At 67.5% G+C, this 56,632-nt stretch carries 44 protein-coding genes, 3 pseudogenes and 1 riboswitch (1 of these 48 running past the window's edge); of the genes and pseudogenes, 12 read left to right on the top strand and 35 right to left on the bottom strand.

The genetic code is table 11. The features are described from left to right. Nucleotides 1–38 carry the start of a 16S rRNA (cytidine(1402)-2'-O)-methyltransferase gene (rsmI, locus tag XCSCFBP4642_RS0106230; RefSeq protein WP_029219049.1) on the bottom strand. Its footprint begins 784 nt before the window's first position, so the window shows 38 of its 822 coding nt (coding positions 1–38); its start codon is at nt 36–38; the stop codon falls past the left edge of the window. Between the two features lie 83 nt (nt 39–121). Here rsmI and XCSCFBP4642_RS0106225 point away from each other — a divergent pair, with 83 nt between their 5' ends. The 4 genes from XCSCFBP4642_RS0106225 to XCSCFBP4642_RS0106210 are packed head-to-tail and all read left to right on the top strand — an operon-like array spanning nt 122 to nt 4,200. Then, entirely contained in the window at nt 122–1,852 is a 1,731-nt protein-coding gene (locus tag XCSCFBP4642_RS0106225; protein ID WP_033898080.1) for a penicillin-binding protein activator, read from the top strand. A 5-nt stretch (nt 1,853–1,857) separates the two neighbouring features. Continuing rightward, nucleotides 1,858–2,226, top strand: a complete 369-nt coding sequence (locus XCSCFBP4642_RS0106220; protein ID WP_029219047.1) for a YraN family protein — start codon at nt 1,858–1,860, stop codon at nt 2,224–2,226. 28 nt (nt 2,227–2,254) lie between these two features. Then, nucleotides 2,255–2,794: a metal-dependent hydrolase gene (locus XCSCFBP4642_RS0106215; protein ID WP_029219046.1), complete on the top strand. Its 540-nt coding sequence runs from the start codon at nt 2,255–2,257 to the stop codon at nt 2,792–2,794. Next, on the top strand, nt 2,791–4,200 hold the full coding sequence (locus tag XCSCFBP4642_RS0106210) for an FAD-binding oxidoreductase (protein WP_029219045.1): 1,410 nt from the start codon (nt 2,791–2,793) through the stop codon (nt 4,198–4,200). Before XCSCFBP4642_RS0106215 ends, XCSCFBP4642_RS0106210 begins: the two co-directional genes overlap by 4 nt. On the opposite strand, the gene XCSCFBP4642_RS0106205 is transcribed toward XCSCFBP4642_RS0106210, so the two are convergent. From XCSCFBP4642_RS0106205 to XCSCFBP4642_RS0106145, 12 genes and pseudogenes are all read right to left on the bottom strand, one after another. Then, nucleotides 4,190–4,906, bottom strand: a complete 717-nt coding sequence (locus tag XCSCFBP4642_RS0106205) for a response regulator (RefSeq protein WP_029219044.1) — start codon at nt 4,904–4,906, stop codon at nt 4,190–4,192. The two genes, XCSCFBP4642_RS0106210 and XCSCFBP4642_RS0106205, sit on opposite strands and share 11 nt — an antisense overlap. Continuing rightward, complete coding sequence (locus tag XCSCFBP4642_RS0106200) at nt 4,896–7,556, bottom strand: sensor histidine kinase (RefSeq protein ID WP_029219043.1); 2,661 nt, start codon at nt 7,554–7,556, stop codon at nt 4,896–4,898. Before XCSCFBP4642_RS0106200 ends, XCSCFBP4642_RS0106205 begins: the two co-directional genes overlap by 11 nt. A gap of 266 nt (nt 7,557–7,822) precedes the next feature. Continuing rightward, nucleotides 7,823–8,452 (bottom strand): potassium-transporting ATPase subunit KdpC, encoded by a 630-nt coding sequence (gene kdpC, locus XCSCFBP4642_RS0106190; protein WP_029219042.1) that lies wholly within the window; start codon nt 8,450–8,452, stop codon nt 7,823–7,825. A gap of 30 nt (nt 8,453–8,482) precedes the next feature. Beyond that, the gene (gene kdpB, locus XCSCFBP4642_RS0106185; RefSeq protein ID WP_029219041.1) at nt 8,483–10,531 is read right to left on the bottom strand and encodes a potassium-transporting ATPase subunit KdpB; all 2,049 of its coding nucleotides are present in this window, start codon (nt 10,529–10,531) and stop codon (nt 8,483–8,485) included. A gap of 9 nt (nt 10,532–10,540) precedes the next feature. Continuing rightward, entirely contained in the window at nt 10,541–12,304 is a 1,764-nt protein-coding gene (kdpA, locus tag XCSCFBP4642_RS0106180) for a potassium-transporting ATPase subunit KdpA (RefSeq protein WP_029219040.1), read from the bottom strand. A 15-nt stretch (nt 12,305–12,319) separates the two neighbouring features. Beyond that, nucleotides 12,320–12,412, bottom strand: a complete 93-nt coding sequence (locus XCSCFBP4642_RS0106175; RefSeq protein ID WP_006452907.1) for a potassium-transporting ATPase subunit F — start codon at nt 12,410–12,412, stop codon at nt 12,320–12,322. Between the two features lie 376 nt (nt 12,413–12,788). Continuing rightward, nucleotides 12,789–13,406, bottom strand: a pseudogene (locus XCSCFBP4642_RS0106170) (CocE/NonD family hydrolase C-terminal non-catalytic domain-containing protein); the annotation flags it as partial. Nucleotides 13,407–13,667: 261 nt separating this feature from the next. Beyond that, complete coding sequence (gene thiL / locus XCSCFBP4642_RS0106165) at nt 13,668–14,642, bottom strand: thiamine-phosphate kinase (protein WP_029219037.1); 975 nt, start codon at nt 14,640–14,642, stop codon at nt 13,668–13,670. A 222-nt stretch (nt 14,643–14,864) separates the two neighbouring features. Beyond that, the gene (nusB, locus tag XCSCFBP4642_RS0106160; protein WP_029219036.1) at nt 14,865–15,335 is read right to left on the bottom strand and encodes a transcription antitermination factor NusB; all 471 of its coding nucleotides are present in this window, start codon (nt 15,333–15,335) and stop codon (nt 14,865–14,867) included. Continuing rightward, entirely contained in the window at nt 15,332–15,796 is a 465-nt protein-coding gene (ribH, locus tag XCSCFBP4642_RS0106155; RefSeq protein ID WP_029219035.1) for a 6,7-dimethyl-8-ribityllumazine synthase, read from the bottom strand. Before ribH ends, nusB begins: the two co-directional genes overlap by 4 nt. A gap of 250 nt (nt 15,797–16,046) precedes the next feature. Further along, nucleotides 16,047–17,186, bottom strand: a complete 1,140-nt coding sequence (gene ribB, locus XCSCFBP4642_RS0106150; protein WP_029219034.1) for a 3,4-dihydroxy-2-butanone-4-phosphate synthase — start codon at nt 17,184–17,186, stop codon at nt 16,047–16,049. Next, nucleotides 17,183–17,785, bottom strand: coding sequence for a riboflavin synthase (locus XCSCFBP4642_RS0106145; protein ID WP_029219033.1), 603 nt, complete (start codon nt 17,783–17,785; stop codon nt 17,183–17,185). The genes ribB and XCSCFBP4642_RS0106145 overlap by 4 nt, the downstream gene beginning before the upstream one ends. A gap of 168 nt (nt 17,786–17,953) precedes the next feature. Beyond that, nucleotides 17,954–18,123: riboswitch (FMN riboswitch) on the bottom strand. Nucleotides 18,124–18,338: 215 nt separating this feature from the next. Between XCSCFBP4642_RS0106145 and XCSCFBP4642_RS0106140 the strand changes: the two genes are divergently transcribed. Beyond that, entirely contained in the window at nt 18,339–18,962 is a 624-nt protein-coding gene (locus XCSCFBP4642_RS0106140) for a hypothetical protein (RefSeq protein WP_029219032.1), read from the top strand. 353 nt (nt 18,963–19,315) lie between these two features. Here XCSCFBP4642_RS0106140 and ribD read toward each other — a convergent pair whose 3' ends face one another. The 6 genes from ribD to XCSCFBP4642_RS0106110 form a co-directional block, all read right to left on the bottom strand. After that, nucleotides 19,316–20,419, bottom strand: a complete 1,104-nt coding sequence (ribD, locus tag XCSCFBP4642_RS0106135; RefSeq protein WP_029219031.1) for a bifunctional diaminohydroxyphosphoribosylaminopyrimidine deaminase/5-amino-6-(5-phosphoribosylamino)uracil reductase RibD — start codon at nt 20,417–20,419, stop codon at nt 19,316–19,318. Further along, on the bottom strand, nt 20,419–20,607 hold the full coding sequence (locus XCSCFBP4642_RS28310) for a hypothetical protein (RefSeq protein WP_152527229.1): 189 nt from the start codon (nt 20,605–20,607) through the stop codon (nt 20,419–20,421). Before XCSCFBP4642_RS28310 ends, ribD begins: the two co-directional genes overlap by 1 nt. Before the next feature lie 182 nt (nt 20,608–20,789). Then, entirely contained in the window at nt 20,790–21,275 is a 486-nt protein-coding gene (locus XCSCFBP4642_RS0106125) for a GNAT family N-acetyltransferase (protein ID WP_029219030.1), read from the bottom strand. Next, nucleotides 21,272–21,796 carry a transcriptional regulator NrdR gene (nrdR, locus tag XCSCFBP4642_RS0106120; protein ID WP_029219029.1) on the bottom strand — a complete coding sequence of 175 codons (525 nt, stop codon included), beginning with the start codon at nt 21,794–21,796 and terminating at the stop codon, nt 21,272–21,274. The genes XCSCFBP4642_RS0106125 and nrdR overlap by 4 nt, the downstream gene beginning before the upstream one ends. 102 nt (nt 21,797–21,898) lie before the next feature. Next, entirely contained in the window at nt 21,899–23,152 is a 1,254-nt protein-coding gene (gene glyA / locus XCSCFBP4642_RS0106115) for a serine hydroxymethyltransferase (protein ID WP_029219028.1), read from the bottom strand. 196 nt (nt 23,153–23,348) lie between these two features. Then, nucleotides 23,349–23,855 carry an RcnB family protein gene (locus XCSCFBP4642_RS0106110; RefSeq protein WP_029219027.1) on the bottom strand — a complete coding sequence of 169 codons (507 nt, stop codon included), beginning with the start codon at nt 23,853–23,855 and terminating at the stop codon, nt 23,349–23,351. 226 nt (nt 23,856–24,081) lie between these two features. Between XCSCFBP4642_RS0106110 and ettA the strand changes: the two genes are divergently transcribed. Next, nucleotides 24,082–25,743: an energy-dependent translational throttle protein EttA gene (gene ettA / locus XCSCFBP4642_RS0106105; protein ID WP_029219026.1), complete on the top strand. Its 1,662-nt coding sequence runs from the start codon at nt 24,082–24,084 to the stop codon at nt 25,741–25,743. Nucleotides 25,744–25,805: 62 nt separating this feature from the next. Here ettA and def read toward each other — a convergent pair whose 3' ends face one another. Further along, nucleotides 25,806–26,321: a peptide deformylase gene (def, locus tag XCSCFBP4642_RS0106100; RefSeq protein WP_029219025.1), complete on the bottom strand. Its 516-nt coding sequence runs from the start codon at nt 26,319–26,321 to the stop codon at nt 25,806–25,808. A 221-nt stretch (nt 26,322–26,542) separates the two neighbouring features. Next, on the bottom strand, nt 26,543–26,965 hold the full coding sequence (arsC, locus tag XCSCFBP4642_RS0106095; RefSeq protein WP_029219024.1) for an arsenate reductase (glutaredoxin): 423 nt from the start codon (nt 26,963–26,965) through the stop codon (nt 26,543–26,545). 677 nt (nt 26,966–27,642) lie between these two features. On the opposite strand from arsC, the gene XCSCFBP4642_RS0106090 reads away from it, so the two are divergent. Further along, the gene (locus XCSCFBP4642_RS0106090) at nt 27,643–28,053 is read left to right on the top strand and encodes a post-PEP-CTERM-1 domain-containing protein (RefSeq protein ID WP_029219023.1); all 411 of its coding nucleotides are present in this window, start codon (nt 27,643–27,645) and stop codon (nt 28,051–28,053) included. Next, nucleotides 28,046–29,704, top strand: a complete 1,659-nt coding sequence (locus XCSCFBP4642_RS0106085) for a PA domain-containing protein (protein WP_029219022.1) — start codon at nt 28,046–28,048, stop codon at nt 29,702–29,704. The genes XCSCFBP4642_RS0106090 and XCSCFBP4642_RS0106085 overlap by 8 nt, the downstream gene beginning before the upstream one ends. 212 nt (nt 29,705–29,916) lie before the next feature. Here XCSCFBP4642_RS0106085 and XCSCFBP4642_RS0106080 read toward each other — a convergent pair whose 3' ends face one another. From XCSCFBP4642_RS0106080 to XCSCFBP4642_RS0106025, 12 genes are all read right to left on the bottom strand, one after another. After that, nucleotides 29,917–34,443, bottom strand: coding sequence for a cellulose synthase subunit BcsC-related outer membrane protein (locus XCSCFBP4642_RS0106080; RefSeq protein ID WP_029219021.1), 4,527 nt, complete (start codon nt 34,441–34,443; stop codon nt 29,917–29,919). After that, a complete protein-coding gene (bcsZ, locus tag XCSCFBP4642_RS0106075) occupies nt 34,425–35,606 on the bottom strand; it encodes a cellulose synthase complex periplasmic endoglucanase BcsZ (RefSeq protein WP_029219020.1) in 1,182 nt (393 codons plus the stop codon). Before bcsZ ends, XCSCFBP4642_RS0106080 begins: the two co-directional genes overlap by 19 nt. After that, the gene (gene bcsB / locus XCSCFBP4642_RS0106070) at nt 35,603–37,903 is read right to left on the bottom strand and encodes a cellulose biosynthesis cyclic di-GMP-binding regulatory protein BcsB (protein WP_029219019.1); all 2,301 of its coding nucleotides are present in this window, start codon (nt 37,901–37,903) and stop codon (nt 35,603–35,605) included. Before bcsB ends, bcsZ begins: the two co-directional genes overlap by 4 nt. 44 nt (nt 37,904–37,947) lie before the next feature. Beyond that, nucleotides 37,948–40,092 (bottom strand): UDP-forming cellulose synthase catalytic subunit, encoded by a 2,145-nt coding sequence (gene bcsA / locus XCSCFBP4642_RS0106065; RefSeq protein ID WP_029219018.1) that lies wholly within the window; start codon nt 40,090–40,092, stop codon nt 37,948–37,950. Nucleotides 40,093–40,184: 92 nt separating this feature from the next. Further along, nucleotides 40,185–40,667 carry a hypothetical protein gene (locus tag XCSCFBP4642_RS0106060; protein WP_029219017.1) on the bottom strand — a complete coding sequence of 161 codons (483 nt, stop codon included), beginning with the start codon at nt 40,665–40,667 and terminating at the stop codon, nt 40,185–40,187. A 28-nt stretch (nt 40,668–40,695) separates the two neighbouring features. Continuing rightward, nucleotides 40,696–41,151: a cellulose biosynthesis protein BcsD gene (gene bcsD / locus XCSCFBP4642_RS0106055; protein WP_029219016.1), complete on the bottom strand. Its 456-nt coding sequence runs from the start codon at nt 41,149–41,151 to the stop codon at nt 40,696–40,698. Between the two features lie 190 nt (nt 41,152–41,341). Then, on the bottom strand, nt 41,342–42,523 hold the full coding sequence (pncB, locus tag XCSCFBP4642_RS0106050; RefSeq protein ID WP_029219015.1) for a nicotinate phosphoribosyltransferase: 1,182 nt from the start codon (nt 42,521–42,523) through the stop codon (nt 41,342–41,344). A 173-nt stretch (nt 42,524–42,696) separates the two neighbouring features. Beyond that, entirely contained in the window at nt 42,697–43,665 is a 969-nt protein-coding gene (locus tag XCSCFBP4642_RS0106045) for a glycoside hydrolase family 113 (RefSeq protein WP_029219014.1), read from the bottom strand. Next, nucleotides 43,647–44,945 (bottom strand): hypothetical protein, encoded by a 1,299-nt coding sequence (locus XCSCFBP4642_RS0106040; protein ID WP_029219013.1) that lies wholly within the window; start codon nt 44,943–44,945, stop codon nt 43,647–43,649. Before XCSCFBP4642_RS0106040 ends, XCSCFBP4642_RS0106045 begins: the two co-directional genes overlap by 19 nt. A 49-nt stretch (nt 44,946–44,994) precedes the next feature. Next, entirely contained in the window at nt 44,995–46,902 is a 1,908-nt protein-coding gene (locus XCSCFBP4642_RS0106035) for a glycosyltransferase family 2 protein (protein ID WP_029219012.1), read from the bottom strand. Nucleotides 46,903–46,914: 12 nt separating this feature from the next. Then, complete coding sequence (locus XCSCFBP4642_RS0106030; protein ID WP_029219011.1) at nt 46,915–47,940, bottom strand: hypothetical protein; 1,026 nt, start codon at nt 47,938–47,940, stop codon at nt 46,915–46,917. 129 nt (nt 47,941–48,069) lie between these two features. Further along, the gene (locus XCSCFBP4642_RS0106025) at nt 48,070–48,909 is read right to left on the bottom strand and encodes a glycosyltransferase family 2 protein (RefSeq protein WP_029219010.1); all 840 of its coding nucleotides are present in this window, start codon (nt 48,907–48,909) and stop codon (nt 48,070–48,072) included. A 608-nt stretch (nt 48,910–49,517) separates the two neighbouring features. On the opposite strand from XCSCFBP4642_RS0106025, the gene XCSCFBP4642_RS0106020 reads away from it, so the two are divergent. From XCSCFBP4642_RS0106020 to XCSCFBP4642_RS0106005, 4 genes are all read left to right on the top strand, one after another. Next, nucleotides 49,518–50,678: a phosphotransferase enzyme family protein gene (locus tag XCSCFBP4642_RS0106020; protein WP_029219009.1), complete on the top strand. Its 1,161-nt coding sequence runs from the start codon at nt 49,518–49,520 to the stop codon at nt 50,676–50,678. Between the two features lie 29 nt (nt 50,679–50,707). Then, nucleotides 50,708–52,876, top strand: coding sequence for a TonB-dependent receptor (locus XCSCFBP4642_RS0106015; protein ID WP_029219008.1), 2,169 nt, complete (start codon nt 50,708–50,710; stop codon nt 52,874–52,876). A gap of 199 nt (nt 52,877–53,075) precedes the next feature. After that, complete coding sequence (gene pnuC, locus XCSCFBP4642_RS0106010; RefSeq protein WP_029219007.1) at nt 53,076–53,651, top strand: nicotinamide riboside transporter PnuC; 576 nt, start codon at nt 53,076–53,078, stop codon at nt 53,649–53,651. Between the two features lie 105 nt (nt 53,652–53,756). Further along, on the top strand, nt 53,757–54,485 hold the full coding sequence (locus tag XCSCFBP4642_RS0106005; protein WP_029219006.1) for a UTRA domain-containing protein: 729 nt from the start codon (nt 53,757–53,759) through the stop codon (nt 54,483–54,485). A gap of 149 nt (nt 54,486–54,634) precedes the next feature. Here XCSCFBP4642_RS0106005 and XCSCFBP4642_RS24200 read toward each other — a convergent pair. Both XCSCFBP4642_RS24200 and XCSCFBP4642_RS0105995 read right to left on the bottom strand, forming a co-directional pair. Continuing rightward, nucleotides 54,635–55,046 (bottom strand): annotated as a pseudogene (locus tag XCSCFBP4642_RS24200) (glycosyltransferase); the annotation flags it as partial. 537 nt (nt 55,047–55,583) lie between these two features. Next, nucleotides 55,584–56,541, bottom strand: a pseudogene (locus XCSCFBP4642_RS0105995) (IS1595 family transposase); the annotation flags it as partial. Nucleotides 56,542–56,632: the final 91 nt, after the last annotated feature.

Genomic DNA, 56,632 nt, shown 5'->3' with positions numbered 1-56,632 from the left:
GGCGTGGCGATCACGTGCAGGGTTCCAGGGGACGTCATCGACGGTATTCCGTAGGGCAAAGGGTAGAATCGTAGCGGTTTTCAACGGACCGCCCTGGCGGCCCCTGTCCAATGGATCTGAAATGAACAAGCGTGTTGCAAGGATCTCCGCCCTGTCGCTACTGATCATGCTGGCCGCCGGTTGCGCCACCAGCAGCGTCACCCAGACCGCCTCGCCGACGCAGAGCGCGGCGCTGGCGCTGCTGGACCAGGGCAAGCCGCGCGAGGCGGCGCAGCAGCTCGAAGCCGAGGCCGCCAGTGCCAGCGGTGCGCAGCGCAGCCGCCTGCTGGCCGCCGCCGCGTTCGGCTGGCATGACGCTGGCGACGACGCGCGGGCGCGCACGCTGCTGGCACAGGTCAATGCACGCCACCTCAGCGGCGAAGACCGCGCCCGCTTCGGGCTGCTGACCGGCGAACTGGCGGTGATCGACAAGCAGGGCGCGCAAGCGCTGCAGGCCCTGGGCGACAGCCCGCAGGGACTGCCGCAGCCGCTGCAGACGCGCTGGCTGCTGGCCCACGCCGCCGCACTGGAAGCCACCGGCGACTTGTTCGGCGCCGCCGCCGATCGTGCACGCGCCGATGCGAGCCTGACCGGCACGCCCCGCAGCGACAACCAGCGCGCCATCGTGCGCCTGCTGGCGGCACTGGACGATGCAACGCTCAACGGTCGTACCGCGGCACTGCCGGCCGGCGACCCGCTGTACAACTTCGCCGGGCGCGCGCTGATCAGCCGGGGCCTGGCATTGCCGCGTGCGTTCGAGCGCGATGCGCAATGGGGCTTCGACACCAGCAAGCGCCCGCCGGCCGAGCGCGATGGGTATCGCCCGCCGGTCAAGCTGGGCGTGCTGTTGCCGCTCACCGGCAACCTGGCCACCGCCTCTGCCCCGGTGCGAGATGGCTTGCTGGCCGGCTATTACGCCGAAACCCGCCGCCGCCCGGAGGTGCAGTTCTTCGACACCGCCGGCACCGCCGCCGGTGCCAACGCCGCCTACGACAAGGCAGTGAACGCTGGTGTCGATTACGTGGTCGGCCCATTGGGTCGCGACGAGGTCAGCGCGTTGTTCGCGCGCGGTCAGCTTGCGGTGCCGGTGCTGGCGCTCAACCGCCCCACCGACAACAAGGCACCGCCGACCGGCAGCGCGGGCTTCTCGCTGGCACCGGAAGACGACGGCATCATGGCTGCCGAATACCTGCTCGCGCGCGAACGCCGCAACGTGCTGATCGTCGGCACCGGCGACGACAACGGCAAGCGCACCATCAAGGCCTTCCGTGACCGCTTTACCGAGCGCGGTGGCACGGTGGCCGGCAGCATCAGCGTGGCCGATGCACCGGGCGACATCGGGGCGCAGCTGCGCAATTACGGCACCGCCGATGCGGTGTTCCTGGCAGTGCGCGGCAACACCGCGCGCGCGCTGGCGCCGCAGCTGGCGCTGGCCGGGTTTGCCGGCAAGTCGCGCGTGGGCACCTCGCAGTTGGTATCCGGCACCGGCAAGGTCGAGGACGATCTGGCACTGGACGGCATCATCTACCCCAGCGAAACCTGGACCGCGCTCGGCGTCTCCGGCCTGCCGGCGGCCAGCCAGGTCGCCAGCACGCTGCCGAGCGCACGCGGACCCGGCGCGCGCCTGTTCGCGTTCGGCTACGACGCCTGGAAGATCAGCGCCTACCTGGAAAAGCTCGCCACCGGCACCGATGGCGGCCTGCGTGGCGCCACCGGCACGCTGCACCTGGACGGCTTCGGCAACGTGCTGCGCACCCCGGCCTGGTCCACCTTCAACGGTGGCCGCCCGATGCCGATCGCCGACGGCCGCTGAGGCCCATGCCGGCAGCGCGCCAGCAACGCGGGGCGGCGGTGGAAGCCGCGGCCTGCGCACTGCTGGAGCAGGCCGGCCTGCGGTTGGTGGTGGGCAATGCCACCTACCGCGGCGGCGAACTGGATCTGGTGATGCGCGACGGCCAGATGCTGGTGTTCGTGGAAGTGCGCTACCGCCGCGATGCCCGCTTCGGCGGCGGCGCGGCGTCGGTGGATCTGCGCAAGCGCCGCAAGCTGGTAGTGGCCGCGCAATTGTTCCTCGGCGCGCACCCGGCGTTGGCATTGCTACCGTGCCGCTTCGATGTGGTGGACGCCAGCGGCGAACCGCCGCACCTGCACTGGATCCGCGACGCGTTCCGCGCCGACGATTGCTGATTCTTCCAGAAGCTCGCACCGACGTCCGATGCCGACCATCATGACCCACGCTGCGGTCCCGCTTGCGCTTTGTTACGCCAGCGAACGCGAACGCATTTCGCCGCGCCTGCTCGGTGCAGGCATCGTGGCGGCGATGCTGCCCGATGCAGATGTATTGGCATTTGCGCTGCACGTCCCGTATGCCGACGCGTTTGGCCACCGCGGGGCCAGCCATTCGTTGTTGTTCGCCAGCGTCGTCGCACTGCTCGGCGCGGCGGTCCATCGCAGCCTGCGCGCGGATGTCGTGCAGGCCGCGGCGTGGCTGTTTGTCTGCACTGCGTCGCACCCGGTGCTGGATGCAATGACCTCTGGCGGGCTTGGCGTGGCGCTGGCGTGGCCGTGGAGCGAAACGCGCTGGTTCGCGCCGTGGCGGCCGATTCGCGTCTCGCCGTTCGCCAATGGATTCTTCAATGCGCGCGGCCTGAACACACTGCTCTCCGAGCTGCGTTGGGTCTGGCTGCCGCTTACCGTCGCAGCGCTGGGATTCAGATGCATCCAGCGCGCCGCACCACAGGATCACCCGCAATGACCGAACGACTTCCCGCCGCACTGTCCGACCTGTTGGCAGCGCGCCTCGGTGCCGATGGCTGGTTGACCGGCAACGACGCGCTGCGCCGCTATGGCGAGGACGATTCACGTCGCTGGGCATTGCCCGCCGCCGTGGCGCTGCCGCGCGATGCCGACGACGTGGTGGCGATCGTGCAGGCCTGTCGCGCGCATGGCGTGCCGATCGTGGCGCGCGGCGCCGGCACCGGCACCACCGGCGCGGCGGTGCCGTTTTCAGGCGGCGTAGTGGTATCGATGGCGCGCATGAATCGCATCGTGGCCTTGCGCCCGGAAGACCGCTGCGCGGTGGTGCAGCCTGGCGTGCTCAATGGCGATCTGCAGCAGGCCTTGCAGCCGCATGGCCTGTTCTGGCCGCCGGATCCGTCCAGTGCGGAGATCTGCAGTGTCGGCGGTAATCTGTCCACCAACGCCGGCGGCCCGCGCGCGGTGAAGTACGGCGCCACCCGCGACAACGTGCTCGGCCTTGTCGCCGTCACCGGCACCGGCGAAGTCATCCGCTGCGGCGGTGCGTACACCAAGAATTCCACCGGCTACGACCTCACCCATCTGCTGGTCGGCAGCGAGGGCACCCTGGCGATCATCGTCGAAGCGACCTTGAAGCTGACCCCGCGCGCGGTGGCGCAAGCCGGGCTGCGCGCCTTGTACCGCGATGCGGCCAGCGCGGCGGCAGCGGTGTCGCGGGTGATGGCGCAACCGACCACGCCGACGATGCTGGAATTCATGGATGCCAGCGCCATTGCATTGCTGCGTCGCAATGGCAGCGATGTGCCCGAGGCCGGTGCGATGCTGTTGATCGAAGCCGATGGCGATCACGACACCCTGCCCTATGCGTTGCAGGCACTGCACGATGCAGCCGATGGCGAGGGCGTGCTGAGCCTGGACGTCGCCGCCGATGGCAGTGCGCGCGACAAGCTGTGGGCTGCGCGCCGCGCGTTATCACCGGCACTGCGCACCATAAAGCCAGGCAAGATCAACGAGGACGTGGTGGTACCGGTCTCGCGCATTCCTGCGCTGGTGGCCGGGGTGGAAGCACTGGCGGCGGAATTCGCGCTGCCGATCGTCGCCTTCGGCCATGCCGGCAACGGCAACCTGCACGTCAACATCATGTACGACCCGGACGATGCCGAAGAAACTTCACGTGCGCATGCCGCGCTGCCACGCGTGTTTACGCTGGTGCTGGCGCTGGAGGGAACGCTCTCCGGCGAACACGGAATCGGCGTGGCCAAGCGCGATTTCATGACCCAGGCGTTCAGCGCACCGACGTTGGCGGCGATGCGCGCGATCAAGGCCGCGCTGGATCCGGATGGGATCTTGAATCCGGGCAAGGTGTTGCCGCCCGCTGAGTGGCGCGCCCGGATCAGCGCGTGACGCCGATAAAGCGCACGCCCACCCCCGGCTCGGTGACGATGTAATGCGGGTCGGCAGCATCGTCGTGCAGTTTCTGGCGCAGTTTGCCGACCAGGATGCGCAGGTAATGGGTGTCTTCCTCGTGGGTGGGGCCCCACACTTCGCGCAGCAATTGCGGCTGGGTGACCACGCGGCCGGCGTGCTTGAGCAGCAGCGCGAGCAGGGCGTATTCCTTGCGGCTGAGCGGTACCGCTTCGCCATCCAGGGTGACCTCGCGCAGGCCCAGGTGGATATGCAGGCGGCCATCGTCGAACACGCTTTCTTCCACCGTGCTGCCGGCGCCGGCCTGGCGCAGCAATGCGCGGATGCGTGCCATCAGTTCCTGCACGCCGAACGGTTTGGTGACGTAGTCGTTGGCGCCGGCGTCGAGTGCGGCGACCTTTTCGGCTTCGCCCGCGCGCACGGTGAGCATGATCACCGGCACGCTGGACCATTGGCGGATCTCGCGCAGCACCTCGTGGCCGTCGCGATCGGGCAGGCCGATGTCCAGCACCACCAGCTCGGCGCCCTGCCCGGCCAGCGTGGCCAGGCCCTCCTCGGCGGTGCCGGCCTGCAGCACGCGGTAGCCCTGCGCACGCAGGCTGATGTCGAGAAAACGGCGGATCTGCGGCTCGTCGTCGACGATCAGCACGCGGGCGGGCGGGATGGCAGCGGGGTCAGTCGGCATCGGGGCGAGGTGGCGCGGCGGGAACGAGCAACGGCAGCGTAATGCGGATCGTGGTGCCGTGACCATCGGCACCGGCCAGCGCCTCCACGCTGCCGCCATGCGCGCCGATCATGCCCTGGCAGATGGTCAGGCCCAGCCCGGTACCGTGACGGCCGCGGTCGCCACGCTCCACGCTGTAGAACATGTCGAAGATGCGCGCGCGCTCGTCTTCGGGAATGCCGGGGCCCTGGTCGCCGATGTCGATCTGCAGCGCGCCACTGCGCAGTTGCGCCTGCACCGTGACCGCCATGCCGGGCGGCGAAAATTTCGCCGCATTCTCCAGCACGTTGAAGATGGCCTGTTCCACCAGCGCCGGATGCACCCAGATCGCCGGCAGGTCGGGGGCCAGGTCCAGTTGCAGCCGCACCGCCGGCTGGTAGCGCTGCAGGCGGCGGGTGGCCGAGCCGATCAACTCGTCCACGCCGATCCAGTCGCGATTCAAGGTCAGCCCGGTGTGGCCGAGCCGGGTCATGTCGAGCAAATTCTGGATGTAGCGGTCCAGCCGCTCGCCTTCGAGCTGGATGGTGTCGAGCAGGCTGTGGCGGTCCTGCGCGTCCATCGCATCGCCGTAGCTGGCCAGGCTGCTGGCCGAACCGATCATCGAGACCAGCGGCGAGCGCAGGTCGTGCGAGACCGACGACAGCAGCGCCGAGCGCAGCCGCTCGGTTTCGCCGGTCACCCGCGCGCCCTCCAGGTCGGCGACCAGGCGCGTGCGCAGCGCGGCCTGGCTAATGTCTTCGACCATCGCTTCGGCCAGGCGGCGGTGTTCCAGGCCGGGCCGTTGCACGGTCTGTCGAAGGCGCAGCGCGGCCACGCCCAGGGTGCCGCGCTCGTGTCGCACCGGCAGGCACCACCACTGCGCGCCGGCCAGGGTATCGGTAAAGCGTCCGGCCGGCTGCCCGTGGCGCTGGGTCCACTCCGCCGCGCTGCGGTCGAGCGCGCCGAAGCCGGACGGCGCCTCGCTTTCGCACTGCTCCAGGCGCAGCCAGACGTCGGCTTCCAGCGCGGTGGTCAGCGCACGCCGGCCGGCCTCCAGCACCTGCCCCAGATCGGCGGCGGTGCTGAGCTGGCGGCCCAGCGCCTGCAGCGCGTTGGCATGCGCATTGGCCGCGCGCAGCGCCAGCACCTGGCTGCGCAGGCGCGAGGCCAGCCGCCCGGCCACCAGTGCGGCAATCAGGAACAGGCACACCGTCACCACGCCCTGGCGGGCGCTGATGTGCAGGGTGAAACGCGGTTCGATGAAGAAGAAGTTGTAGGCGACAAAACTCAGCAGCGCGGCGATCACCGCGGCAGCCATGCGCGTGCGCGAGGCCACCAGGACCACCGCGACGATGAACACCATCGACAGATCGTCGATATCGGTCCAGCGTTGTAGCAACCACGCCACCGCCACCGCACCGGCGGCCGCGATCGCCGCGAACGCCAGGTCGTACCGCTGCAGCCACTGGCGCGGGTTGCGCCAGCGCTGACGTGCGCGTGCACGCGCATCGGCGGAACTGACGATGACCAGTTCGTAATGCGCGCCTCGCTGCAGCAACTGCTGGGTCAGGGTGCGATTGAACATGCGTGCCAGCGGGCGTTCGCGCGTGCGCCCCAGCAGCAGCGTGGACACGCCGTTCTGGGAGGCGAAATCCAGCAGGGCTTCGGCCACGTTGGCGCCGTGCAGCAGCGCGGTATCGCCGCCGAGGCGGCGCGTGAGCGCGAAGGCACGATCGATCTCCAGCTGCCAGTCGGCATCGGCCACGGTACGCGTCTGCACCGTCACCACCGTCCACGGCGCATCGCGGCGCTCGGACAGGCGCCGCGCCACCCGCACCAGATACTCCGAACTGCCACGCCCATCGATGGCCACCACCACGCGGCGGCGCAACGCGGCGGTGCCGGGCAGCCCGCGCGCGGCCTGGGTGTCGCGCAGATCGCTGTCGACGCGGTCGGCGGCAGTCTGCATCGCCAGTTCGCGCAGGGCAGTGAGGTTGGAGGGCGAAAAAAATGCCTGCAGCGCTTGCGTGGCCTGTTCGGGCAGATACACCTTGCCCTGCTGCAGCCGTTCGATCAGTTCGCGCGGCGGCAGGTCCACCAGCACGATGTCGCGCAGGCGGTCGAACACCGCATCGGGCACGGTTTCGGACACGCGCACACCGGTGATGCGCAGCACGATGTCGTTGAGGCTTTCCAGGTGCTGGATGTTGACCGTGGTGTAGACATCGATGCCGGCATCGAGCAATTCCACGATGTCCTGCCAGCGTCGCTCATGCCGGCTGCCGGGCACGTTGCGGTGCGCCAGTTCGTCGATCAGTGCCAACCGCGGTTTGCGCGCCAGCAGTGCATCCAGATCGAACTCTTCCAATACCCGCCCCTGGTAGTGCACGCGCACGCGCGGCAGCAGTGGCAGGCCATCCAACAGTGCCGCGGTTTCGCTGCGTCCGTGGGTTTCCACCACCCCGGCCACCACGTCCATGCCCTGCCGCAAACGCTCGCGCGCCCGCGACAGCATGGCGTAGGTCTTGCCCACGCCGGGAGCCGCGCCCAGGAAGACCGTCAGCCGCCCGCCATGTTCGCGTTGCAGTTCGCCGATCAGCGCGTCGGCGTGTTGGGTGCGCGCATCATTCATTCGGGAATCGGGAATCGGGAATCGGGAATCGGGAATCAAAGAGCCTACCGCGGCCCGGCAGTCCTAGGGATGGTCTGATCAACGCAGCCGGAAACGAAACACGCCACATCCGCCGCGCTGAGGGCGCTCAACCCCCCCGGTTTTTTGCCGTTTTCGGCNTTGCGCTTGCTGTTGTACTCCGCGTCGCCGAAGGTCAGTTGCATCGTCATCGTCCTGGTGCCTCTGTGCGATTGTCGCAGGATCAGGGGGAGTTGTTCAGAGTTTCCCTAGTGCTGTTGCTTTACCCCATTCCCAATTCTCGATTCTCGATTCCCAGCCTGGTCAAGCGCCAGATTCAGCGCCAGCACATTCACCCGTGGCTGCCCAAGCAGGCCGAACTGCGGTTGTTCGGTGGCCGCCTGCAGGAGTGCGGCGACGCGTTGCTCCGGCCAGCCGCGGGCGGCGGCGATGCGGCGGACCTGCACCTGTGCGCCGGCCGGGCTCAGGTGTGGGTCCAGGCCGCTGCCGGACTGGGTCAGCAACTCGCCGGGAACCGCGTCCGGGGCGATGCCCTCGCGCGCAGCGACGGCGGCACGGGTGGCGGCGATGCGCGCCTGCAGGTCCGGATTGGAACGCGCCTGGTTGCTGCCGACGGCCGCGGTGAGGTCGTAGTTGGCCGCGGACGGGCGCGGCTGGAAGTAACGTGCATCGGTGACGGGCTGCGCCACCAGCGCCGAGCCGACCACCCTGGCCTCCGCGCGCAGCAGCGAGCCCTGCGCCTGCGCCGGAAACAGCGCGCCGGTGATGCCGGTGGCGACCAGCGAATAGGCCAGGCCCAGGCCGAGCAGCGTGAACGCAGCCAGGCCAATAGAGGCACGCAGCACGCCATCGTCGCGCAATGGCAGGGAGGTGGACATGGCAGTGCTCTTGGAAGAAGTGGTCATGACTCAGGTACCCAGGGTGGCGGCCAGCGCCAGGTCGATCAGCTTGATGGCCGCGAACGGCAGCAGCACACCGCCCAGGCCGTAGATCAGCATGTTCCGGCGCAGCAGCGCGGTGGCGCTGGAAGGACGGAAGCGCACGCCGCGCAGCGCCAGCGGAATCAAGGCCGGAATGATCAAGGCGTTGAAGATCAGCGCCGCCAGCACCGCATGCCGCGGGCTCGAGAGCTGCATCACGTTGAGCGCGGTCATCGACGGAATCGCCGCCGCAAACAGCGCCGGCAGGATCGCGAAATACTTGGACACATCGTTGGCCAGCGAGAAGGTGGTCAAGGCGCCACGCGTGATCAGCTGCTGCTTGCCCACTTCGACCACCGCCAGCAGCTTGGCCGGATCCGAATCCAGATCGACCATGTTGCCGGCCTCCTTGGCCGCCTGCGTGCCGGAGTTCATCGCCAGGCCGACGTCGGCCTGCGCAAGCGCCGGTGCGTCATTGGTGCCGTCGCCAACCATCGCCACCAGCCGCCCGCTGGCCTGCTCGGCACGGATGCGTGCCAGCTTGTCTTCGGGGCGCGCCTGCGCAATGTAGTCGTCCACGCCCGCTTCGGCGGCAATGGCGGCAGCGGTGAGCGGGTTGTCGCCGGTGATCATCACCGTCTTGATGCCCATCGCCCGCAGCTGCGCGAACTTTTCCTTGATGCCCTGCTTGACCACGTCGCTCAGCTCGACCACGCCCAGCACATGCCGGCCTTCGGCCACCACCAGCGGCGTGGCGCCGCCGCGCGCGACTTCCTCGATGCGGCCCTGCAATTCCGGCGACACCGTCGCACCCTGCGCCTGCACATAGGCCACGATCGCATCGCCGGCACCCTTGCGGATGCTGCGGCCGGCCAGATCCACGCCGGACATGCGCGTCTGCGCGGTGAAGGCGATGAAATGCGCGCCCTCCGGCTCGACAGCCACCGCACCTTGCTGGCGCGCCAGCTTGACGATGGACTTGCCTTCCGGGGTCGGGTCCGCCAGCGATGCCAGCATGGCCGCGTCACGCAGCTGTGCGCGGTCGATGCCAGCCAGCGGATGGAACGCGGTGGCCTGGCGATCGCCGTAGGTGATGGTGCCGGTCTTGTCGAGCAACAGCACGTCCACGTCGCCGGCCACTTCCACTGCCTTGCCGGATTTGGCCAACACATTGGCCGACAGCGCGCGGTTCATGCCGGCAATACCGATCGCCGGCAACAGCCCGCCGATGGTGGTGGGGATCAGGCACACCAGCAACGCGATCAGCAGCAGCGGATCGAGCGTGACGCCGACGAAGCCCGCAATCGCCGGCAGCGAGGCCACCACGATCAGGAAGGTCAGCGTCATCGCCGCCAGCAGCAGGGTCAGCGCGATTTCGTTCGGCGTCTTCTGCCGGTTGGCGCCTTCCACCAGCGCGATCATGCGGTCCAGGAAGCTGTGGCCGGGCTCTGCCGTCACCTTGAACACGATCTCGTCGGACAGCACCCGCGTGCCGCCGATCACGCCACTGCGATCGGTGCCGGCCTCGCGCAGCACCGGGGCCGATTCGCCGGTGACCGCCGCTTCGTTGATGGTGGCAAGACCGCGCACGATTTCGCCGTCGGCGGGGACGAATTCGCCCTCGGACACCATCACGTAATCGCCCGGGCGCAACTCGGCCGCCGGAACCCGCGTTGCGCGGCCGCCCATCGCGGTTTCCACCCGCCGCGCCACCAGGTCCTTGCGTGCACGGCGCAGCGAGGCGGCCTGGCCGCGGCCGCGCGCTTCGGCGATGGCCTCGGCGAAATTGCCGAACAGCACCGTCACGAACAGGATGGCGGTCACCGCCCAGCCGAAGCCGGCATGGTCCTGCACGCTGGCGGTGATCACCGCCGCCAGCACGGTACCGCCCATCACCACCGCCATTACCGGGCTGCGCAGCAGATGCCGTGGCGACAACTTGACGAAGGCCGCACGCATCGCCGCGACCAGCACCGCAGCATCGAACAATGCTGCGTCACTGCGCTCGCGTTTTTCAGTTGTATCGATCGTCGACATTGCTCACTCTCAGGACGCCGCCAGGGCGAGGTGTTCAGCGATGGGGCCCAGCACCAGTGCCGGCATGAACTGCAGCACGGTCAGCACCAGCACGATCGCCATCAGGGTCAGCGCAAAGGTGGGCGTTTCAACTTGCAGGCTGCCGGCCGATTCGGGCGCGCGCCGCTTCACCGCCATGCGCGCGGCCACCATCAACGGCAGGATCAATGCCGGGTAGCGGCCCAGGGCCAGCACCACCGCGCAACTCAGGTTCCACCAGTACGTGGCATCGCCCAGCCCCTCGAAGCCCGAGCCGTTGTTGGCGAACGCCGAGGTGTACTCGTAGAACACCTGGCTGATGCCGTGAAAGCCGGGATTGGAATTGGCAGTCAACGCCGGCACCGCCAGCGCCACTGCGGTAAAGCCCAACACCACAAGTGGCTGCAGCAGGATCAGCAATGCCAGCAACTGCACTTCGCGCGCTTCGATCTTGCGGCCGAACAGCTCCGGCGTGCGCCCGGTCATCAGGCCGGCCAGGAACACGCTCAGCAGCAGATACACCACGAACTGCTGCAGACCGCAGCCGATGCCGCCCCAGATCGCGTTGATCAGCATGTCCACCAGCGTGACCAGGCCGCTCAGCGGTGCCAGCGAATCGTGCATCGCATTGACCGAGCCGTTGGAGGTCTGCGTGGTCAAGGCCGCCCACAAGGCGGAGGCGTCGGCGCCGATGCGCACTTCCTTGCCTTCCATCAGGGCCGGCGAAGCGGCACTACCCGAATGCGCCTCGGACCACAGCAACAACGCGGTACTCGCCGCCGACATCGTCAACATGGTGCCGAACACCAGCGCCGTGAGCCGTTTGCGTCCGGTCAGGGAGCCGACCATGAACACCACGCTCATCGGCAGCAGCACCAGTGCCAGGGTCTCCAGGAAATTGCTCAGCGGTGTGGGGTTTTCCAGCGCCACCGTGCTGTTGGGGCCATACCAGCCGCCACCGTTGGTGCCGAGCTGTTTGACCGCCACCATCGACGCCACCGGGCCTACCGGAATGGTCTGCTCAGGCATACCGGCGCCGCTGTCCAGCGGCACGGCAGTGGCCGCGCCCCGCAGCGTGGACGGCACGCCCTGCCAACCCAGCAGCACGGTCCACAGCAGGCACAGGGGCAGCAACACGCGCACGCTGGCGCGGATGACATCGGCCCAGTAGTTGCCGACATCGGCTTCGGGGAGTGCCTCCGCGTCCTGCCCGGTCATCCCTGGCCGGGCGCCTGTCGTTGCGTCCGACGCAGGCAAGGCATCGGACGTGCGTGCGATGGCTCGCCCCCCGAACAACGCACGCAGCGTTGCCACCGCCAATGCCAGGCCCATCATCGGCGTCACCACCTGCAGACCGACGACGCCGGTCATCTGCGACAGGTACGACAACTGCGACTGGCCCGAGTAGTGCTGCTGGTTGGTGTTGGTGAGGAACGACACCATCGTGTGCAGCGCGGTATCCCAACGCAGGTTGGCAATGCCATCGGGATTGAGCGGCAACCACGCCTGGGTCATGAACACTCCCCAGGTCAGCAGGCCGACCACCAGGTTGCTGATCAGGAGCGCCATGGCATAACCGCGCCAGGACATGCCCTGCTGCGGGCGCGTGTCAAGCAGCGCGTACAGGGGCCGTTCGATCAGCCCGAACACGCCATCGCCCCGCATCGGGGCACCGCGCATCACCGCGGCCAGGTACCGGCCCGCGGGCCACGCCAGCACGATGGCCAGCGCGTAAACAAGAAAGGTGTCAGTCATTGCAGCGCACTCGCATCAGAAGTCTTCGGGCCGCAGCACCACGTACAGCAGGTACGCGGCGGCAACGAGTACGGCCACGCCGCACAGCAGGGACAACCAGGCAGGCATGTCGGTCACTCCCCGAAAGACGCGCAACCGCGCGACATCGTGAGACCGCCCGCATCTTCAGGCAGTTGGGGCATGACACCAGGGCAAAGCGCCGCCGCACCGCGCGCGCGCCGCCGATGCAGCAGACAGGTCAAGGGATGCATGGGAATCGTCCACGGCGGAACCGCTCCGCCAACCCGTGCAGTGTCTTCCCGGGCTGCGTAAAGTCGCTATGGACCTGCGTTGGCCACCGCGTAAATTCCGCATAAATCGCCGGCTGCGCGGGACCTGACCTGCTCGCCGTCGCAAGGACGCACTTGCAGCATGTCCCACGATGGTGGGCGGACAGGCGTCCTACGGCAACGGCGCAAGGCCGCAACTTTAGGCCTCCGAAGCGTCAGCGCAGCGGCACGTTCAACACCGATGGGGTTGCGACCGGCGAGGAGAACGTTACTGTGCCGCCGCCGTCGCTGGCATCGGTGTAGCGCGCGTCGCGGGTATCGATGACCAGCACCAGTCGCTGTCCGGCCGGGATCTTGGCGGCAGCGGCCTGCAACGTCCAGTCCAGCGTCACCGCACGGCCGGGGCTGGCAGCGCGCAGCGAATACGGTGCATGCGTGATCAACTGCGCCACGCCCAACGCGTCCATGCGGTACAGATACGCAAACAGACTTACGTTCGACTGACTGGGCATCACGGTCACGCGCAGCGACGGGCTACCGGCCAGGCGCCGTGCAGCGCTCGATGGCGAGCCGACCCACACTGCGGCACCGGCGCGGTTGACCAGCGGAATCGAGGTGGTCACCGGCAAGCCGATGCCCTGCAGCAGGCCGCTGACCAGCACCACGCCGGAGTCGGCCAGAGTGGGCACATCGGTGGCGATGCGCGATTGCCATCCGCTGGCGCTGCCGCCGATCAGGCCACCGGTGGGGCTGAGCAGACCCGTTGGCGCGGAGAGAGCCAGCCGCGTGCTGCCCTGCTGTACCGCCGCCCATCGGGAATCGGGAATCGGGAGGCGGGATTCAGGACTCGCGCCTAACTCCGCCGACATGTACTCATCGCGCAGGACTGGCGGACTTACGCGAGCACGCTGCCTTCTCCCGCTTGCGGGAGAAGGTGCCCGAAGGGCGGATGAGGGCCGCCGGCAACATTCGTCGTTTCCAGATGCAACATCAACCCGAGGTCAAGCAAGACACTAGCGCCCAACTGACGCGCGCCCAGCGATCCGCTTCGCTGCGCCGTCTCAGCACCCCCTGCACACGCTCCAACCCACGCATCAGCCAACGAAATGCTGATACCCGCGCTGCGGTGGATGCCAGGGATTGCCGTCGGCGTCATGCACCACCACGCCCGGTGCGGCCACGATGCGGCCGATGCGCGTTGCGGCCACGCCGGCAAACGCCATTGCCTGCTCCACTGCATCGCGATGCGGCGGGGCGGCGGTGAAGCACAGCTCGTAATCGTCGCCACCGCCGAGCTGCCATCCCAGGCAGGTGAGCGCATCGATGTCGGCATCGCGCGGCAGCGGCGGCAGCGCCGTTGACAGGATCTGCGCGCCCACACCGCTGCGCTCGCACAGATGGCCCAGATCGGCCAGCAGACCGTCCGAGACATCCACGCAGGCATGCGCAAGCCCGCGCAGACGCAAGCCGGCCTGCACACGTGGCTGCGGGCGCAGCAGACGGCCGCGCCAGGTTTCATGCACGGCATCCGCCGCTACCTGCGTGACATCCAGCCGGCCGGCCTGCCACAGTGACAATGCCGCTGCGGCTTCGCCTGGTGACCCGGTGACCCACACGTCATCGCCCACGCGCGCGCCATCGCGACGCAACGCCGCGCCCGGCGGCACGCTGCCGATCGCGGTCACCGCGCACGACAACGGCCCACGCGTGGTGTCGCCACCGACCAGGGCGATGTCGTGCGCATCGGCCAGCGCAAAGAAGCCATCGGCAAACCCGTCCACCCAGGCCAGATCGTCGCTGGGCAGCGACAGCGACAAGGTGCACCAGCGCGGCTGCGCGCCCATGGCCGCCAGATCAGACAAGTTCACCGCCAAGGTCTTCCAGCCGACATCGGCAGCCAGCGTCTGACGCGGGAAATGCACCCCGGCATTGAGCGTATCGGCGGTGATCGCCAACTGCTCGCCGGCCGGCGGCTGCAACAGTGCCGCATCGTCGCCAATACCCAACGGCACATCGGCACGCGCCGCAATACGGGCGCGCAGACGGGCGATCAGATCGAATTCGGGCATGTGAAGGGCCGGGAGTGGGGATTTGGCATTCGGGATTGGTAACAGCAGGCGGTGCGAGGTGCGACACGACAGCTGGCCAGCCGTCCTATCGAAGGATGCGACAGCGCAGACGTGGTGGATCAACTCAAGGCTGCGTCACTCAAGCGAAGGCGCTCGCACCTTGCATCAGCGGGACCGGCGCTCGCTGCCAATCCCGAATCACGAATGCCGAATCTCGGCGCCTCAGGCGCCCGACTCCACCTTGCGCCACTCCACCGCGGCGCGATCCAGCACGCCATTGACATAGGTGTGGCCATGTTCGGAGCCGAAGCGCTTGGCGGTTTCGATCGCTTCGTTGATGACCACGCGATACGGCACGTCCTGCCGGTACAACAGCTCGTAGGCGGCCAGGCGCAGCACCGCGCGCTCGATCGCATCGACTTCTTCCACGCCGCGGTCCAGATACGGCGTCAGCGCGGTATCCAGTTCGGCACGGTTGGCGATCACGCCATCGACCAGGCTCTCGAAATACGCCAGATCGGCCACTTCGTGCGCCTGCTCATGCGCGAACTGGGCAATCACCTGCTTGGCGAAGCCGCCGGAGATCTGCCAGGCATACACCGCCTGCAGGGCGCGGCGGCGCGCGCGCGAACGCAGCACCGGGTCGATGCCGTCGCGACGGCCGTGGCGTGCATGTCCACCGGACTTGCTCATGGCAACAACTCCATCAAATTCACCAGTTCCAGCGCGGCAAGCGCGCATTCCTCACCCTTGTTGCCATGGCTCCCGCCGGCACGCGCCTCGGCATCTTCCACGCGCTCGACCGCCAGCACGCCGTTGAGCACCGGCACACCGGTCTGCAGCTGCACGCTCATCAGGCCTTCGGCGCACAGGTCGGCCACGTGTTCGTAATGGCGGGTATCGCCACGAATCACGCAGCCCAGCGCGATGATCGCGCCATGCTGGCCGGCCTGCGCCACGCGGTTGGCGGCGATCGGGATTTCCCAGGCGCCAGGCACGCGAATCACGTCGATGGCGTCCTCGCCAATGCCGTTGCCGGCCAGGCTCTGGCGTGCGCCGGCAACCAGCACGTCGGTGATGCGGGCATTCCAGCGGCTGGCGATGATCGCAAAGCGCGCGGTGGTGGGGCGAAGATCGCCTTCGTAGTGGGTCATGCGGGTCGGCAACTCGAGGGGGCGGGAAGTTTAACAGCTGCCGGGGTCAGCCCCGGCGGGCACCGGCACGGCGTGGCCCGGCAAAGCAGGCCCGGCTTTGGCGCCGGGCGCTTGGCGCCAACGCAGTATGGGCAGGCGATAGGCAGGCGGCGACCGGAGGCCCGGGCACCGCCTGCGACTGCACTGCGGCCGGCGCATCGGCGGCCAGACTGCACCAGTGCCACGCCATGGCGCGGCACCGGCCCATCGGTTACGGCACCGCGTCCGGCGGCACCGAGCGCAGGCCCTGGCCCGGATGGCATTCCAGGTACTCCACCACTTCCAGTCCGAAGCCGGCCAGGCCGACCTGACGCCGCGGTGTCCCCAGCACACGCAGCTGGCCCAGGCCCAGTTCGGCCAGGATCTGCGCGCCGGCGCCATTGCGCCGCCACTGGCTGACGTCCTTGGCATTGGTGGCGGCCTCAGGCTGCTGGCGCAACCGCGCCAACAACGATTCGCTGTCGCGCGGGGCCGACAGCACCACCATCACGCCCTGCCCTTCGGCAGCGATGGCGCGCAAGGCGTCGGTGGCCGCCACGCCGAAATCCTCGCGCTGCCAGTGCAGCAGGTCGGCCAGCGGGTTCTCCACCTGCACGCGCACCAGCGTGGGCGTGTGCGGATCGGCCGTGCCGCGCACCAGAGCGAAGTGCAGGTCGTGGGCGATGCGATCGCGGTAGGTCACCAGTTGGAATGGTCCAAACTCGGTGCTGATCTCGCGCGCGTCCACCCGCTCGACGGTGTGCTCGTTGGCCAGCCGGTAGGCGATCAGGTCGGCGATCGAGCCCATCTTCAGCCCATGCTCGCGCGCGAACACTTCCAGCTGCGGGCGCCGCGCCATGCTGCCGTCCGGGTTGAGCACTTCCACCAGCACGCCGGCCGGTTCCAGCCCGGCCAGCATCGGCAGGTCGCTGGCCGCCTCTGTGTGACCGGCACGGGTCAGCACGCCGCCGGGCTGGGAGATCAGCGGGAAGATATGCCCCGGCTGGCTCAGATCCTGCGGCTTGGCATCCGGACGTACCGCGGTGCGCACGGTGTGTGCGCGGTCGTAGGCGGAGATGCCGGTGGTCACGCCTTCGGCCGCTTCGATGCTGACGGTGAAGTTGGTCTGGAACTGCGCGGTGTTGTTGCGCACCATCGGCGCCAGGCCGAGCTGCGCGCAACGCTCGCGGGTCAGCGACAGGCACACCAGGCCGCGCGCATGGGTGACCATGAAGTTGATGTCCGACGGCTTGACCAACTCGGCGGCCATGATCAGATCGCCCTCGTTTTCGCGGTCTTCGTCATCGACGATCACTACCATGCGCCCGGCACGCAACTCTTCGATCAGCTCGGGAACCGGTGCGAAATTCATGCCGCACCCCGCGTGCCGAGCAGGCGTTCGACATAACGCGCCACCAGGTCGATTTCCAGATTCACCGCCGCCCCCACCGCCGTTGCGGAAAACGCCGTGTTTGCCACGGTATGCGGGATCAGCGCGACCTCGAAGCCGGCATCGTCCACGGCGTTGACGGTCAGGCTGACGCCGTCGACGCAGATCGACCCCTTCTTGGCGACATAGCGCAGCACCTCGGGCGGTGCTGCAAAGCGCCAGCGCTGCGCGCGGGCGTCGTCATGGACAGAGTGCACCTGGCCCACGCCATCGACATGCCCGCTGACCAGATGACCGCCAAGCCGGTCGGTAGGGCGCATCGCGCGTTCGAGATTGATCACCGCGCCTTCGGGCAACGCACCCAGCGTGGTCAGCGACAGGGTTTCGGTGGACGCATCGGCCTGGAAGCGGGTCGCGTCGAACCCGATCACGGTCAGGCACACGCCATTGACCGCGATGCTCTCGCCCAGCTGCACGGCATCGAACGGCAGGCTGCCGGTGGCAAAGGTGAAGCGCACATCGCCGCCCTGCGGCTGGCGCGCGGCCAGACGGCCGACGCCCTCGATGATTCCGGTGAACATCAGTGCGCCCCCTTCTGCAGCGAGCGCTGCGCAGGAGTCGGGCAGTGGACAGGTGAACTACAGCGCAGCGGGTGATGCAAAGACATAGTCGTTTCTCGCAGAGGTTGAGCGAAAAACGCCACAAGGCAAAGCAAACGGGCGCGCGCGCAACCGCGAGGGCTGCGCGTTGGCCGTCTTCTTTCATCCGGACTATACCGTCGGCTCCGGCATTGGACCGGATCTGCTGACCTTCGCCCCCGCGTCCGCACGGGGCGGGTCGGCAGCGAAGCGCTCGCGGGCTCGCACGCTCGCACGTGCCTACCGCCGGTGGGGAATCGCACCCCGCCCTGAAGACGTTCGTAAGTGCCGGCGAACCGGCTCGGCAAGTCTAACAGCGCCTGTTCTGCCCTTGGCTGTCTGAAGGCCATGGCTGGCGACACGCTGCGTCATGTCAGGAAATTCCCCATAGCCAACATTGTGAAATTCTTGTTAAGTTTCGCGCCGCGACGGGAGACGTCGCCCATTCGTCCCGCCCTGGGATGGAGACACGGACACCATTTGGAGAGAAGTATCCATGCGTAACACCCTTATCCTGGCTGCCCTGTTCGCCGCCGCACCGATTGCCGCCTCGGCCGAAGGCCTGCGCTACAGCTATGTCGAAGGCGGCTGGAGTCGTACCGACATCACCGTCAACGGCTCGTCCGACGATGTCGACGGCGGCTACGTGCGTGGTTCCTGGCAGATCGCTCAGCCGGTCTACGTGGTTGCCGGTTACCAGCGCGCCACCAACGACTATGCATTGGTTCCGGGTGTCACTCTGGACGCCACCGTGCAGCAGGCCCACCTCGGGATCGGCTACCGCCAGGAAATGACCGAGCGCGTGGATTTCACCGCCGACATCAGCGTCCTGCGCAACAAGGGCGAGTTCGACGTGCGTCAGGGCGGCCGCAGCCTGGCCAGCTCCTCCGATTCGACCAACCTGGGTTTCGCCAACCTCGGCCTGCGCGGCAAGCCCTCGCCGCGCACCGAAGCGTGGGTCAAGGCAGGTTACATCGATGGCAGCGACGTGGACGAAGGCGAGTTCGTCGGCACCCTGGGCGGCCAGGTGAACTTCACCACCACCTGGGGCCTGGTCGGCGAAGTCGAGTTCATCGACAACGCCAACCAGTACAAGGTCGGCGTGCGCGCAAGCTTCTGATCGATCGCATCAGTGCGTTACAAGGGCCCCGCTTGCGGGGCCTTTTTAGTGGCAGGATGCGCGTTGCCACAGCCGGACCAGGGCAATCGGCACGCACTGAAGAGTGCACGTATGCAGCTCGTCCCCTTGCGAAGTGCTGCGTCAGTGCGTGTGATTGCGCAGCGCGACGCACCATGTATGCAGCAGGCCAGTGCGCACGCAAGCCGAACGACATCCGGCGCGCGGGACCGCACCGGCACGCTTGAATTGCGTGGCACGCCTCTCGGCCATTCGCATCATCGGCTTGGCACAGGCAGTAACACCATGCGTTACGCGCCCCAGCTGCGTGGATCGAACAGCGCTTGGTCGGGGGATCAAGCAGCCGTCACTGGCGTATAGCGCAGGCGCAGGTCCTGACCCAACTGACGAACGTCAAGCAAGTGCAGCTGCTGGCGCTGTGCCAGCGTCTGGATGTCCAGGCCCGCCACCAGCGGCCGTGCGCTATCGCCCAACAACACTGGCGCCAGGTAGACCACTATTTCATCCACCAGCCCGGCCTGCAGGAGTGCGCCACTCAGGGTGGCGCCGGCCTCTGCATGCACCTCGTTGATGCCGCGTTCGGCAAGCACGGCCAGTACGGCCGTCAGATCGAGACGGCCGTCGTGCAACGGCAAGCCGACGAACTCGGCAGCTTCGAGCGGCGGCGGCATCCTCCCCTCGCCATGCATGTAGAGCGTCGGCGCGTCGCCCTGGCGGATGGCGGTGCACGCAAGCGTGCGCAGGCCGGCGTCCAGGACGACCCGCAGCGGCGGCACGAACGGCCTATCGTCGCCCAGCCGTACCGTCATCGACGGATCGTCGGCCAGCACCGTGCCGGCACCGGTCAGGATCGCGCCGGCGCGTGCGCGCCAGCGCTGCACATCGGCACGCGCGTCGCTGCCGGTGATCCATTTGGCCTGGCCACTGGCCAGCGCAGTGCGTCCATCCAGGCTGGCGCCCAGCTTGACCCGCAACCACGGCCTGCCCCGCTCCACCCGCGATAGAAAGCCGCGATTGAGCGCGCGTGCCTGCGCCTGCAGCACCCCGCTGACCACCTCGATTCCTGCTTCACGCAGCAGCGCAAATCCACCGCCGTTGACCTGCGGAAATGGGTCGGCCATGGCGGCCACCACACGTGCCACGCCAGCCTCGATCAAGGCCAAGGCGCAGGGGGGCGTACGCCCGTAATGCGCGCATGGCTCCAGGGTGACATAGGCGGTGGCCCCACGCGCCTGCGCACCGGCAGCCCGCAACGCGAAGACTTCGGCGTGCGGACCGCCAGCACGTTGATGGAAGCCTTCGCCCACACAGACACCATCGCGCACGATCACGCAGCCCACCATCGGGTTCGGTCGCGTGGTGTAGGCACCGTGCTCGGCCAGGCGCAGGGCTTGCGCCATCCAGCGGTGGTCCTCGGCAGTCGCACTTACGGTCTGCATCAGGTTGGATCCTTGAGTCTGTGCTGCGCCTTGCAGGTCATGGCGGATGCGATCTGCAGCTGCGCGTCTGCACGGTGGTGACGGTTGATGTCAGCGCTGCTCATAACGCCCTCGTTCGCCGCGTCCTGGCCAGGCAGGAGTCTCAAAGCCATGCCCTGCCATCGGCGCATCGTGACCGGTGGCCACATGCTGACACTCCTTGTTGACGATCGCAGCCGGGCACGCCGTTGGCACGACGGCGCAGTTTGTCGACGCGCTCGGCCTGCCCCTGCCGACACCTGAGTCACGACATGGCCGGCGAGCTTGCTCATGTCCATGCGATGGGAGTCAGGCCCGGCCACACGTGCATCGGCTCTGGCGACCAGCGCAGTCATTGCGCAGACAGGCCCGGCACGATGCACATCACCACGATCTGCATCGGCCCCAACACAAGCGCGGTGTGCATCTGCCATCCCAGGCGTTGGTAGAACGGCACCAGCGCCGGCTGGCAATACAGATACAGCAGCGGCACCTTCGCGCGTGCAGCGGCCTGCACGCAGTGCGCCACCAAGGCCTCGCCAATGCCCTGCCCGCGCGCCTGCGGCTGCACGTACAGCGATGCCAGCCAGGGCGACCATGGCCCGAGACGGGCGTCGTCGGTGTCCAGCAGGCTGATCGAACCGAGCCAGCGCGAGCGATCGAGCGCGATCCAGCTGGCGGGAATGACGTCGTCGCGCGTGTGACTGCGCAATTCGTCCAGCGCCTGGTCCAAGGTCCAGTCGGGCAACAACGCGCCGAACGCCTGCAGGTGCGCCTGCGCAATGGCCAGCAGATGCTGCGGCGTGTCCGCCACGCAGGCGATGCGCACTGCGCTCAGCGCTTGCCGGGTTTGCCGGCACGTTCCAGCGCCGCTTCCAGCAACGGCAGCTGCTCGCTGCCGACCGGAAGCTCGCGTTCGAGCTTTTCGATTTCTTCGCGAAAGTCAGCCACATCCTGAAAGCTGCGGTAGACCGACGCGAACCGCACATAGCCGACATGATCGAGCTTGCGCAGCTCGACCATCACGTATTCGCCTACCCGCAACGAACCCACCTCGCGCTCGCCGGACATGCGCAACTGGTGCACGACCGAGCGCACCGCCGCCTCGATCTGCTCCTCGGCCACCGGCCGTTTCTGCAGCGCGCGGTCGAAACTGGTGCGCAGCTTGCGCGCGTCGAACGCCTCGCGCCCACCGTCGCTCTTGACCACGCTGGGCAGCTTCAGTTCGATCGTTTCCAACGTGCTGAAACGCTCACCGCACGCCTCGCACTCACGGCGCCGACGAATCGTCGTTCCGTCTTCGGACACGCGCGAATCGATCACGCGGGTGTCGTCGTGCTGGCAGAAGGGGCAGTGCATCAGGGCGCCGGGATTGGGGAATGGAGATTGGGGATTGGCAGACGCAGCATAGCGGGCCGGCTGCTCACCCATCCCGAATCCCGAATCACCACTCCCGGCACCTCAGCCATACACCGGATATTTCTTGCACTGCGCGGTCACCGCCTCGCCCACCTTGGCCAGCACGGCTTCGTCGCTCGGGGCGTCCAGCACGTCGGCGATCCAGTTGGCCAGGTCGATGCTGTCTTGTTCCTTGTAACCGCGCGTGGTGATCGCCGGCGTGCCCAGACGCAGGCCCGAGGTCACGAACGGCGAGCGCGGGTCGTTGGGGACCGAATTCTTGTTGACGGTGATGTGGGCCTTGCCCAGCGCGGCTTCGGCATCCTTGCCGGAGACATCGCGACCGATCATGTCCACCAGCATCAGGTGATTTTCGGTGCCACCGGAGACGATCTTGTAGCCGCGTGCGATCAGCGTCCTGGCCATCGCCTGGGCATTCTTGACCACCTGCTGCTGGTAGGTCTTGAACGCCGGCTCCAGCGCTTCCTTGAACGCCACCGCCTTGGCCGCGATCACGTGCATCAGCGGGCCGCCCTGGATGCCGGGGAACACGATCGACTGCAGCTTCTTCTGCAGCTCTTCGCTCGCGCCCTTGGCCACGATGATGCCGCCGCGCGGGCCGCGCAGGGTCTTGTGGGTGGTCGAGGTGACCACGTGCGCATGTTCCATCGGGCTGGGATACACCCCGGCAGCCACCAGGCCGGCGACGTGGGCCATGTCCACGAACAGATACGCACCGACGCTGTCGGCAATGGCGCGGAAGCGCGCCCAGTCGATCTTCTGCGAGTACGCAGAGAAACCGGCCACCACCATCTTCGGCTTGTGCTCGCTGGCAAGACGCTGCACTGCGTCGTAGTCGATCAGGCCCTGCTCGTTGACGCCGTATTGCACCGCATTGAACAACTTGCCGGACACATTGACCTTGGCGCCGTGGGTCAGGTGGCCGCCGTGGGCCAGGCTCATGCCCAGGATGGTGTCGCCCGGCTGCAGCAGCGCCAGATACACCGCCTGGTTGGCCTGCGAGCCGCTATGCGGCTGCACGTTCGCATAGTCGGCGCCAAACACCTGCTTGATGCGGTCGATCGCCAGTTGCTCGGCGATGTCCACGTACTCGCAACCGCCGTAGTAGCGCTTGCCCGGGTAGCCTTCGGCGTACTTGTTGGTCAGCTGGCTGCCCTGCGCTTCCATCACCAGCGCGCTGCAGTAGTTCTCGCTGGCGATCAGTTCGACGTGATCCTCCTGGCGGCCGACTTCAGCGGCGATGGCGTTGGCCAGTTCGGGGTCGTAGGTTTCCAGTCGGACGTCGCGCGAGAACATTCGAAGCTCCGGGGCAGCTGCAGCCAGTAAGGCCGCCGATTGTAAGCCCCCGCCGCACGGGTGACCAATCGGCTGAGGACGCAGCCCATGCGCCCGCGCGACACACATGGCAAAGGCGCACCCGAAGGTGCGCCCTTGTGTGTTGACCGGCTCGATTGCCCTCCAGCGGCTGGAAGCCGCTGGTCGCAGCGTCGGCTTAGTTGTTGAGCACCAGGTCGGCAATGATGCCGGTGGCGATGGCGATCAGCAGCAGGTTGCCGCGGTCGTCGCGCTGCCAGCGGTAGCCATACGGCGGGCGGCGCAGGTCGTAGCGGTCGTAGTCGTTGATCACGTAGACCGGGCCGTGATAGCGCTGGCCGCGGGCCCAATACGGACGCGGCGGTGGGCCGGCGCGGTAGTAAGACGGGCGGTCGTAGACATAGACCGGCCTGCGGTCGTAGCGGCGATCCTGGTAGCGCGCGTCGCGGTAGCCCTCGCGGTAACCGCTGCTGTAGTGGCGGCGGTCATCGCGCCACTCGCGACGGTCGGCCTGGCGATCGTCGCGCCAATCACGGCGGTCGTTGCGCCAGTCGCCGCGGTGATCGCGGTCGTGGCCGCGGCGATCGTGGTCGCGGTCCCAGTCCCCGGCGAACGCAGCCGGTGCCACGGAACCCAGCGCCAGGATGGAGGAAAGCACAACGGTAACGATGCGTTTGCGGTTCATGACCAGCTCCTGTTTGCGATCTCGCAATTTCATTACGACGCTGCCCGCCTTAACGCATTCTTGCTGGAATCGGTTACGAAAATCCCTATTCAGGTAATAGGTAGGCTGTTGTTTAGCTCCGGATCGGCCCGCCGCGGCTCCAGGCAGTTGCCGGTATAATCGGCGCAATCCATTTTCCGCTGCCTCCGGCCTCGGCCGGCGGGCTGCCTGCGTCCACGGAGCACCCATGTCGCAATACATCTACACCATGAACCGCGTCAGCAAGGTGGTCCCGCCCAAGCGGCAGATCATCAAGGACATTTCGCTGAGCTTCTTCCCGGGCGCCAAGATCGGCCTGCTGGGCCTGAACGGCGCCGGCAAGTCGACGGTGCTGAAGATCATGGCCGGGGTGGATACCGATTTCGAGGGCGAAGCCCGTCCGCAGGCCGGTATCAAGGTCGGCTACCTGGCGCAGGAACCGCAGCTCAACCCCGAGCACACCGTGCGCGAGGCGGTCGAAGAAGGCGTGGGCGACGTGCTGCAGGCCCAGGCCGCGCTGGATGCGGTGTATCTTGCCTATGCCGAAGAAGGCGCCGACTTCGATGCGCTGGCCAAGGAACAGGAGCGCCTGGAGGCGATCCTGGCCGCCGGCGATGCCCACACCCTGGAAAATCAGCTGGACGTGGCCGCCGATGCGCTGCGCCTGCCGCCGTGGGACGCGATCGTGGGCAAGCTGTCCGGTGGCGAGAAGCGCCGCGTGGCGCTGTGCCGCCTGCTGCTGCAGAAGCCGGACATGCTGCTGCTCGACGAACCGACCAACCACCTGGACGCCGAGTCGGTGGAATGGCTGGAGCAGTTCCTGGCGCGCTACACCGGCACCGTGGTGGCGGTGACCCATGATCGCTACTTCCTGGACAACGCCGCCGAGTGGATCCTGGAACTGGACCGCGGCCGCGGCATTCCGTGGAAGGGCAACTACACCGACTGGCTGACCCAGAAGGACGAGCGCCTCAAGCAGGAAGACAACCAAGAAAAGTCACGCCAGAAGGCGATCCAGAAGGAACTGGAATGGTCGCGGCAGAATGCCAAGGGCGGCCGCACCAAGGGCAAGGCGCGTCTGGCCCGCCTGGAAGAGCTGCAGTCGGTGGATTACCAGCGCCGCAACGAGACCAATGAAATCTTCATTCCGCCGGGCGAGCGCCTGGGCAACTCGGTGATGGAATTCAAGAACGTCTCCAAGAAGTTCGGCGACCGGCTGCTGATCGACAACCTGTCGATGCTCGTGCCGCCGGGCGCCATCGTCGGCATCATCGGCCCCAACGGTGCCGGTAAGTCGACGCTGTTCAAGATGATCACCGGCCAGGAGAAGCCCGATTCCGGCGAGATCGTGGTCGGCCCGACCGTGCAGCTGTCCTACGTGGACCAGAGCCGCGACGCACTGGAAGGCAACCACAACGTGTTCCAGGAAATTGCCGGCGGCCTGGACATCCTCAACATCAATGGCGTGGAGATCCAGTCGCGCGCCTACATCGGCCGCTTCAACTTCAAGGGCCAGGACCAGCAGAAGATGGTCGGCTCGCTGTCCGGCGGTGAGCGCGGTCGCCTGCACATGGCCAAGACGCTGTTGCAGGGCGGCAATGTGCTGCTGCTCGACGAACCGTCCAACGACCTGGACATCGAAACGCTGCGCGCACTGGAAGATGCGTTGCTGGAGTTCCCCGGCAACACCTTCGTGATTTCGCATGACCGCTGGTTCCTGGACCGTATCGCCACGCACATCCTGGCGTTCGAAGGCGACTCGCACGTGGAGTTCTTCCAGGGCAACTACCGCGAATACGAAGAAGACAAGCGCCGCCGCATGGGCGACGATGCCGGCCCGAAGCGTCTGCGCTTCAAGGCGTTGAAGTAAGCACGACAAGGGCGCCGCAAGGCGCCCTTGTCACATCCGGGTGCAGCTGCGGCACCGATGGCCTACAGGTCGTAGGACAGCACGTCTTCGAAGCCGAAGGTATCGAAGTTCTCGATGCGCGAGGGATACAGGCGTCCAACCAGATGGTCGTACTCGTGCTGTACCACGCGCGCATGAAAGCCTTCGGCCTCGCGATCGATCGGGGTGCCGTCGGGTGCGAAGCCGCGGTAACGGATGCGACGGTAGCGCGGAATCACTGCGCGCAGCCCGGGAATCGACAGGCAGCCCTCCCAGCCGTTTTCCATCTCGTCCGACAACGGCTCGATCTGCGCATTGGCCAAGGCCGTGCGCGGCACCGCAGGCGCCTCGGGATAACGCTCGCTGGCTTCGAAACCGAACACCATCAATTGCAGGTCCATCGCGATCTGCGGCGCCGCCAGGCCCACGCCGCGCGCGTCGTCCATGGTCTCGAACATGTCGGCCACCAGCGCCTGCAGCTCGTCGCTGCCGAGGTTGGCGACCGCAGGTGCGACGCGCAACAGACGCTTGTCGCCCATGCGGATGATCTCGCGAATCATGCGGATGCTCTCGAAAAAACGATGCCGCGATCTTAGGGCGTGTTGCGTACGTCGAGGTGAGCGAGGCGCCCTGCGCCAGGCCAAGACCAGCCAAGTGCCTTGCCCGGGATCGCCGCCGGACAAACGCGCCATGCAGCGCTGGCGCGCCCGACCACATACAGCAGGGCGTGGCCGTCGTCGATACGCGTCACGCTGCGGCATCCTGCACGACGCCGCAGCGTTCAGCCGCCGAGCGGCCGCCCGGTGTCGTCCAGCACGCGCTCCCCGTCTTCCTTGAAGAAGGCGCTGCTGGCGGGTGGCAATACAGCCAGCACCTGCTCGGAGGGGCGGCATAGCCGCGTCCCCGGCGGCGTCTGCACGAACGGGCGATTGATCAACACCGGATGCGCCAGCATCGCGCTCAGCAGGGCGGCGTCATCCAGTGCGGGATCGTCCAGCCCCAGCTCCAGATACGGCGTGCCTTTCTGCCGGATCGCGTCGCGTACCGACAGACCCGCATCGGCGATCAGCTGCCGCAACACCTGCAGGCTTGGCGGGTGCTGCAGGCAGTGGATGATCTGCGGTTCGATGCCGACATGCCGGATCAGCGCCAGGGTGTTGCGGGACGTGCCGCAGGCGGGGTTGTGGTAGATGACGGCGTGCATGCATGACCTGAAGGGGGCGACGGACCACGCGTGCAGCAGTGACCGCTGACCACCCCGCCGCGACGCGTGGCGCGCAGTGTACGAGCGGATGGATCGCGTGCGCATACGTACGGACCGGCTCCGTTCGGCGGGGCAGCTGTTCCGGGCCGCTCTTCGCACTCCCCGTCAGGCTGCCTGCGGCTTGCGGGCACGTCGATCTGCCGACCGCCTCGCCAAGACGGGAAGCCGGACCTGTCCGTCATGACCACCACATGGACGACGCCCCCTCCAGCGCGCTGGCCCGCGCCTGCGCCGCGAGCGCGGGCGGGGCACGCAACGCATGGACCACGGACCGGCGCGCCACGTGCCGCTGCACGACCCGCGCAGTTTCGCCTGCGCCGCATCCGCCCATCTCGGCACCCGTTCCGAAAGAACACCAGCTGCCCACCTCCGTCGCGTCGGATTTCTGACTAACCGGCTCCAAATCAATCCCTGACTGCAGACAAGGCGTCGAGCACAAGCGCGAAGCTGACTTTTTCAGGCCACGACTTCGCTTGAGACGCTCGGCCTGTCAAAAGATTGACACAGGTCACTGATTCATGATTCAGTCATGAACAGACTAAAACGGAAGGATTCTCCCGAACGCCGGGACCCCGCACGGCGTTCTTTCTGCAGTTGGACCCAAGGAAACCCCAACAATGATGAGCTTTCGCAAGCCCGGATGGATGCTGTCCGGCGTGCTGTGTGTTGCCTGCCTGCCGGCGCTTGCCGGGGCGCAGGATGTCGCCGCCAGTTCCAAGGTCGGTATCGATCCTGTCACCGGCAAGCTGCGCCCGCTGACCGACGCCGAGAGCGCGGCACTGGACCAGCAGGCCGGCGCGGCTGCCCGCAGCGCCGCGACCCGCACCACGATGCCGCAAACCGAGGCGGCCGCACGCGCCACCGAGCGTCGCCTGCCCAACGGCACCGTGGCGCGCAAATTGCCGGCCACCCAGATGAGTTCGCTGACTGCCACCCGCCAGGCCGACGGCCGCATCGTCATCGAACACAGCGATGACGCCGACACCCAACCCGCCCACGCCGAGCACGGAGCGCTGCCGCATGAATAAGCCCTTGGTGCTGTTGTCCCTGGCGGTGGCCGCCGCGCTCGCGCCGCTGCACGCCTCGGCTGCCAATGTCACGCTGATCAATGGCGACGCCGGCACCGTGGTCGGCTTGAACGACCCGACTGCCGCTGCCCCGCTGGGCGGCAACCCCGGGCGTTCGGTCGGCGAGCAGCGCCGTATCGCCTACCAGTACGCGATGGACCTGTGGGGCGCGGTGCTGCAAAGCAACGTGGAAATCAAGGTATATGCCTCGTTCGCGCGGCTGACCTGCACCGCCACCGGCGGCACCCTGGGCCAGGCCGGCCCGAACTGGATCGTCAACAACTTCCCCGGCGCCACGCCCAATACGCTGTATCCGTCTGCGCTGGGCGATGCGATCGCCGGGCAGGACCTGGTGCCCGATCCGGCCGATCCGGCCGACGTGTTCTCGCAGTTCAACGGCGACCTGGGCAAGGACGACTGCCTGGCCGGCTCCGGCTGGTACCTGGGCCTGGACGGCAAGACGCCGGAGGGCCAGATCAACTTCCTCAACGTGGTGATGCACGAGATCGGCCACGGCCTGGGCGCTGCCGGCTTCCTCAACAAGACCACTGGTGTGCTCGGTTCGGGCAGCGGCCTGACCGACGTCTACACCTCGCAGGCCTACGACAACGTGCAGAACAAGCGTTTCGACGACCCGACCATGACCAATGCCCTGCGTGCCGAAGCGATGCGCACGCCGGGCCGCACGGTATGGGCCGGCACGCGCGTCAACCGCGAGGCGGCGTTGATCCTGGATCCGCGCACCTTGCTGCAGGTCACCGCGCCCAGCACCGCCGCCGGCAAGTTCGAGGTGGGCTTTGCCAGCTTCGGCCCGCTGGCCACCGCCGGCAATTTCCCCGCCCGCGCAGTGGTGACCGTCAACGACGGCGTCGCCGCCGCATCGGCGACCGATGGCTGCGAAACCCCATTCGTCAACGCGGCCGAGGTGGCCGGCAAGGTGGCGCTGATCGACCGCGGCACCTGCGCCTTCGCCATCAAGGTCAAGAACGCCCAGCTCAATGGCGCGGTAGGCGTGATCGTGGCCAACAACGCCGCCGGCGTGCAGACCATGGGCAATGCGGCGCCGCCGATCACCGACATCACCATCCCGGCGATCATGGTGTCGCAGGCCGATGGCGCAAGGCTGAAGGGCAGCGCCGGAGTGGTGGCGGCGTTGTACGAAGATCCCGAGCTGTTACAGGGCACCGACACCGCGGGCCGCACGCGGCTGTATTCACCCAGCGTGGTGGCCGGCGGCTCGACGTTCTCGCATTTCGACACCGACCTGCAGCCGAACGCGCTGATGGAGCCGTTCGATACGCCGGAAGTGCAGGCGCATCTGAACATCGACCTAACCCCGGCGATGTTTGCCGATATCGGCTGGACCCTGAACCGTGGCCTGACCCGGCTGGGCAACTGCAATACGCTGGTACCGACCGTGGAGACTGGCGGTCTGATTGCCGGCGCCAATGTCACCGCCGAGAGCAGCCTGTGCAAGACGCAGAATGCAGGCAATCGCTTCGGTTACCTGAGCTGCATGAACGACCATCTGCGCGAACTGGAAGACCAGGGAGCGATCAGCCGCGTGCAGCAGGCGGCGACCTTCATCTGTGCCACCAAGGTTCGCCCGTAAGGCGCGCCTGCACCACGTGATGGGGATGCGAACGGCGCCGCGAGGCGCCGTTCGTTTATGCGCTGCGGGGCGGTGCGGCGTACGCCGCTCTCACGATCGATGCACGACCGTGCCCGGCGCGCGCCCACACAGCAGGCCGCAGGCATGCATCGCCCGGCCCGCCATGCAGCGGCAACTGTCCGCTGCGAGAGCGAACCGCCGGTGCCGCCGCCTCAGCGATCGGCGGCGTACGGCGAGTTCAGCACCTGCGGTGCGCGGCCCAGCGCGGCGCCCAGGCGATCCATCACGAAACGCAGATAGAGATTGCTGCTGAACTGGTTGTAGTCGCGTGCGTTGTTGAAGGTCATGCGCCCGCCCAGGAACAACTGCGGTGCCACCTGCCACTCGGCCGCGCCACTGAGGTTGTAGGACACCCCGGTGCGGCTTTCGCCCGCGTCCACCGGATCGGTGTAGCGATCGACCAGGCCGAGCAGCGCCGCCAGCGATGCGGCATCGTAGGCGGCCTGTTGCAGGGTCGGGTCGGTGGGGAAATACGGCGTGGGATCGGTCTTGAAATGCTGCACGCCGATGCTGGCATCGACCTTCCAGTTGACGCTCTGCCCGGCGCTGCGGCCGCTCCAATGCACCGGGAAGCCAAGGTCCATATACTCCTGCGGGCTGAAGTAACCGCCGTGCCCGTAGGTGAAGCCGCTGAGGTTCTTGTCGTACTGCATGGCGGTCAGATTGACGCCGGCGGTCAGCGACTGGTTGCGGGTTTCCAGCGCGTGCACGTAGAAGCCCAGGTCGGCCTGACGGTGGTCGTTGTCGGCCACGTCGTTGCCGGTCAGGCGGTGTGCGGCGAGATTGGCGTAGCCACCGAGCAGGCCGTTGTCGGCAGTGGCCGAGAGCACGATACCGTTACTGGTGACGCCGCCCCATTCGCGGCCGCTGCGGCCGTCCTGTGCGCCGGCGAACGACAGCACGCTGTCGGTGACTGCGCGCCGCGAGGCGTCTGCCGACCAGCTCACCGTCTCGCCGAGCTCGCCGCGATAGCCGACCCCGCCGACGATGTTCTGCTCCTGGAATCCGATCGGCGTGCTGCCCACATCGGCGCTGAAACCGCCGTTGCGATAGCGCACCCCGACACCCACGCCGGTGTCGTCCCGGCTGAGCCGGCGCGCACCGTTGCCGGTGGCGGCCATGCTGTTCAGCGTGGCCGCCAGGCCGGTGGGCGTCTGCTGCGCGGCGGCGGAGCTGCCGGCCAATGCCTGCAACGCGGCACCGTCGCCCGCGGCCAGCTGTTCGCTGATGGCGGTGTTGCTGAGGATGTCGCGCGCCAGTTGCGCGATCGGCGTGTTGGACGCGTTGACGCTGAGCAGGTACGCCGGCAGCGGTTCGTTGGCCAGCGCGGCCAACGCCGCCGGCGTGCTGTTGTTGTTTTCGGTGAGCAGCTCGCCGAACAGGCCGGTATTCAAGGCATAACGGCGCAGGCGTTCGCGCGTGGCGGCGGTGTTGCCCTGGGTGGCGAGCAGTTGATACACCGACGAATTGACCAGCGTGTCGATCGGGCTGCGGTCGGCGGCAAGCGCGTCGTCGACCGCCGTCTGCGGGCCGCTGCCGAAGCGGCTGGCGGTGGCGTAGTCGGTGGTCAGGGTGCCGGCATCGACGATGGTCGGGGTCAGGGTGACGCCGAGCTTGCCTTCGCCGACCGCGAACTCGGCCTGCACCGGCATTTCGATGTCGTCCAGGCGGCCCAGGCCGTCTTCGCCATCGCGCGAGCGATACAACGCGCCGCCGGCGAGGTTGTCGCTGTTTTCCGACTGCACCGCACGCAGTTCGTCGAGCACGGCGTTGCCGCTGCCGAGCGGCGGCAACGCCTGTGCGGCGGGCTTGGTCAGACGTGGCCCGGCGTCCGCGTCGATCGGCGCAACCGCGCGCGCGGCAAGCAGCCCGTCGCCGCGCGACGAACCGCGCATGCGGCCGCTGGAGACCGGCAGCATGGCCGGCGCAGCGCTGGCGCTGACCGGCGGCGGCAATGCATCGCCACCATTGTCGGCAGCCCCAATCGGTGCGGCAGCGGCGAATCGTGCAGAGTCCGGCGACGCTGCCACCGGTGCAACCGCCACGTCGCCATAGGCGCTACCCGCGTCCATGCGCTTGGACAACACCGCTGGCGAGCGCATGCCGCCGGTCATGCCGGAAAACGGATTGAGCGGGCGGCTGGAGGACGCAACCGCAGACAGACCGCGCGCGGACGGCAGGCCGTTGTCGAGCTGGCCGGCCTGGCGCTGCTGGGCGGCCAGCGAGGCGCGGAAATACTGCTCGGCCTTGCGGTTCTTGCCGGCGCTGCGATACGCCCGGCCGGCCGCGGCCAGCACGTCCGGCGACTCCGGCGCCTGCGCCAGCGCGCGCTGCAGATAACGCTCGGCATTGCGCAGATCCGACTGCGCGGCGGCGCTGTTGGCGGCGGCAGTGAGCGTGTCCAGGTGGTCGGGATGGCGCTGCAGGATCTGCTGGTAGAGCGCCAGCGCCTGACGCTGATCACCGGCCGCGGCATACAGCCGGGCCAGCGCGGCCTGCGCGTCGCGGTTGTCCGGCTGCTGCGCCAGGATCGGCGACAGCGCGTCGTAGGCGCCTTCCAGATTGCCAAGCTCGCGCAAGGCATCCACCTGGCGCAGCGTGTAGGCGCTGCGCAGGGTCTGATAGCGGCGCAATTGTTCCGGCGTCATGGTGGTGGATTGCAGCTGGCGCAACACCGCCGACAGCTCGGCGTCCTGCTGCGCGCGCAGCAGCACGCCGGCGTATTGCAGGCGGTCTTCGGTGCGCGGATTGGCGCCGGTGACCAGCCGCTGGGCCAGCACCAGCGCGCGCTGGGTGTTGCCGGCGTCGGCATGCGCGCCAGCCAGCGCGGCCAGCAGTTGCGGATCGTCGAGCTGAGTGCCGAGCGCGGTTTCGGTGCGCGCCAGCAGTTGCTGCGCTTCGCCCACCCGGCCCTGCTGTACCAATCCGCGTGCCTGGCGCGCCTGCGATTCGATCCAGGCGGTGGTGCGCAGCTGGGTCATCTCCGGCGTGCGCGCGGCAGTGGGAATACGATCGAGGCTGTCGTAGGCGCCCTGCCAGTCGCCGCTTTCCTGCGCGAACAAGGCATTGGCATGCAGCGCCTCGGGTTGGTCGGCATGTGCGGCGAGCAGGCCGTCCATGACGCTGCGCGCCTGGTCGGGGCGGCCGGCCTGTTGGTACAGGCGCGCCAGATCCAGGCGGATCCAGGCATCGCCGGGGCGTTCGACCATGGCCGCTTCCAGCTCGGCCTGCGCGCTGACCGCATCGCCGGCGTCCAGCGACTGGCGGGCACGCGCACGCTGCACGTTCGAGCGCAGCAAGGCCTGTCCACCGGACTTGGCGCGTTCGGCGGCCGGCAGGCGGTTGAAGAGTTCGGTGGCTTCCTGCATGCGGCCCTGGCGGCTGTACAGGCCCACCAGGCCCTGCAGCGCGCCGGCATTGTCGGCATCGCGCGACAGCGCCTTGCGATAGCTGGCTTCGGCGGCGACCGGGTCGCCTGCGGCCTGCAATCCGCCCAGCGCCACGTGCCCGGCCGGCTCGTTGGGCAGCAACTGCACCGATTGTTCCACCAGCTGGCGTGCCTGCGCCGCATCGCCGCGCGCGCGCGCGGCCTCGGCCTGCTGCAGCTGCTGCCAATAACGCGCGCTGTCCAGCGCGGGTTTCCATTTGCCATTGCTGGCCGCCGCCGGGCGCAGCAACTCCTGCGCCTCGGAAAACCGTTGCTGGCGCAGGCGCACCGAGCCCAGCCCACCCAGTGCCTCGGGGTCGCGCGCGCGCGCGCGCAGCACCTGGGTGAAGCGCTGTTCGGCCACGCCCAGGTTGCCGGCATTGAGCGCGCGGAAGCCTTCGCCGAGCGCGATGCCGTTGGGATCGGCGGGCGTGGCCTCGGCGCTGCGGCGGTTGCTCAGCTGGCCGAGTTTGGCGGTGACGTCCGCATCGTTCGGGGTGCCGGCCAGAAACGCCTGGTAAAGCGGTGCGTCGGCGGTAGTGGCGTTGAGCCACAGCAAGGCCTGGCGCCAGCTGATGCGCGCCGGGCCGCCAACGTCGGCGCGCTGGGCCAGCGTGCGCAGCTGCGCGATACCTTCGCGGCGGGTGGGTTCGCGGTAGCTCAGCACCTGGGCCAGGGCCAGTTGCAGCGACAGGTTGGCCGGCTCGCTGGCCTGCAGCTTGCGCAGGCCGTCGCGGGCGCGCTCCCAGCCGGTGGGCGTGCCGGCCAGCGACTGGTAGTACTCCAGCGCCAGTGTCGGCGGCGGTGCCTTGCCGGCGAACACGGCCTCGTAGCTGCGGGCAGCTTCTACATACCGTCCGGCGGCAGAAGCGCGGCGCGCGTTGCGCAGATTGGGGGCTTCCCCGGCGGTGGCGCTGCCGCGCGCGCCGATCGCCACGCGCAGGCGCTGGGCCTGCGGCGACTGCGGGTGGGCCGCTTCGAGTTGCTGCAGGCGCTTGCGCGCTTCGGACTGGCGCCCCTGCGCCAGATCGATCTGGGCCAGGCCGAGCAAGGCATCGGGCTGGTCCGGGTCGATGCCGAGCAGCTTCTTCCAGGTATCGGCGGCCAGGTCGTCGCGGCCCTGGTCATGCCAGTAATTGCCCTGCCCGACCAGTTGCTGGGTGGCACTGGTCTGCGCATGCGCCGGGCAGGCGAGCAGGCACAGGTCGATCATGCCGGCGAGGTAGAGCGGGGTCAGGTTTTTGCGGAGCATGCAGGCGTTCTCCAGGCGGGCAGCAGGCGCCCGTCTGCGGCAAAGCGGTAGCGGTTCTCAAGCCAGCCCTGTCCAAACAGGGCCAGCGTGCGTTCGTAGTACGGCAGGGCGGCGGCCGCAGGCTGGGCGGCGGCGGGAATGCGCTGCGCCTGCGCCTTGAGCAATGCGGGCCGGCCCAGGGCACTCAGGTACGGCAGCAGCGCAGCGGAAAATCCCACCGGCACCGGGCCGGTGCCCACGCCGCGTGCGGTGTCGATCTTTTCGGCAAAACCGGTGCCGGCTGCCAGCAGGTCGGCCGGGCCGGACAGGTCCTGCAGCAATCTGGTGCGCAGCGGTTCGCCGGCATCGAGCATGCCGGCCCACAGATACACGCGGATGGCGTCATAGCTGCCGACATTGCCGCGCTTGGGATCGGCGCTGAAGCTGGTGCCGTCCCATACCGTCCAGTCCGGGGCGAAGCCCACCGGCGCACTGTCGCGCAGCACGCGCGCGCTGTTGGCGGCAATGGCGGGCCATGGGCCCTTGGGATCGGCACTGGCGCAGCGACGCAGGACCTGGATCGGCAGGTAGCTGGGGTTGAGCGTCCAGCGGCCCTTGTCCGCGAATCCGCTGCGGCCGGGCAACAGCATCGGCCCGAGCCCGGGCAGCGTGGCCACTTCCTGCGCCCGCATCAGCTGCAGGATCTGCTGGCCGGCCTTGACGTAGCCGGGGCGGTTCCACAGCCGGCCCGCTTCCAGCAGGGCGTAGGCGATCCACAGTTCGCCGTCGCTGGCGGTGTTGGGGTCGAGCACCCGCCAGGTGCCGCCCTCGTCACGGCCCCACAGCCAGGCCGGCAGGTTCAGGTCCGGGCGACCGCCGCTCAGGTTGTGCCGGGTCCAGCCCAGCAGCTTGTCGAACAGCACCTGGTCGTTGGCCACCAGCGCGAAGAACAGCGCATACGACTGGCCTTCGGACGTGGAACGCTGATCGGCATTGAGAAAATCCACCACCCGTCCATCGGGCTGGATGTGCCTGGACACGAATGCATTCCACAACGGCCAGCTGCCGCACTGCGCCGGTGCCGGCTTGGCGCCCGCCGGCAGGACCGCCGCCAGGCCGGCCAGCGCGCCGGCGCGCAGCAGGCGGCGGCGGGTCATCGCACTGCCGGTGCGATGCGCGCTCATGTGCCGTGTCCTTCGTTGAGTCGCTCTGCAGTATGCCGGCGCAGCAGCACGCGGGCGGCCAGGGCCAGCAACAGCGCCAGCAGCACCACGGTGAACGCCAGCCACACCGGGTGGTGCGAGAAGTACCAGCGCAGCCAGGTCGGCAGCGGCAGGTGGCCCACGTAATAGGTCTGGTTGCCGACCAGGCTGGTGACCTTCTTCTGCTGCAGCAATACCACGCTGCCCTGGAAGTCCTTGAGCAAGGCCGGGTCGAACCAGGCATCGAACAGGCGGCTCATGTTGGCCGGGTCTTCGGTCTGGAACGCCACCACGCTGCGGCCGGATGTCAGCGGTGATTCGAAGCCCATCAGCAGCACGTCGTCCGGCTGCGGCTGCAGCGCGATCTCGGTGGTGGTGGGCAGGTCGGTGCGGCGCGCGTCGAAGGACAGGAAGCCGGGCAGTTTCTCGAACAGCCAGTCGGTCAGACCGATCCGCCGGCTCTGCCCGTCCTGGCCAATGGGAAGCTGCGCGCGCCACTGCTTGAACAACGGCTGCGAGTCGGCGCTGCCGAGCAGCAGCAGATCGCGATCGGCGTGCTGCTGCACCGCGCTGGCGCCGATGATCTGCGCATGCAGCGCCGGGTAGCCGGTGCTCGCGCCGAACCGTCCGAGCAGGGTCAGCACGTTGCCCAGATCCTGATCGCCCGGGTTGTTGGGCAGCACGATGGTCGATTCGGACAGGTCGGCCAGCCGCGTGAACGGATAGCCGGCGTTTGCGAACGCGGCCAGGTTCGGCATCGCCATGTAGTGGTGGAAACCGCTCAGGTCGATGGTGGAATCGGCATCGATGGCGCCGGACACGTCGGGGAAGGTGTTCTTGCACGCCTCGCCCTGCGGGCGATCGAAGAAGAAATGGAAACGCAGCTGGCTATTGGCCGAAAACGCGCCCACCGGCAAAGTCAGGTCCTGGTGCACCGGCATGCTGCCGCGCGCGCCCAGACTGTTCCACCAGCGCATCGGGGTGGACTCGGCGAACGGGCGCCCGGTCAACGGCAACGTGGTCACGAACGACTCGTTGATGCTGACGTTGAGCGCGGACTTGTTGTCCACCTCCGGCACCGTGTAGCGGTATTTCAGCGCCACCGGAATGCCGTCGCGCTCCCACACGAACAGGTCCGGCGGCAGCTGCAGGCCGACCCGGATCAGATCCGGGTGGTAGCCGGTGACATTCAGCGCACCAGGTTGGGTGACCAGGTCGCCGAAGCGGACCGGGCGCTCGCTGGACACCCACTTGGGCGCGTCGTAGGGCTGGCGCGGCGCCGGCGCGGACATCTCGCCGATCCGGGCCACCGCGCCGGTCAACGGCGCACGCAGCGCCAGTGCGGCGGCGGCGCGCTGCAGTTCCTCGGTGTTGCGTCCGAGTAACAGCAGCAGCTTGCCGTTGGGATCGGTGGGGTTGACCACCACCGCCACGGTGGGGCCGCGGATATCGGCCACGCCGCTGTCGGCGGTGGCGAACTGCGCCGGCAAGGTGGCCGGGGTGGCGAACACCACCGCATTGCCGCTGGCCGGCAGCGCCGTGGTCGATGCCGGGAACACCGCGCCGCGATACCCGGCCAGCGTGCCGAACCACGAGGCCACCGTGCCGGCCGCCTGCAGCGTGGCCATGTCCGGCTGCTGCGGGAAGTAGAACGGCAGCTCCAGACGGCGCGTGTCGCGTACGTCGAAGAACGGCACCGGCAACAGCGCCAGGGTGTTGGCCAGCGCCAGCGGCGTGGTGGTCAGCGACAAGCTGGTGGCCGCATCCACGTTCGCCCACAGGCTGCTGTGGTCGGGATCTTCGCATTCGCGCGTGTAGTGGCCGATCAGCTGCAGATTGAGCTGGTTGTAGTCGGTGATCAGGCGCGGGTCGATCGGCAGGTCGGCCGAGAGCAGCTTGCCGGCGTTGGCCTTGTCGGTGGGCAAGGTGGCCACGGTGACGCCGTTGATGGTGACCTTGACGTGCGACAGGTCCGGCAGCAACGAGGGCGAATAGCTGTATTTGAGATTGAGCGTGGCGGCGGTGACGATCTCGTCGCTGCGCACGCTGAAGGGCACGCCGGCACTGCCCTGCACGCCGCGCAAGGTGATTTCGTAATCGATGCCCAGATCGCGCAGCGTGGCCGCGCGCGCGCTGCCGGCCGGCAGCGGCGCCTCGGGCGCGGCGGCCGCGGCGGCCTGCGCATCGGCTGCGGGCGCCGTCGGCGCGGCCTGCTGCGCCTGTGCCAGACCGGCCAGGAGGGTGAGCGCGCAGGTCAACACGGCGGGGGACATTCGCATCAATCGCTTCTTGGCAAGGGAAAGGGACACAGCACGCATCACACTCACGACTCCAGATCCACCGGGCGCGACGGGCGAAAGCCCTGCCGCGCACTGTCCACCATATGCCGGCCCAGCCGCCCGAATCCGCGCGCACTGGCTTCCAGCACCTGGCCCATGGAGCGCCAGAACGCATCGTGGTCGTGCTGGCCCCATTGCGAGAGCCAGATATCGGCGCGCGCGAAGGTGGACGCCACCAGCCAGCGTTCCTGTTCCATGGACATCTGCGTGAACTGGATGCTGACCTGGCCATCGCGATCCTGGCGCACCACCGCCGGCAGGGTCTGTTCGATGCCACGATGGCTCAGGCCGACCTGGATCGGCAGGCCGGGTTCGATCGGCTGCGGCTGATCGAGCGTGATCGCCATGCCGCCGGTGGAAAAATTCAGCGAGCGGCTGGCCAGCACGTGGCCATCGGGCAGGTACAGGTTGACCGGGATATCCAGCGGCACGCGGTGCGCGCTGCGCACCTGGCGGGTTTCGCTGGCAGTGGCGATCGTGGCGCCCAGCAGCACCATGTTGTACAGCGTCCAGGCCAGGTTGAACCAGATCGTCTGCTGCTCGCCGCTGCCGCCCACATAGATCAGCCGCAGCACGCCGGCCACCACGCCCACCACGTTGAGCAGCAGCAGGAACAGGTAGGGCTTGGCGATCTGCGCGTCGAAATAGCTGCGCGCCACCAGGCCGCCCTTCGGGGTCACGTTGAACTTGCCCAGCTTGGGGTTGATCAGCGCCACCAGCGTCGGGCGGAAGATGTACCAGGCCAGCGTGGTCTCGTAGACCTCGTTCCACAGCAGATGCCGGAACCGGCTTTGCACGCGCAGATTGGTCAGGTTGGCCTGCAGGATGTGCGGCAGCGCATAGGCCAGGATCATCAACGCCGAGGCCTGGATCACGTGCGCGCCGAAGAACAGGTAGGCCAGCGGCGCGGTAAGGTAGATGATGCGCGGCAGCCCGTAGAAGAAGTGCAGCATCGCGTTGAGATAGCACAGCCGCTGCGAGAGCCTGAGCCCGCGGCCGAGCAAGGGGTTGTCGATGCGCGCGATCTGCGCCATGCCGCGTGCCCAGCGGATGCGCTGCGCCACGTGGCCCGACAGGCTTTCGGTCGCCAGCCCTGCGGCCTGCGGCACCGCCAGGTACGCGGTGCGATAACCGCGGCGCTGCAGCTTGAGCGCGGTGTGCGCATCTTCGGTGACGGTTTCCACTGCCACCCCGCCCACTTCCTGCAATGCGGTGCGCTTGATCACCGCGCACGAGCCACAGAAGAACGTGGCATTCCACTGGTCGTTGCCATCCTGCAGCAGGCCGTAGAACAGCTCGCCTTCGTTGGGCACCTTGCCGTGGGTATCCAGGTTGCGCTCGAACGGATCCGGCGAGAAGAAATAGTGCGGCATCTGCACCAGCGCCAGCTTGGTGTCGCGCAGGAACCAGCCCATCGCCACCTGCAGGAAACTGCGGGTGGGAATGTGGTCGCAATCGAAGATCGCCACGTACTCGCCGCTGCACTTCTTCAACGCCGCGTTGATGTTGCCGGCCTTGGCGTGCGCATTGTTGGTGCGGGTGACGTAATTGATGCCGACCTCGGCGCAGAACTCGCGGAACTCGTCGCGGCGGCCATCGTCGAGCAGGTGGATGGTGATCTTGCCGGCCGGCCAATCGATCACGCTGGCGGCCAGCACGGTGGTGCGCACCACCGACAGCGGCTCGTTGTAGGTGGGAATGAAGACATCCACGCTCGGCCACAGGCTCTGGTCGGCAGGCAACGGCACCGGCTTGCGGTTGAGCGGCCACAGCACCTGGAAATAGCCCAGCACCAGGATCACGAAGGCATACAGCTCGGCGCCGAGCAGGCCCAGGCCAAGAATGAAATCCACCGCGCTGCCCACGCCCATGGTCTGGGTCATGCGCCACCAGATGTAGCGGCACGACACCGCCAGCGACATGCCCATCATCATCAGGATGACCACCCGCCCGCCGCGGGTGCGCACCGCCAGCGCCACGGCGAACAGCACGCCGGAGAACACCAGCTGCTGGTTCACGTCCATCGGCACGGCCACCACGAACACCAGCAGCAACGCACCCAGCAACCACAGCGCCCAGGTCGCCAGCCTAGGCAGCGGTGATGCGGAACGGACACTGGCAGCGGTCATCGGGCAACTCCTTTCAGGCGTGGCGGCATGCGGCAAAACGGAAACTGGCAAGCGCGCGCTGGCGCCTGCCGGGGATCACGCTGCAACTGGAATCAACGCGAGCGCAGCCGCTTGAGCGGGCTATGCGCCGAGGCGCGCACGTCGGCCTGCAGCAGGCGCTGGAACAGGCGCTCCAGCGGCGTATGCGCCGCCCGCTCGGGCGTTGGCAGGCCACGCGGGCCGGACTCGTCGAGCTGGCGCAGCTTGCGCAACGGCGCCAGCGCATCGGCAGGCGCCAGCTCGGCAGGTTCGTCGGCAGGTTCGTCGGCGGGCGCGGCGGCGGGCGCCGCACGCGGCGCCTGCACAGCGGTCGCACGTGGCGCCGGTGCCGGCGGAGCCGTCGTCATCGTGTCCGGCGCGGGCGGTGCCGCCTCAGACGATGCAGGCGCATCGGCCGGCGCCGCACCGGGCTTGCGTGGCGGCAGCTGGGTGTAGGCGAAGTCGTGATAGCCCTCGCTTGCCTGCGTCCCCAAACGCGCGAACAGGCCCGAGACATCGTCGTGTCCAGGTGCATTCTTGGTGTCTTTCGGTGCCATCACAGTCCCCTTGCCCGATCACACATGCTCATGCCGTCCGCGCCAGTACGAACTGACGCAAATCGACCGTCTCCCCTGCAACAGTCTGCACCGCCAGGCCTGCCAGCATCCCCAATTGCTGGAACCATCCGTCATACACACCCTGCAAAAATCCGTCGCTCCATGCCGCACCAGCCAGGGCCACGCCCAACGGCGCACCGCAGTGGCGAATCTGCACATGGTCGGCATGTTCGTCCATTGCGCACTGGCCCCAGTCGCAGCCGTCCCAGATCGTATTGGCGGCCTGTTGCACTTCTTCCAGCGTGGTGCAGGGCGCAAGCCGGTGTTCACGCGCGAAGCGGCGGCCGATACGCGCCATCAGGGTGGCCAGATCATGCTCGGGCAACTCGGCACCGAACTCCTCGGCCATCGCCCGCACAAAGCCCAGCCACTGGCGGGAGCAGCTGCGGGTGCGGTAGAGCGACAATGGATCGGGTACGGGCATTCGACCGGCTTGGCGAGGGAGGGAAGTCGCATAGGACGCATGCAGCAAAAGTGATGCAAGCGTGATGCCAATGTTAACGTCTGCCAACAGGCGATTGAGAGATGCATCTCACTTTTCCGGGCATTCCCTGACAGCTGCCGATACGTTTCGGCAGTTACTGCCGGCCCACGTCGATTGCCGCCGTCGCGGGTCAGGCGCCTTCCGGGATCGGCGGCAGGCCGAACACATCGCGCAGATAGCGCAGGTAGCCGGCGTCCTCGCACATGCTCTTACCGGGCGAATCGCTCAGCTTGGCCACCGGCTGGCCGTTGCAGCGGACCATCTTGATCACGATCTGCAGCGGCGTCGGCCCCAGGTCGTTGGTCAGGCTGGTGCCGACACCGAACGCCAGCCGGCAGCGGGTGTGGAAGTGCTGGTACAGCTGCATCACCTTGTCGATGTTGAGGCCATCGCTGAAAACCAGCACCTTGGTCCTGGGATCGATGCGATGGGCTTCCAGGTGCGCAATCACCCGCTCTCCCCACTCGAACGGGTCGCCGGAATCGTGGCGCATGCCGTCGAACAGCTTGCAGAAATACAGGTCGAAATCGCGCAGAAACGCATCCAGCCCCACGATGTCCGACAGCGCAATGCCCAGGTCGCCGCGGTATTCGCGCGCCCACGACTCCAGCGCGGCCACCTGGGAATCGCGCAGCCGCGGCCCCAGCGCCTGGAATGCCTGCAGGTATTCGTGCGCCATCGTGCCGAGCGGAGTCAGCCCGTAATGCTTGGCGAAGTACACATTGCTGGTGCCCACGAACTGCTCGCCCAGCCCGTCGCGCAGCAACGGCAACAGCTCGCCATGCCAGTGCCGCGAATAGCGCCGCCGGGTGCCGTAATCGGCGATCTTGCAGCCGGCCGGCATGTTGCGCAGGCGGCTCACCTTGGTGCGCAAACGGCTGCGGCCTTCTTCGTAATCCGGCTCGGAGGTGTTGCGGAACCACACCTCGTTGATGATCGCCAGCAACGGCACTTCGAACAGGATGGTGTGCAGCCATGGGCCGCCGATGGTCAGCTCGATCTCGCCCGGATGGGTGGTCGATGCCGACAGCTGCAGATACTTGCGGTCCAGATGGAACAGCGCCAGGAAGTCGGCAACGTCCGGTTTGATGAAGCGCAGGCTGCGCAGATAGTCCACCTCGTCCGCGCGCAGGCGCAGCCGGCACAGCGCGTCGATCTCGCGCGAGATCTCATCGATGAACTGCGCCAGGTCCACGCCGGGCGTGCGGCACTTGAAGCGGTACTCGACCTGTGCGGCCGGGTGCTGGTGCAGCACCGCCTGCATCATGGTGAATTTGTACAGGTCGGTGTCGAGCAGCGAATGGATGATCATGCCGCCGGATTATGCCCGCAGCGGCGACGCGCTGCGTGCAAGCCGCCGATGCCGCCGATGCCGCCGATGCCGCCGGGAGGCTATGCGCTGCGCAGCGGCAGTGCGCTTCACACCGGTAAGTCACCTCGAAAATTGCGCAAGGCATGTCCTTGGGGACTGCCAGGCGCAATTACTCAGCGCGCCAGCACCTGCTGCGCCGGCTTGCCCTGCACGGTGAAGTCGCTGTCGCCCGCGCCGCCGGCCTTGGGGTCGGTGTACCAGCACCACAGGGCGATGCCGTCCATGCCGTGTGCCTGCAAGACCGTGCGCCATTGCTGCAGCACCTGCAGCTGCAGACGGGTATCCACCGCTGCGGTGCGTTGCTCCGGGCTTTCCCACGGTGCCGCCAGGCTGCCGCGCGCCGAGCGCAGGCCCAGCTCGGCCACCCAGACCGGCTTGCCGACGCGCTGCCCCAGCTGCTGCAGCCGCTGCGCGGCGGCAGTCATTTCCTGGGTGCGTGGCTTGGCTGCTTCGGGCAGGCGCGGATACAGGCTGGTGCCCACCGCATCGAACAGCGACCAGTAACGGAAGCTCTCCGCATGCTCCATGCCATCGGCCACGTACAACAATTTGCCGCGATAGACCTTGCGCACCGCCGCCACCAGCGCCGGCCATTGCGGTGCGTCCTGCAGCTTGCGCAGCTCGGTGCCGATCACCAGCGCCTCGGCGTGTTCGTCCACGGCCAGCTGTGCCAGCGGCAACAACGCCTTCTGATATGCGGCGAACCAGGCTGCCCGGTCGTCGGGCGCCACCTCGCCAGCCCAGTGTCCGGGGATCCAGACATGCACCTTGAGCGTCGGACTCAGGCCGGCGCGATGGCTCTGGCGCAGCGCCGCCCGCATCGCCTCCAGGTTGCTGTCGCTGCCGAGTACCGGGTCGTTGGAGTGCGGTGTCGCCTGCCACACGAACGCCACCAGCAAGGCCTTGCTGGCACCGGTAGCGGCCAGGGATTGCAGCGACCGCGCGGCGGCGGAGCTTTCCCAGGGCGCGTTGGCCGAGACCTTGACGTTGGCGCCCATCCACATCGGCGCGGCCGCATTACAGCCATTGGCCAGCAGGCACACGCCCAGCACCGCAGCGGAGGTCAGAACGCGCTTGAACATGCAGCCGCTGCCTCGCTGGTCGACGCGGCCGTGCCTTGCACGCAGTGGGTCGTGCCCAGGGTCGCATGTGTGGTGTCCGGCGGCGCCATGGTGCCGGTGCTCGGGCCTGGGGCTGCGTCGGGGGCGCTGGCCAGCGTCGATGCACCGAGCACCGATGGCGGCTGCGTTGCGTCCTGCGGTTCCACCACCGGCGCATTCGCCGGCTGCGCTGCCGCGCGCCCCAACGGCGGCGAGGCCGGCGCCGTCATGACCACCGCCTCGCCCTGCAGCAGCGCCTGTTCGTCGGCCGGCACCGCGCGCAGCCAGCTCCCCCAGCCCTGCGGTTGCACCCAGGCTGCACCCAGCAGGCCAAGCAGCAGCAAGCCCGCTGCCTGGCTGCGCTGGTCCGGCTGCAAGGCGCGCAGCAGCAACGCGGCCGGCACCCACAGCAGCACCAGCGCATCGAACCCGGCCCAGCCGAAGGCGAACGACAGCGCCGCAGCGCAGATCACGGTCCCGGCGCTGGCAACCACGCCACGGGCCAGCGCCGCACTGCGCGCACGCACCACCAGCGCCAGCACCGGGAAGCACACCAGTGCGGCCACACCCCAACGCACCGCCGGCAGCCAGCCTTCCGCCTGCGCGGCCAGCGGCACCGGCAGCGGATGCGCGCCCTGCGCAATGCTCGACAGCGTCGGCCACGGCGCGTTGAACACGGTCAGATTGACGTAGGCCCACATGCCGACCAGAAAGACAAACGGCAGATAGCACACCAGGTAGAACGACCCCGGCGCCTTGCGCAGCATCTGCGGCGGCATCACCAGCAACAGCCACGGCGCCACCATCGTCGACAGCGCCAGCGTCTGCAGGTCCAGGCACAGCAAGATGCACAGCCACCCGGCGATGCGCAGGTAGGTGAAGGCTTCCACCGGCGCCTGCAGGCGGCGCAGCGTGCGGCACAACCCGTAGAACGCCAGCAGGCCCACGGCCTGACTGCCGCCAGCGGCGATCGGCAGCAGGAACAGCGGGTTGCAGCCCACCAGCAGGGTCAGTCCGCTGGCCCAGCCACGCCCGAACACGCCGGCCAGATCGCGCCACAGCAGCGACAGGAACAGGGCATTGGCCGCCACGGCCAAGAACGGCCAGACCTGGAACGGCAGATCCCAGCGATGCAGCGCCAGCTCCACCGCCCAGGCCAGCAGACCGCTGGCCGGCACGCCTACGCCGGGGGCGGCCACCGGTGCGGCGCTACCCAGCGACTGCACCAGCAATGGCTGGCTCAGCAGCGACAGCGCCACCACCGCCACCAGGAACGCCGGCAGGCCGCTGTCGCGACGCGCGGCAGCCGGCTCACTCTTCGAGTGCGGCGCGGCGCTCGTTTTCCGAATGCTTGCTGATGCCATGCGTGGTCTTCTCCCAGTAAAACGGATTGTGGATCAGCTGCCAGAGCCCCTTGTAGGCGGCGATCGATTGCAACGCCCAATAGAACGGCACCGTCAGCGCATACGGCGCCAACTTGAAGTAGTCGCGCTTGAACGCGGCCACCAGCGTGATGTAGATGAAGAACGCATTGGCCAATAGCAGATTGACCAGCGACACCGCCGCCAGCCACGGCGGGAAGAACCGTTCGAACATGGTGGTGCCGGTAAGCATCCATACCGCATACAGCGCCCACAGCACCGGCACGCCCAGCGCGGTGAAAAATCCGCCGCCGATGAAGAACTGGAAACCCCAGAACCCCTTGAACCCGGTACTGCGATACAGGTGCACCGGGTCGCGCATGTGCACCAGCCAGGTCTGCATGTAGCCCTTGAGCCAGCGCGAGCGCTGCCGGATCCAGTTGGGAATGCTGACGTTGGCTTCTTCGAAGGTGGTGGAGTTCACCACGTTGACGCGGTAGCCGTTCTGGATCAGCCGCACGCCCAGATCGGCGTCTTCGGTGACGTTGTACGGATCCCATGCGCGCACCTGCCGCAACACATCCAGGCGGAAGTGATTGGAGGTGCCGCCCAGCGGAATCGGGATGCGCAGGTATTCCAGCGCCGGCAGGTAGAAGTCGAACCAGAGCGTGTACTCCAGCGTGAACTTCCGCGTCAGCCAGTTTTCGTCGGCGTTGTAGTAGTTCAGCCGCGCCTGGATGCACACCACGTCCTGCTCGGCCTTGCGGAACGCGGCCACCACGCGCTTGAGCTGGTCCGGCTCGGGCTTGTCTTCGGCGTCGTAGATGGTGAGCAGCTGGCCACGCGCAAAATGCAGCGCGTAATTGCAGGCCTTGGGCTTGGTCTTGGGCTGCGACGGCGGCACCCGGATGATTTCGAAGAACGCTTCCAGGCCAAGTTTCTTGGCCGCCTCGATGGTCTCGAAGTCGTCGGCCTCCAGCACCAGCTTCACGTCGAGCTTGCTGATCGGGTAATCCAGCTTGCGCAGCGCGTTGGCCAGGATCGGCAGGACTTCCGGCTCCTTGTACATCGGCACCAGCACGGTATAGACCGGCAGGTCGTCGTCGCGCAGCGCGGCCACTTCGTCCTCGGTGACCTTGATGTCGATGCGGTGGCGCGAGCCGAACCACACCAGCGACAGTTTCAGGCCGAAGGTGGCCAGAAAGCCCAGCGCCACCAGCACGTTGACGGCAATCAGCGCCGGCACCGGAAACACCGCCAGCGTCACCACCAGCAGGGCGGCCAGCCCCCACAGCGTGATCTTCTGCCCGTGCGTGACCACCTGGCGCGCCGAATAAGTCGGCGCATGTGCGGCAAGCAGGTTCAGTGCGTTGTCGGTGAGCTGCTCGTCGGCATGGCGTTGCAGGCTCCAGATGATGTCGAACTTGGCGGTGCCGACAAAGCGCACCTCTTCGCCGTAATGCGCGCGCGCCCAGGCGAACAGCGCCGGGTCCGGGTCGGCCACTGCCAGCACCAGCACGCCATCTTCGCGCCGCCACGGCAGCAGCAGGCGTTGCGCATAGCTGTCCAGATCTCCGGGAACCAGCAGCGCCGGATCCGGCGGCTGCTGTACCAGGTCGACGAATTCCAGCCCGAAGTGCGCCGCCACGATGGCGTAGAAGCGCTGCGCCGGCACGCCGCGCTGGGCCAGGATCACGTCGCCCAGGCGCGAATTCCAGCGCTGCTGCAGCGTCAGCGCCGCACGCAGTTGCTCATCGGTGATGACGCCTGCCGAAACCAGCGCACGACCCAGCAGCCCGCGTTCGCGGCCGATGTCCGGCGCCCGTCCCAGCGCATCCATTTCGCAGGTGACCGTCATGGCGTGGCGTCCTTAGAATCGCCACCAGGCGGCCACGAAGGGCCCGCCTGCGGCACCGGTGTTGCGGCCCATCACCGGCTGCTGGTAACCCAGCTGCCACTGGCTGCCGCCCGGCGCGGTGTACAGCGTGGACAGCTGCAGCTTGGTGAGGTCGTAGTTGGTGCCGGTGGCGACGAAGCCGACGCCGCCGGCCGTGCCGGCCACATCGACGTTGCCACGACCATTGCCCAAGCCCTGGATCACGTTGAGCTCGCCCAGCAGCAACCAGCGCGGGGTCAGGCTCAAGCCCGTGGACGCATCCACCCGCACTTCGTCCGACGCCGCACTGCCGCGCAGGCGCACTGCGCCGCCCAGGTCGACATAGCCATTACGGCCACCCAGCGCGTAGCCACGGCCGCGGCTGTAGCGCAGCTCCAGCCCATAGTCGCCCAGTCCAAGCGCAGGGTCGGAATTGGCGTCAGGATTGTCTGGATGGTAAGTCTTGCTGCGGCCATAGGCGGGAATGCTGACCAGCGCCTGCACCGAACTGCGCCAAACGTCGTCCTGCCCACTTGGCAATGCATACCGCAGACCGACTTCCTGATCGGCAAAGCCGGTCGTCGAGGTCTTTTGCCGCCCGCTGGCGGCATCGTGGTTGCTGAAACCCACATCGGTGAAATAGAAATTGCCGATGAAGCTGAGCCGCTCGGTTAGCCCATGCTCGACATACACATTGAGCTGGTCCTGGCGACTGCGCCCGTTGCCATCGAATTGCTGCCCATCGCCAAAGGTGGTGCGGTGATGACTGTCGTCAAACCATCCGCGACCGTCGCTATGCAACGCCTTGACGATCACCAGCGTGTCGCCTTCCGGTTGGGTCCACGCACCAGCCATGGCAGCACCCGGCAGCGCACAGCCCAGGGCAAGGACCGACGCTGCGGCCAGTGGCAGGCGGCAAGATGGACGACGGGTGCCGGTCGTGCAAACAACCGAACTGGACTGCAGGCAGGCAAGACACGACTGACGTACCCGCAAGCGCGGGTCGTTCTTTGGAGACATTTGTACGATTCCTGATGGGGGACCCGTTAGGGACAGGAAGCACGGGCTGGATCACACTTCGTCGCGCAACGTATCACAGCTGCGAACGCGTCCCCATCACAAATTTATCACCGATTTAACGCGCGGAAGTCATTTCGCACGTAACAATCTGGGCACCTGGACGGCTGCATGGGTCCAGATCGCCAGCCAGACGCCAACCCGGGTCGGCAGGCGGCGCTGGCCAGCCTCGAACTTGCGAAAATACCGCCACAGGCCGCGATGCTTGTGCCATTCCACGAAGAATGGCCGGGCACGGCTGGAGACACCGCGCACATGCACCACCTGTAGATCGTTGGCCACCGCGACCAGCGCACCGGCCTGGCGCGCGCGCCGGCACAGGTCCAGATCCTCGGCATGCAACCGGTAGTGGTCATCCCAGCCGTCCAGCCGGTCGAACAGGCTGCGCTGCATCAGCATCAATGCGCCGGAAATAGCATCCACCCGCTGCAATGCCGTGGACGGGTCGGCCGGTACCGCCAGTTGGGCGGCGGCACGCGGCGCACGCAGCATCGCCGCAAAGTCGGGGTCGCGCCGTCGCACGGCCGCATCCGGCCGGCCCTGTTCGTCCACCTGTTCCACTCCCAACAGCACTGCGGCGTGCCCGGCGGCACGGGCGCACAGCTGCGCCAGCGTGTCGGTCTCGACCATCAGGTCCGGGTTGATGAAGACCAGCCACGGGGCGTGCGAGTCGCGCGCGCCCTGGTTGCAGGCGGTGGCAAAGCCGGGATTGTCCGGGTTGGCAATGAAATGCACGCGCGCATCGGCCAGGGCATGCCGCTGCACCACGTCCAGGGTGTCGTCGCTGGAGGCGTTGTCGACAACGCGGATTTCGCTGATGCCCTCGGCCGCACGCAGCCGCGACAGGCAGGCATCGATGGTGCTGCCGCTCTGGTAGGTCACGACGACAGCGGCGATCTGGACAGGGGTCATCCGCGCATTATCCGGTGGCGAGGCGTGCGCGCGCCATGGCATGCGCATCGAGCGCCCACCCGGCGCTCAGGTGACCCTCCGGGCATCTGCACGCAGCACAGGGCGGTCCGGCGGCATTCCAACCAGCGCTTGGATGGCACGCCCGTGGCCCGACAAATTCACTGACGCCAAGCAACCTCGTTGCCCGCGACACAGTACCGCACGACGCGCCGCCACGCTTCAGCCACCCACCGCGCCGGCCCGGCCACCCCGCGAACCGTCGACGTCAGCGCCCGGCTTCTTGGCAGCGCCGACGGGACGCCGGCATGGCGGACGGCATCGGCAGCGGGCATACTGCGCGCCCGACAGCGGCCCAGCGACCTGCGTCGGTGCCGTTCGCGGCGCAACCCCACACTCGATTCCAGTGATGACAGCCAGCAACCGCGTGGTTTGCCGCTGCCTTTTCACCTGTTGCCTCGCGGCGGCCTGATGCGGCCAGCGCGGCAACGACGGCCCGGCAGCGCCGTCCTTCGTTTCACCGGCCGGCGCACCGGCCTGGCTGATACGCCTCCATCGCGCTGGTCTATACCACTGGCGATTCCTGTAGCGCGCCCGCCATGGGGTGCCCGATGAGTGCCACCCATCAGGTCCACGGCATGAGCCTGGGGCTGGCGCTGCCGGACTGGCCTGCCCTGACCGTGGACGAGATCCAGCGCGTGCTGCAGCGGTTCGCCGGCATCGGTGGTGGCGAGGTGGTGCGCTGGCATAGCGCGCGTCCGTTCTCCGCAGCGGCCTGCGTGCAGACCGCCGCCGGGCCGGTGATCGTCAAGCGCCACCATTGCAGCGTGCGCAGTGCCGCGGCCTTGCGTGAGGAACACAGCTTCATGGCGCATCTGCGCTGGGCCGGCGCACCGGTGGTGGAGGTGTTGCATGCGGCCGGCGGCCAGACTGCGCTGGCGCAGGACCAGTGGGTCTATGAGGTGCAACGCGTCGGCGCCGGCCAGGACCTGTACCGCGACGCCTTGTCGTGGACGCCGTTCGCCGACCGTGCCCATGCGCAGGCGGCGGGCGTGGCGCTGGCACAACTGCACCGCGCGGCGCAGGGCTTCGATGCGCCGCCACGTTCCACCAGCGTGCTGGTCGCCAACCTGCAGCTGTTCGCGCAGGCCGAGCCACTGCTGGCGCTGCAGCGCACGCTGCCGACGCGGCCGCACCTGGCAGCGGCCCTGCAGCGCTTTGCATGGCAACGCGACCTGGCCACCCATCTGCTGCCCTGGCATGCCAGGGCCTGGCCGCTGCTGTCTGCGCCGGGTGCGATGCCGCCGCTGTGGACGCACGGCGACTGGCATGCGTCCAACCTGCTCTGGACCACCGACGCCGACGGCCACGCCACGGTCAGCGCGATCTTCGACTTCGGCCTCAGCGACTGCAGCAGCGCGCTGTTCGATCTGGCCACCGCCATCGAACGCAACCTGGTGCCCTGGCTGCAGCTGGATGCCGGCGCGCGCGCGCGGCCCGAACTCGCCCAGCTCGATGCCTTGCTCGACGGGTACGCCCTGCACCGCCCGTTGACGGGGGCGCAGCTGTGCTGCCTGGCGGCGCTGTTGCCGATCGTGCATGCGGATTTTGCGCTGAGCGAGATCGAATACTTCGCCGGCATCACCCGTTCCGCCGACAACGTGGACATCGCCTATCACCGGTACCTGCTCGGCCATGCGGACTGGTTCGCCAGCGCCGATGGCCAGGACCTGCTCGCGCATCTGCACGCGCGTGCGCGCCGCTCGCCATGAGCGCTTTCTTCTTCTCTCGAGTCTTTCGCATGCCTGCATTGCGCCCCACCCTGCTCTCCCGCTGCCCGCTCACGCTCGCACTGACGCTCTGCCTGGCCGCGCCAGCGCTGGCACAGCAACGCCCCGACGCCGACGCGGTGGAACTGGACGCGGTGACTGTGCGTGGCGAACGCAGCGACACCGCCACCGCACTGGGCGGCTTCGGCGCCACCGGCCTGCTCGATGCGCCCGCCTCGATCGCAGTGATCGAGCGCGGGCAACTGCTCGATCGCCAGACGCGCGTGCTCAGCGAGGTGCTGCGTGCCGATGCCTCGGCCGGCGATGCGTATGCGCCGATCGGCTACTACGAAAACTTCGTGGTGCGCGGCTATTCGCTCAATGCCGCCAACAGCTACCGCATCAACGGGCTGAGCGCAGTGGGCGAGCAATCCATCGCGCTGGAGAACAAGCAGCAGGTGCAGATCCTCAAAGGTCTGGCCGGGCTGCAATCGGGCGTCAACGAACCGGCCGGGCTGATCGACTACCGCACCAAGCGCCCAGAGCACGTGCGCAGCGTGACCCTGGGCACCGACGAGCAGGGCTCGCGCTACATCGCCGCCGATCTGGGCGACTGGTTCGGCGCCGAGCGCAGCCTGGGCCTGCGCGTCAATGCCGCGCGCGAGGACATCAACAGCTATGTCGACCACGCCGACGGTTATCGCAATTTCCTGTCGCTGGCCGGCGACTGGAAGATCACCCCGCAATCGCTGCTGCAGCTGGACGTGGAATATCAGCATCGGCAACAGCGCTCAGTGCCGGGCTACCAGCTGCTGGGTGGCACGCAGGTGCCACGCGACATCGAGGTGCGCCGCCTGCTCGGCTACCAGCCGTGGGCACGTCCGGTGGAAATGGATACGCTCAACGCGCAGCTGCGCTATGCCTACCAGTTCAACGACGAGTGGCGCGCCACCGCCGAGGCGTCGCGCAGCCGTTCGGTGATCAACGATTTCTCTGCGTTCGCCTGGGGCTGCTATGGCGCGGCCAGTTGCGCCGACAGCGTCACACCGAACTTCTTCAGTGCGCAAGGCGAGTACGACGTCTACGACTACCGCAGCCCCGACGACACCCGTGTGCACGATCAACTGCGCGCCACGCTGGAAGGCCGTGTGCTCACCGGCACGCTGGATCACCGCCTGAGCATCGGCGGCGACTGGCTACGCCGCACCATCGACCGCTTCGGTTCGGTCAACGAATTCGTCGGCAGCGGCAGCATCGACCGCGACCCCGAAGTGTTTGCACAGACCGATGTCGCGCTGGACCCGAAGCAACGGCGCCTGGACAGCCGCCAACGTGCCCTGGTGGTCGCCGACAGGATTGGACTGGGTTCCCAATGGGAGCTGTCGCTGGGCGCGCGCTATGTGCGCCTGGACGAGCGCAGCTTCGACCGCGATGGCGTGCTGGAGCGACGCACGCGCAAGGACACGCTGCTGCCGCAGGCCGCGCTGCTGTTCAAACCGCAGCAGCAGGTATCGCTGTACGCCAGCTACGCCAAGAGCCTGGCCGCCGGCGGCACCGCCCCGTGGTTTGCCGACAACGCCGATGAGATCCTGCCGCCGACCAATGCGTACCAGCTGGAGACCGGCGCAAAATTCGATTTCGACGGCCTGCGCTTGGGCGCGGCGCTGTTCGACATCCGCCAGGCCTACCAGTTCACCCAGCCGCAGGCCGATGGTGGCCTGCGCTATGTGCAACAGGGCCGCCTGCACAACCGTGGACTGGAGTTGTCGGCCGATGGCGCGGCCACCGCGCAGCTGCGCATCTTCGCCAGCGTTGCCGCCATCCGCGCCCGCGCCGAAGACACCGACATTGCCGAGTACGAAGGCCACCAGGCCATCAACGTGCCCAAGCTGCGCGCCAGCCTGCAGGCCGATTACAGCGTGCCCGGCATCGATGGCCTGGCGCTGCTGGCAGGCGTGCAATACAGCGGGCGCAAGTTCGCCGACCGGCTCGGCAACGCCAGCGTGCTGGCCTACACCGTGGCCAACCTGGGCGCGCGTTACGCCACTGCACTGGGCGGGCTGGCCACCACCTGGCGCCTGAACGTGGACAACGTGTTCGACAAGCGGTACTGGCGCGATAGCGGCGAATACCAGGGCGATGCCTATCTGTTCCCGGGCGCGCCGCGCACGGCGCGTCTGACCGTGCAGCTGGACTTCTAAACGCAGCCGATGCGGCCATGCGATCCGCTGACGTGTGAGCTGCATGGGTTACGCGACAGCGGTGCTGCGCGGGCCGAGTGCGCTGCAGGTCACGGCTGCAGGCGATGAACGCGCTCGGCCTGCTCGCACGCTCGCGTTGAACTGTTCTGGGTCTCTGCCCTCGATCCCTCTTCCATCAGACATCCTCCCCAGACCTTCCATGTCCTTGCTCGAATCTGCCGCCGTCGTGATCAACCTGTTCGGTGTCTGGCTGACCGCGCGGCGCATTCGCTGGTGCTGGCCGGTCGGCATCGTGGCGGTGGCGCTGTATGGCTGGCTGTTCTATCAGTGGAAGCTGTACTCGGACATGCTGCTGCAAGGCGTCTACGTGCTGACCCAGCTGTACGGCTGGTGGCAGTGGCAGCGCGGGATGGCGGCACAGACGCGCATTCGCCCTTTGCCGATGCCGCAGGCGGAGCTGTGGATCTCGCTGTGCATCGGTGCCGTGTTCGCCGCCGCGCTCGGTGCCTACATGCATCACCGCACCGATGCCGCACTGCCGTGGCTGGACGCGGCGTTGGCCAGCTTCAGCCTGGTCGCCAGCGTCTGGGCCGCACGCAAGCGCATCGCCAACTGGATACTGTGGGTCGTGCTCGATTGCGTCTACGTGGGCGTGTTCGTCAGCAAGGGGCTGTATCCCACCGCACTGCTGTATGCAGGCTTCGTGCTGCTGGCGCTGTATGGATGGCGCAGCTGGAAAACCCAACAGCAGCAGAACCCGGCAGGCCTTGCCTGAGCCACCTGCGGTTTGCGGGCGCGTTCTTCTTTACCATCGCCGCATGCACCTCTCTCATCTGACTGCCTTGCACCTGCGCCGCAGCCACCGTCGGCGGATCGCCGCATGAGCGCGTCGCGCCAACACGCCATCACCGAAATCGTCTCCGCGCAGATCGCCGCCGGCGAATGGGGCCCGGATCAGCGCCTGCCGGTGGAGCGCGAGCTTGCCGAACGCTTCGGTTGCACCCGCATCACCTTGCGTGAGGCCTTGCAGCAACTGGAAGCGCAGGGCCGCATCTACCGCGAGAACCGGCGCGGCTGGTTCGTCAGCGCACCGCGCGTGCGCTACGACCCCACCAGCATCGCCGGCTTCATGCAGTACGTGGCGGCGCAAGGGCGCAAACCGCGCACCGAGCTGTTGAGTGCCACCCGGCAGGCAGCGGGGCCTGCCTACGCGGCCGCGCTACGGCTGGAGACGCCGTACGAAGAAGTCTTCGTGCTGCAACGCCGGCGCTGGATCGACCGCCGCGCGGTGCTGCTGGAAACCAACGTGGTGCTGGCCGCCTGGGCGCCAGGCCTGCTGGAGCACGACCTGGCCGGCTCGCTGTCGAGCGTGTTCAACCAGAAACTCGGGCTGTTCCTGAGCCGCGCGCAATTGTCGATGCATCCGGCCGGGCTGGACGCCGCGCAAGCCCTGTTGCTGCAGTCCACTACCGGCACACCCTGCTTCCGGCTGCAGCGGATCAGCTTCGCCGAAGACGGCCGTGCAGTGGAGCTGGATATCGAATCCTGGCGCCACGATGCACTGGATGTGGTGGTACGGACCGAGGCACCGATGCGGTCGGCGCTTTAGCGCCGGGACTTGGGATTTGGGGATGAGGGATCGACGCACAGCATTCAGCACTTTTCTCGGTGGTGCTGGTGCCACGCATCATTGCAACGTGATTCCTTTCCATCGCTGCGACGGCCCGACAAACCTTGGCAGGCGTGTTCGCAAGACGCCTATGAATCGAACAGCGTGCGCTGTGGATCCGGCGGCGGCAGGTTGGCCAGCAGCTGGCTCAGCTGATCGCGCTGCGCACGTGGCGGGTCGTGCATCAGGAAGCCGGCTAGGCGGGCGTGCCAGGCCGGCCAGCGGGTGGCCAGGGCATTCATGTCGCCATCGGCCGAGCGGCCTTCGTTCGGCAAGGCGACGAAGGCGGTGTCGCACAGCACATTGCGCCAGCGCAGCGGCACCGCGTGGCCGATCGCCGATGGCAGCTCCGGGTGCAACGGCGGCATGGCTGCACAGGCAGCGGCCAAGCATTCCGGCGCGTCCGGCAACAGATTGAGTTCACCCAGCCGCGGCCAACTGCAGGGTTCGCCCGCACGTGGCGATGACAATTGCAGCATCGCGTGCAAAACCTGTGCTCAATCAATTCGCGACTAGGGCTGAATGACGCTTACACTCTTCTTACAATCAACAACCGCGCTGGCCGCCCAAAGCTCAAGAGGAGGATTAGGCCTCCAAGTGCTATAACCCTTCAGCACACATTCTGAATATCCTTCAGCATGAGCCGCAGCCTCAGAACGCATCACTGCGGTATCGACTGCACTACTTTCCGTACGAAGTGCATTATCAAATAATGGATCAGTTGCCCCTGAGAAAGTAAAGGTAACCACCACCGGAATGTATTGACCAGGCTTTGTACAATTCACACTTGCTGAAGCAGCATAATATGTATTACGCGGTTGGTAGCTGTAGCCTGACAAAGCACAGTTACCATACATTTCTGTCCATGCCGACTGTATAGCAGCTACCGCAGCCCGTTCAACCGCTCTAGCCGGAGTACCCCCATAAACCGAATCAGAAGTTCCAGTAAAAACTCTCCTGATTAGCCCCGACTCTCAGCCATGAAAATTGCTCGCTGCACGTAAAACCGGCTCTGGGCATGGTGTGGATTGCATCATGGCCGTGGCAAGTCGTGGCAGCANAAAACCGGCTCTGGGCATGGTGTGGATTGCATCATGGCCGTGGCAAGTCGTGGCAGCATCTCGCGCAAGCGGAATCGACGATTAAAACGATAGGCCGCTTCTCCCAGGTAACGCCTTGCGTATTTGCCTTGCGCGATGGCGTGATACACGCCACTGATGGCGCGTTTGAGATTGCCCAGCACCACGTTGAGCCAACGTGCACCGGCCGTTTCGGTCGCGGCACGACCACCGCCAGTGTCCAGCGTGGTGTGCGCGTGGCCGGCGTCTTCTAGCCGGCGGAAGCAGGCCAGCCCATCGGTGTAGACCTCGCATTCGGGCGCCAAGCGACGGGCAATCCAGTCCTGCAGCGAGGTGTTGTCGAAGCTGCGCACCGGCTCGATCACCACAAAGCGCGGCGCGGTGAAGGTGGCATCGGTCTGCACCGCAATCAGGAACGCTTGTTTGTTCTCCGATCCGCGTCCGGCCTTGCCACCGTTACGCTCGCCGCCGAGATAGGCATCGTCGATCTGCACGAAACCCGCCAGTTTCCGCATGGATTCGCGCTCGGCCATAACCTGCATGATCTTGTGTTTCATCCGCCAGGCCGTCTTGTAGTTGACGCCCAGATGCCGCATCAACTCCAGCGCGGCCATGTTGGTTTTGGTCGAGGTCAGCAGGTGCAACGCCAGCATCCAGGTGCGCAGCGGCAGCTTGGTGCCTTCGAACATCGTGCCTGCAATCAGGCTGGTCTGATGCCGGCACGCGCTGCATTGGTAGTAGATCGCAGCACCCCGCTTGAAACGCGAGCGCACGCGTCCGGCACAAACAGGGCAACGAAAGCCTTGCGGCCAGCGCCACTTGTAAAGCGCGCGATAGCACTTGGCTTCGGTGCCGTAGGACGCGAAGAACTCAGGCATCGACAATCCCGCTTGGAACTGCACGGCATTGATACTCATCACGCCACCTCGTTGGCTTCAGGTGACAGCAGCATCCACCCAGCGCGGCGCAGATCCTGCGACAGGCGGCTGATGGTCAGGGCTAATCAGG

The sequence above is a fragment of the Xanthomonas cassavae CFBP 4642 genome (genome assembly GCF_000454545.1).
GTDB lineage: Bacteria > Pseudomonadota > Gammaproteobacteria > Xanthomonadales > Xanthomonadaceae > Xanthomonas > Xanthomonas cassavae.
This window is presented reverse-complemented; position numbering and strand designations above follow the sequence as displayed.

What these genes read in the sequence shown, in the direction of transcription:
- XCSCFBP4642_RS0106225 (WP_033898080.1), top strand. Translation starts at nt 122, where the DNA reads ATGAACAAGCGTGTTGCAAGGATCTCCGCCCTGTCGCTACTGATCATG.
- XCSCFBP4642_RS0106220 (WP_029219047.1), top strand. Translation starts at nt 1,858, where the DNA reads ATGCCGGCAGCGCGCCAGCAACGCGGGGCGGCGGTGGAAGCCGCGGCC.
- XCSCFBP4642_RS0106215 (WP_029219046.1), top strand. Translation starts at nt 2,255, where the DNA reads ATGCCGACCATCATGACCCACGCTGCGGTCCCGCTTGCGCTTTGTTAC.
- XCSCFBP4642_RS0106210 (WP_029219045.1), top strand. Translation starts at nt 2,791, where the DNA reads ATGACCGAACGACTTCCCGCCGCACTGTCCGACCTGTTGGCAGCGCGC.
- XCSCFBP4642_RS0106205 (WP_029219044.1), bottom strand. Translation starts at nt 4,906, where the DNA reads ATGCCGACTGACCCCGCTGCCATCCCGCCCGCCCGCGTGCTGATCGTC.
- XCSCFBP4642_RS0106200 (WP_029219043.1), bottom strand. Translation starts at nt 7,556, where the DNA reads ATGAATGATGCGCGCACCCAACACGCCGACGCGCTGATCGGCGAACTG.
- kdpC (WP_029219042.1), bottom strand. Translation starts at nt 8,452, where the DNA reads ATGTCCACCTCCCTGCCATTGCGCGACGATGGCGTGCTGCGTGCCTCT.
- kdpB (WP_029219041.1), bottom strand. Translation starts at nt 10,531, where the DNA reads ATGTCGACGATCGATACAACTGAAAAACGCGAGCGCAGTGACGCAGCA.
- kdpA (WP_029219040.1), bottom strand. Translation starts at nt 12,304, where the DNA reads ATGACTGACACCTTTCTTGTTTACGCGCTGGCCATCGTGCTGGCGTGG.
- XCSCFBP4642_RS0106175 (WP_006452907.1), bottom strand. Translation starts at nt 12,412, where the DNA reads ATGCCTGCCTGGTTGTCCCTGCTGTGCGGCGTGGCCGTACTCGTTGCC.
- thiL (WP_029219037.1), bottom strand. Translation starts at nt 14,642, where the DNA reads ATGCCCGAATTCGATCTGATCGCCCGTCTGCGCGCCCGTATTGCGGCG.
- nusB (WP_029219036.1), bottom strand. Translation starts at nt 15,335, where the DNA reads ATGAGCAAGTCCGGTGGACATGCACGCCACGGCCGTCGCGACGGCATC.
- ribH (WP_029219035.1), bottom strand. Translation starts at nt 15,796, where the DNA reads ATGACCCACTACGAAGGCGATCTTCGCCCCACCACCGCGCGCTTTGCG.
- ribB (WP_029219034.1), bottom strand. Translation starts at nt 17,186, where the DNA reads ATGAATTTCGCACCGGTTCCCGAGCTGATCGAAGAGTTGCGTGCCGGG.
- XCSCFBP4642_RS0106145 (WP_029219033.1), bottom strand. Translation starts at nt 17,785, where the DNA reads ATGTTCACCGGAATCATCGAGGGCGTCGGCCGTCTGGCCGCGCGCCAG.
- XCSCFBP4642_RS0106140 (WP_029219032.1), top strand. Translation starts at nt 18,339, where the DNA reads ATGCGTAACACCCTTATCCTGGCTGCCCTGTTCGCCGCCGCACCGATT.
- ribD (WP_029219031.1), bottom strand. Translation starts at nt 20,419, where the DNA reads ATGCAGACCGTAAGTGCGACTGCCGAGGACCACCGCTGGATGGCGCAA.
- XCSCFBP4642_RS28310 (WP_152527229.1), bottom strand. Translation starts at nt 20,607, where the DNA reads ATGTGGCCACCGGTCACGATGCGCCGATGGCAGGGCATGGCTTTGAGA.
- nrdR (WP_029219029.1), bottom strand. Translation starts at nt 21,796, where the DNA reads ATGCACTGCCCCTTCTGCCAGCACGACGACACCCGCGTGATCGATTCG.
- glyA (WP_029219028.1), bottom strand. Translation starts at nt 23,152, where the DNA reads ATGTTCTCGCGCGACGTCCGACTGGAAACCTACGACCCCGAACTGGCC.
- XCSCFBP4642_RS0106110 (WP_029219027.1), bottom strand. Translation starts at nt 23,855, where the DNA reads ATGAACCGCAAACGCATCGTTACCGTTGTGCTTTCCTCCATCCTGGCG.
- ettA (WP_029219026.1), top strand. Translation starts at nt 24,082, where the DNA reads ATGTCGCAATACATCTACACCATGAACCGCGTCAGCAAGGTGGTCCCG.
- def (WP_029219025.1), bottom strand. Translation starts at nt 26,321, where the DNA reads ATGATTCGCGAGATCATCCGCATGGGCGACAAGCGTCTGTTGCGCGTC.
- arsC (WP_029219024.1), bottom strand. Translation starts at nt 26,965, where the DNA reads ATGCACGCCGTCATCTACCACAACCCCGCCTGCGGCACGTCCCGCAAC.
- XCSCFBP4642_RS0106090 (WP_029219023.1), top strand. Translation starts at nt 27,643, where the DNA reads ATGATGAGCTTTCGCAAGCCCGGATGGATGCTGTCCGGCGTGCTGTGT.
- XCSCFBP4642_RS0106085 (WP_029219022.1), top strand. Translation starts at nt 28,046, where the DNA reads ATGAATAAGCCCTTGGTGCTGTTGTCCCTGGCGGTGGCCGCCGCGCTC.
- XCSCFBP4642_RS0106080 (WP_029219021.1), bottom strand. Translation starts at nt 34,443, where the DNA reads ATGCTCCGCAAAAACCTGACCCCGCTCTACCTCGCCGGCATGATCGAC.
- bcsZ (WP_029219020.1), bottom strand. Translation starts at nt 35,606, where the DNA reads ATGAGCGCGCATCGCACCGGCAGTGCGATGACCCGCCGCCGCCTGCTG.
- bcsB (WP_029219019.1), bottom strand. Translation starts at nt 37,903, where the DNA reads ATGCGAATGTCCCCCGCCGTGTTGACCTGCGCGCTCACCCTCCTGGCC.
- bcsA (WP_029219018.1), bottom strand. Translation starts at nt 40,092, where the DNA reads ATGACCGCTGCCAGTGTCCGTTCCGCATCACCGCTGCCTAGGCTGGCG.
- XCSCFBP4642_RS0106060 (WP_029219017.1), bottom strand. Translation starts at nt 40,667, where the DNA reads ATGGCACCGAAAGACACCAAGAATGCACCTGGACACGACGATGTCTCG.
- bcsD (WP_029219016.1), bottom strand. Translation starts at nt 41,151, where the DNA reads ATGCCCGTACCCGATCCATTGTCGCTCTACCGCACCCGCAGCTGCTCC.
- pncB (WP_029219015.1), bottom strand. Translation starts at nt 42,523, where the DNA reads ATGATCATCCATTCGCTGCTCGACACCGACCTGTACAAATTCACCATG.
- XCSCFBP4642_RS0106045 (WP_029219014.1), bottom strand. Translation starts at nt 43,665, where the DNA reads ATGTTCAAGCGCGTTCTGACCTCCGCTGCGGTGCTGGGCGTGTGCCTG.
- XCSCFBP4642_RS0106035 (WP_029219012.1), bottom strand. Translation starts at nt 46,902, where the DNA reads ATGACGGTCACCTGCGAAATGGATGCGCTGGGACGGGCGCCGGACATC.
- XCSCFBP4642_RS0106030 (WP_029219011.1), bottom strand. Translation starts at nt 47,940, where the DNA reads ATGTCTCCAAAGAACGACCCGCGCTTGCGGGTACGTCAGTCGTGTCTT.
- XCSCFBP4642_RS0106025 (WP_029219010.1), bottom strand. Translation starts at nt 48,909, where the DNA reads ATGACCCCTGTCCAGATCGCCGCTGTCGTCGTGACCTACCAGAGCGGC.
- XCSCFBP4642_RS0106020 (WP_029219009.1), top strand. Translation starts at nt 49,518, where the DNA reads ATGAGTGCCACCCATCAGGTCCACGGCATGAGCCTGGGGCTGGCGCTG.
- XCSCFBP4642_RS0106015 (WP_029219008.1), top strand. Translation starts at nt 50,708, where the DNA reads ATGCCTGCATTGCGCCCCACCCTGCTCTCCCGCTGCCCGCTCACGCTC.
- pnuC (WP_029219007.1), top strand. Translation starts at nt 53,076, where the DNA reads ATGTCCTTGCTCGAATCTGCCGCCGTCGTGATCAACCTGTTCGGTGTC.
- XCSCFBP4642_RS0106005 (WP_029219006.1), top strand. Translation starts at nt 53,757, where the DNA reads ATGAGCGCGTCGCGCCAACACGCCATCACCGAAATCGTCTCCGCGCAG.